General features: G+C 69.8%; 51 protein-coding genes and 1 pseudogene (1 of these 52 only partly in view). 28 read left to right on the top strand and 24 right to left on the bottom strand.

From position 1 onward, the window contains the following. The 4 genes in view from ACLQ2S_RS22420 to ACLQ2S_RS22405 are tightly spaced (at most 54 nt apart) and all read left to right on the top strand, a layout consistent with a single transcriptional unit that may run on beyond the window. Positions 1-180 carry the 3' portion of a transcriptional regulator gene (locus ACLQ2S_RS22420; RefSeq protein ID WP_309223719.1) on the top strand. 132 nt of this gene lie to the left of the window's left edge, so only the last 180 of its 312 coding nucleotides appear in the window; its start codon lies off the left edge, out of view; its stop codon occupies positions 178-180. After that, complete coding sequence (locus tag ACLQ2S_RS22415; protein ID WP_155221302.1) at positions 177-1076, top strand: ABC transporter ATP-binding protein; 900 nt, start codon at positions 177-179, stop codon at positions 1074-1076. The genes ACLQ2S_RS22420 and ACLQ2S_RS22415 overlap by 4 nt, the downstream gene beginning before the upstream one ends. Before the next feature lie 10 nt (positions 1077-1086). Next, positions 1087-1824 carry an ABC transporter permease gene (locus ACLQ2S_RS22410; RefSeq protein WP_309223718.1) on the top strand — a complete coding sequence of 246 codons (738 nt, stop codon included), beginning with the start codon at positions 1087-1089 and terminating at the stop codon, positions 1822-1824. A gap of 54 nt (positions 1825-1878) precedes the next feature. Then, the gene (locus ACLQ2S_RS22405) at positions 1879-2370 is read left to right on the top strand and encodes a molybdenum cofactor biosysynthesis protein (RefSeq protein ID WP_425702659.1); all 492 of its coding nucleotides are present in this window, start codon (positions 1879-1881) and stop codon (positions 2368-2370) included. A gap of 70 nt (positions 2371-2440) precedes the next feature. Here the strand turns inward: ACLQ2S_RS22405 and ACLQ2S_RS22400 are convergent, their stop codons facing one another. Then, positions 2441-4534 carry a glycoside hydrolase gene (locus tag ACLQ2S_RS22400; protein ID WP_425702657.1) on the bottom strand — a complete coding sequence of 698 codons (2094 nt, stop codon included), beginning with the start codon at positions 4532-4534 and terminating at the stop codon, positions 2441-2443. A gap of 202 nt (positions 4535-4736) precedes the next feature. On the opposite strand from ACLQ2S_RS22400, the gene ACLQ2S_RS22395 reads away from it, so the two are divergent. Then, the gene (locus ACLQ2S_RS22395; RefSeq protein WP_309223717.1) at positions 4737-5342 is read left to right on the top strand and encodes a DUF998 domain-containing protein; all 606 of its coding nucleotides are present in this window, start codon (positions 4737-4739) and stop codon (positions 5340-5342) included. A gap of 44 nt (positions 5343-5386) precedes the next feature. On the opposite strand, the gene ACLQ2S_RS22390 is transcribed toward ACLQ2S_RS22395, so the two are convergent. Then, on the bottom strand, positions 5387-5527 hold the full coding sequence (locus tag ACLQ2S_RS22390; RefSeq protein ID WP_155221293.1) for a hypothetical protein: 141 nt from the start codon (positions 5525-5527) through the stop codon (positions 5387-5389). Positions 5528-5635: 108 nt separating this feature from the next. Here ACLQ2S_RS22390 and ACLQ2S_RS22385 point away from each other — a divergent pair, with 108 nt between their 5' ends. Continuing rightward, positions 5636-6301 carry a TOPRIM nucleotidyl transferase/hydrolase domain-containing protein gene (locus ACLQ2S_RS22385; RefSeq protein WP_425702655.1) on the top strand — a complete coding sequence of 222 codons (666 nt, stop codon included), beginning with the start codon at positions 5636-5638 and terminating at the stop codon, positions 6299-6301. Between the two features lie 181 nt (positions 6302-6482). Here the strand turns inward: ACLQ2S_RS22385 and ACLQ2S_RS22380 are convergent, their stop codons facing one another. The 5 genes from ACLQ2S_RS22380 to ACLQ2S_RS22360 all read right to left on the bottom strand — a co-directional run bounded on the left by ACLQ2S_RS22380 (position 6483) and on the right by ACLQ2S_RS22360 (position 11626). Further along, positions 6483-7349, bottom strand: coding sequence for a carbohydrate ABC transporter permease (locus ACLQ2S_RS22380; RefSeq protein WP_425702653.1), 867 nt, complete (start codon positions 7347-7349; stop codon positions 6483-6485). Further along, positions 7349-8371 carry a carbohydrate ABC transporter permease gene (locus ACLQ2S_RS22375; RefSeq protein WP_155221289.1) on the bottom strand — a complete coding sequence of 341 codons (1023 nt, stop codon included), beginning with the start codon at positions 8369-8371 and terminating at the stop codon, positions 7349-7351. The genes ACLQ2S_RS22380 and ACLQ2S_RS22375 overlap by 1 nt, the downstream gene beginning before the upstream one ends. A gap of 10 nt (positions 8372-8381) precedes the next feature. Then, on the bottom strand, positions 8382-9656 hold the full coding sequence (locus tag ACLQ2S_RS22370) for an ABC transporter substrate-binding protein (protein ID WP_309223716.1): 1275 nt from the start codon (positions 9654-9656) through the stop codon (positions 8382-8384). Between the two features lie 655 nt (positions 9657-10311). Then, positions 10312-11046 carry a hypothetical protein gene (locus tag ACLQ2S_RS22365; protein ID WP_425702650.1) on the bottom strand — a complete coding sequence of 245 codons (735 nt, stop codon included), beginning with the start codon at positions 11044-11046 and terminating at the stop codon, positions 10312-10314. Then, positions 11039-11626, bottom strand: a complete 588-nt coding sequence (locus ACLQ2S_RS22360) for an RNA polymerase sigma factor (RefSeq protein WP_309223714.1) — start codon at positions 11624-11626, stop codon at positions 11039-11041. The genes ACLQ2S_RS22365 and ACLQ2S_RS22360 overlap by 8 nt, the downstream gene beginning before the upstream one ends. Positions 11627-11651: 25 nt before the next feature. On the opposite strand from ACLQ2S_RS22360, the gene ACLQ2S_RS22355 reads away from it, so the two are divergent. Further along, positions 11652-12938 (top strand): YncE family protein, encoded by a 1287-nt coding sequence (locus ACLQ2S_RS22355; RefSeq protein ID WP_425702648.1) that lies wholly within the window; start codon positions 11652-11654, stop codon positions 12936-12938. A gap of 148 nt (positions 12939-13086) precedes the next feature. Continuing rightward, complete coding sequence (locus tag ACLQ2S_RS22350; protein ID WP_155221285.1) at positions 13087-13509, top strand: roadblock/LC7 domain-containing protein; 423 nt, start codon at positions 13087-13089, stop codon at positions 13507-13509. Positions 13510-13524: 15 nt separating this feature from the next. Here the strand turns inward: ACLQ2S_RS22350 and ACLQ2S_RS22345 are convergent, their stop codons facing one another. Beyond that, positions 13525-13929 carry a DUF2267 domain-containing protein gene (locus ACLQ2S_RS22345; protein ID WP_309223712.1) on the bottom strand — a complete coding sequence of 135 codons (405 nt, stop codon included), beginning with the start codon at positions 13927-13929 and terminating at the stop codon, positions 13525-13527. Positions 13930-14096: 167 nt separating this feature from the next. On the opposite strand from ACLQ2S_RS22345, the gene ACLQ2S_RS22340 reads away from it, so the two are divergent. Together ACLQ2S_RS22340 and ACLQ2S_RS22335 are read left to right on the top strand one after the other, a co-directional pair. Beyond that, entirely contained in the window at positions 14097-14966 is an 870-nt protein-coding gene (locus ACLQ2S_RS22340; protein ID WP_155221283.1) for an AraC family transcriptional regulator, read from the top strand. A 137-nt stretch (positions 14967-15103) separates the two neighbouring features. Then, positions 15104-17158 carry an alpha-glucuronidase gene (locus tag ACLQ2S_RS22335; protein WP_155221281.1) on the top strand — a complete coding sequence of 685 codons (2055 nt, stop codon included), beginning with the start codon at positions 15104-15106 and terminating at the stop codon, positions 17156-17158. A gap of 94 nt (positions 17159-17252) precedes the next feature. On the opposite strand, the gene ACLQ2S_RS22330 is transcribed toward ACLQ2S_RS22335, so the two are convergent. Continuing rightward, positions 17253-17903: a class I SAM-dependent methyltransferase gene (locus ACLQ2S_RS22330; protein ID WP_155221279.1), complete on the bottom strand. Its 651-nt coding sequence runs from the start codon at positions 17901-17903 to the stop codon at positions 17253-17255. 87 nt (positions 17904-17990) lie between these two features. Here ACLQ2S_RS22330 and ACLQ2S_RS22325 point away from each other — a divergent pair, with 87 nt between their 5' ends. After that, positions 17991-18929 (top strand): AraC family transcriptional regulator, encoded by a 939-nt coding sequence (locus ACLQ2S_RS22325; RefSeq protein ID WP_155221277.1) that lies wholly within the window; start codon positions 17991-17993, stop codon positions 18927-18929. 12 nt (positions 18930-18941) lie between these two features. Here the strand turns inward: ACLQ2S_RS22325 and ACLQ2S_RS22320 are convergent, their stop codons facing one another. The 6 genes from ACLQ2S_RS22320 to ACLQ2S_RS22295 all read right to left on the bottom strand — a co-directional run bounded on the left by ACLQ2S_RS22320 (position 18942) and on the right by ACLQ2S_RS22295 (position 27200). After that, complete coding sequence (locus ACLQ2S_RS22320) at positions 18942-19625, bottom strand: DUF624 domain-containing protein (RefSeq protein ID WP_309223711.1); 684 nt, start codon at positions 19623-19625, stop codon at positions 18942-18944. Further along, positions 19622-21142, bottom strand: a complete 1521-nt coding sequence (locus ACLQ2S_RS22315; protein ID WP_155221275.1) for a GH39 family glycosyl hydrolase — start codon at positions 21140-21142, stop codon at positions 19622-19624. The genes ACLQ2S_RS22320 and ACLQ2S_RS22315 overlap by 4 nt, the downstream gene beginning before the upstream one ends. A gap of 76 nt (positions 21143-21218) precedes the next feature. After that, on the bottom strand, positions 21219-22856 hold the full coding sequence (locus ACLQ2S_RS22310; RefSeq protein WP_155221273.1) for an extracellular solute-binding protein: 1638 nt from the start codon (positions 22854-22856) through the stop codon (positions 21219-21221). Positions 22857-22903: 47 nt separating this feature from the next. After that, positions 22904-23839, bottom strand: a complete 936-nt coding sequence (locus ACLQ2S_RS22305; RefSeq protein WP_309223710.1) for a carbohydrate ABC transporter permease — start codon at positions 23837-23839, stop codon at positions 22904-22906. Next, positions 23836-24816, bottom strand: coding sequence for an ABC transporter permease (locus ACLQ2S_RS22300; protein WP_155221271.1), 981 nt, complete (start codon positions 24814-24816; stop codon positions 23836-23838). The genes ACLQ2S_RS22305 and ACLQ2S_RS22300 overlap by 4 nt, the downstream gene beginning before the upstream one ends. Next, positions 24813-27200, bottom strand: a complete 2388-nt coding sequence (locus ACLQ2S_RS22295) for a glycoside hydrolase family 3 N-terminal domain-containing protein (RefSeq protein ID WP_155221269.1) — start codon at positions 27198-27200, stop codon at positions 24813-24815. Before ACLQ2S_RS22295 ends, ACLQ2S_RS22300 begins: the two co-directional genes overlap by 4 nt. A gap of 296 nt (positions 27201-27496) precedes the next feature. Between ACLQ2S_RS22295 and ACLQ2S_RS22290 the strand changes: the two genes are divergently transcribed. The 3 genes from ACLQ2S_RS22290 (at position 27497) to ACLQ2S_RS22280 (ending at position 31295) form a co-directional block, all read left to right on the top strand. Then, complete coding sequence (locus ACLQ2S_RS22290; protein WP_155221267.1) at positions 27497-28528, top strand: LacI family DNA-binding transcriptional regulator; 1032 nt, start codon at positions 27497-27499, stop codon at positions 28526-28528. 21 nt (positions 28529-28549) lie between these two features. Further along, on the top strand, positions 28550-29596 hold the full coding sequence (locus ACLQ2S_RS22285) for an acetylxylan esterase (protein ID WP_155221265.1): 1047 nt from the start codon (positions 28550-28552) through the stop codon (positions 29594-29596). A 262-nt stretch (positions 29597-29858) separates the two neighbouring features. Continuing rightward, positions 29859-31295, top strand: coding sequence for an endo-1,4-beta-xylanase (locus ACLQ2S_RS22280; protein ID WP_425702640.1), 1437 nt, complete (start codon positions 29859-29861; stop codon positions 31293-31295). Between the two features lie 375 nt (positions 31296-31670). Here the strand turns inward: ACLQ2S_RS22280 and ACLQ2S_RS22275 are convergent, their stop codons facing one another. Beyond that, positions 31671-33281, bottom strand: coding sequence for an RICIN domain-containing protein (locus ACLQ2S_RS22275; protein ID WP_155221890.1), 1611 nt, complete (start codon positions 33279-33281; stop codon positions 31671-31673). Positions 33282-33468: 187 nt separating this feature from the next. Continuing rightward, positions 33469-34806, bottom strand: a complete 1338-nt coding sequence (locus ACLQ2S_RS22270; protein ID WP_155221889.1) for an extracellular catalytic domain type 1 short-chain-length polyhydroxyalkanoate depolymerase — start codon at positions 34804-34806, stop codon at positions 33469-33471. A gap of 275 nt (positions 34807-35081) precedes the next feature. Here ACLQ2S_RS22270 and ACLQ2S_RS22265 point away from each other — a divergent pair, with 275 nt between their 5' ends. Continuing rightward, the gene (locus tag ACLQ2S_RS22265; protein ID WP_425702637.1) at positions 35082-36722 is read left to right on the top strand and encodes a glycosyltransferase 87 family protein; all 1641 of its coding nucleotides are present in this window, start codon (positions 35082-35084) and stop codon (positions 36720-36722) included. 41 nt (positions 36723-36763) lie between these two features. On the opposite strand, the gene ACLQ2S_RS22260 is transcribed toward ACLQ2S_RS22265, so the two are convergent. Continuing rightward, on the bottom strand, positions 36764-36934 hold the full coding sequence (locus tag ACLQ2S_RS22260) for a hypothetical protein (protein ID WP_425702635.1): 171 nt from the start codon (positions 36932-36934) through the stop codon (positions 36764-36766). A gap of 103 nt (positions 36935-37037) precedes the next feature. Next, complete coding sequence (locus ACLQ2S_RS22255) at positions 37038-38144, bottom strand: L-dopachrome tautomerase-related protein (protein WP_155221886.1); 1107 nt, start codon at positions 38142-38144, stop codon at positions 37038-37040. A 211-nt stretch (positions 38145-38355) separates the two neighbouring features. Here ACLQ2S_RS22255 and ACLQ2S_RS22250 point away from each other — a divergent pair, with 211 nt between their 5' ends. Beyond that, complete coding sequence (locus ACLQ2S_RS22250) at positions 38356-38925, top strand: STAS domain-containing protein (RefSeq protein ID WP_155221885.1); 570 nt, start codon at positions 38356-38358, stop codon at positions 38923-38925. Positions 38926-38998: 73 nt separating this feature from the next. On the opposite strand, the gene ACLQ2S_RS22245 is transcribed toward ACLQ2S_RS22250, so the two are convergent. From ACLQ2S_RS22245 to pgi, 3 genes are all read right to left on the bottom strand, one after another. Beyond that, a complete protein-coding gene (locus ACLQ2S_RS22245; RefSeq protein WP_155221897.1) occupies positions 38999-39298 on the bottom strand; it encodes a BON domain-containing protein in 300 nt (99 codons plus the stop codon). 262 nt (positions 39299-39560) lie between these two features. Then, positions 39561-40163 (bottom strand): MOSC domain-containing protein, encoded by a 603-nt coding sequence (locus tag ACLQ2S_RS22240; protein WP_155221884.1) that lies wholly within the window; start codon positions 40161-40163, stop codon positions 39561-39563. Between the two features lie 126 nt (positions 40164-40289). Beyond that, positions 40290-41924 carry a glucose-6-phosphate isomerase gene (gene pgi / locus ACLQ2S_RS22235; RefSeq protein WP_425702632.1) on the bottom strand — a complete coding sequence of 545 codons (1635 nt, stop codon included), beginning with the start codon at positions 41922-41924 and terminating at the stop codon, positions 40290-40292. 234 nt (positions 41925-42158) lie between these two features. On the opposite strand from pgi, the gene ACLQ2S_RS22230 reads away from it, so the two are divergent. Then, entirely contained in the window at positions 42159-43604 is a 1446-nt protein-coding gene (locus tag ACLQ2S_RS22230) for a glucose-6-phosphate dehydrogenase (protein ID WP_425702630.1), read from the top strand. Positions 43605-43676: 72 nt separating this feature from the next. On the opposite strand, the gene ACLQ2S_RS22225 is transcribed toward ACLQ2S_RS22230, so the two are convergent. Beyond that, positions 43677-45101, bottom strand: a complete 1425-nt coding sequence (locus ACLQ2S_RS22225) for a cellulase family glycosylhydrolase (protein ID WP_425702628.1) — start codon at positions 45099-45101, stop codon at positions 43677-43679. A 338-nt stretch (positions 45102-45439) separates the two neighbouring features. Between ACLQ2S_RS22225 and ACLQ2S_RS22220 the strand changes: the two genes are divergently transcribed. From ACLQ2S_RS22220 to ACLQ2S_RS22200, 5 genes are all read left to right on the top strand, one after another. Beyond that, positions 45440-46360 carry a hypothetical protein gene (locus ACLQ2S_RS22220; RefSeq protein ID WP_425702626.1) on the top strand — a complete coding sequence of 307 codons (921 nt, stop codon included), beginning with the start codon at positions 45440-45442 and terminating at the stop codon, positions 46358-46360. 133 nt (positions 46361-46493) lie between these two features. Further along, positions 46494-47033, top strand: a complete 540-nt coding sequence (locus ACLQ2S_RS22215; protein ID WP_309223859.1) for an aromatic ring-opening dioxygenase LigA — start codon at positions 46494-46496, stop codon at positions 47031-47033. Between the two features lie 123 nt (positions 47034-47156). Next, positions 47157-47549 carry an MmcQ/YjbR family DNA-binding protein gene (locus tag ACLQ2S_RS22210; protein ID WP_425702624.1) on the top strand — a complete coding sequence of 131 codons (393 nt, stop codon included), beginning with the start codon at positions 47157-47159 and terminating at the stop codon, positions 47547-47549. 387 nt (positions 47550-47936) lie between these two features. Beyond that, positions 47937-48542 carry a response regulator transcription factor gene (locus tag ACLQ2S_RS22205; RefSeq protein ID WP_425702622.1) on the top strand — a complete coding sequence of 202 codons (606 nt, stop codon included), beginning with the start codon at positions 47937-47939 and terminating at the stop codon, positions 48540-48542. 360 nt (positions 48543-48902) lie between these two features. Then, positions 48903-50612, top strand: a complete 1710-nt coding sequence (locus tag ACLQ2S_RS22200) for a fatty acyl-AMP ligase (RefSeq protein ID WP_425702620.1) — start codon at positions 48903-48905, stop codon at positions 50610-50612. A gap of 37 nt (positions 50613-50649) precedes the next feature. Here the strand turns inward: ACLQ2S_RS22200 and ACLQ2S_RS22195 are convergent, their stop codons facing one another. Further along, positions 50650-51588 (bottom strand): alpha/beta hydrolase, encoded by a 939-nt coding sequence (locus ACLQ2S_RS22195; protein ID WP_196222628.1) that lies wholly within the window; start codon positions 51586-51588, stop codon positions 50650-50652. Between the two features lie 779 nt (positions 51589-52367). Here ACLQ2S_RS22195 and ACLQ2S_RS22190 point away from each other — a divergent pair. The 6 genes and pseudogenes from ACLQ2S_RS22190 to ACLQ2S_RS22165 all read left to right on the top strand — a co-directional run. Then, positions 52368-53339: a hypothetical protein gene (locus tag ACLQ2S_RS22190; protein ID WP_425702617.1), complete on the top strand. Its 972-nt coding sequence runs from the start codon at positions 52368-52370 to the stop codon at positions 53337-53339. A gap of 44 nt (positions 53340-53383) precedes the next feature. Continuing rightward, positions 53384-54262 carry a diiron oxygenase gene (locus ACLQ2S_RS22185; protein ID WP_425702615.1) on the top strand — a complete coding sequence of 293 codons (879 nt, stop codon included), beginning with the start codon at positions 53384-53386 and terminating at the stop codon, positions 54260-54262. Then, positions 54259-54507 (top strand): phosphopantetheine-binding protein, encoded by a 249-nt coding sequence (locus tag ACLQ2S_RS22180; RefSeq protein WP_425702613.1) that lies wholly within the window; start codon positions 54259-54261, stop codon positions 54505-54507. The genes ACLQ2S_RS22185 and ACLQ2S_RS22180 overlap by 4 nt, the downstream gene beginning before the upstream one ends. Beyond that, entirely contained in the window at positions 54504-55331 is an 828-nt protein-coding gene (locus tag ACLQ2S_RS22175; RefSeq protein WP_425702611.1) for a hypothetical protein, read from the top strand. The genes ACLQ2S_RS22180 and ACLQ2S_RS22175 overlap by 4 nt, the downstream gene beginning before the upstream one ends. After that, complete coding sequence (locus ACLQ2S_RS22170; protein ID WP_425702609.1) at positions 55331-56290, top strand: NAD(P)H-dependent flavin oxidoreductase; 960 nt, start codon at positions 55331-55333, stop codon at positions 56288-56290. The genes ACLQ2S_RS22175 and ACLQ2S_RS22170 overlap by 1 nt, the downstream gene beginning before the upstream one ends. Before the next feature lie 27 nt (positions 56291-56317). Beyond that, positions 56318-56523: pseudogene (locus ACLQ2S_RS22165) on the top strand (alpha/beta fold hydrolase); the annotation flags it as partial.

Below are 56523 nucleotides of genomic sequence, written 5' to 3'. Positions count from 1 at the left end.
CTCTCGGTGCACCTGCGGCGACTGGAGGAAGCCGGGTACGTCGCCGTCACCAAGACCCACCGGGGACGTACCCCGGTCACCCTGATCGCCCTCACCCGCCGGGGCCGCCTGGCCTTCGAGGAGTACACGGAAGCGATCCGCTCGCTGCTCGCACCCGCCGACGTCAAGGAGACACCATGATCCTCGCCAGGGCCGAGCAGGCCACCCGACGCTACGGTGACGTACTGGCCCTCGACCAGGTCGACCTGGACGTGCCGGCCGGGGAACTGGTCGGCCTCCTCGGGCCGAACGGGGCCGGCAAGAGCACCCTGCTCAACCTGCTCATCGGTCTGCGTCGGCCGACCGGCGGCCGGGTGCTGCTGTTCGGCGGTGATCCCCGCGACCCCGCGCGTCGCCGACAGGTCGGGGTCACCCCGCAGGAGACCGGGTTGCCCGGCACGCTGCGCGTCGGCGAGGTGGTCGACTTCGTCGGGGCGCACTTTCCCGACCCCGTCCCACGGGCCGAGCTGCTCGACCGGTTCGGCCTGGCGGACCTGGCCCGGCGGCAGACCGGAGGGCTGTCCGGAGGGCAGCGGCGGCGGCTGGCGGTGGCGCTGGCCTTCGTCGGTCGGCCGCGACTGGTCCTGCTCGACGAACCGACCACCGGCCTCGACGTCGAGGCCCGGCGCACGCTGTGGGACGCGATCCGGGACTTCCACGCCGACGGCGGCACGGTCCTGCTCACCAGCCACTACCTGGAGGAGGTCGAGGCGCTGGCGCAGCGGGTGGTGGTCATCGGGCAGGGTCGGGTGCTCGCCGACGACACCGTCTCCGCCATCCGCGGAGTGGTCGACCTGCGTCGGGTCAGCCTGACCACCGACGACCTGCCGACACTGCCGCACGTGGTGCGGGTGGAGCGGGACCGGGACCGGGTCCACCTGCTCACCGGCGACGCCGACCAACTGGTCCGTGACCTGGTCACCGCCGGGGTGGCCTTCCGCGACCTGGAGGTCCGCCCCACCTCGCTGGAGGAGGCCTTCCTCACCATCACCGCCGACAGTCGGCCGGCGGACGCCGACGTACCGACCCCCGCCTGAGGAGATCACCGTGCAGTACGCCCTGGCCCATGCCCGTTACCAACTGCTGGAGATCGTCCGGACGCCGGTGGCCGTCTTCGGCAGCGCCTTCTTCCCCGCCGCCGCGATGCTCTTCTTCGTGGTGCCGGCGGTCGGCGACAACGCCGTCGGCGCCACCTACGCCACCGCCGCCATGGTCACCTTCGCGGTGCTCAGCGCCAACGTCTTCCAGTACGGCATCGGCGTCGCCGAGGACCGCGCCCAGCCGTGGGATCCGTACCTGCGCACCCTTCCGGTGGGACCGACGCCCCGATTCGTCGGCCGGGTGCTGGCGGGCCTGTGTCTCACCTACCTGTCGCTGCTGCCGGTGGTGCTCATCGCGGCGCTGCTCACCGAGGCGCGTACCACCGTGGCGGGGTTCGCGCTCGCCGCCGCCGCCGTCGCCGTGGTGTCCGTACCGTTCACGCTGATGGGGCTGGCCATCGGGTACGCGCTGCCGAGCAAGGCGGCTATCGTCGTCGCCCAGCTGGTGTTCTTCCCGCTGGCCGTCGGCGGTGGTCTGCTCAGCGCACCGGGACAGGCCCCCGCCTTCATCGAGACGATCGCGCCGTTCCTGCCCACGCGGGGTGCCGTGGAGCTGATGTGGACGGCGGTCGGCGACTTCCGGCCCGAGCCGACCTCGATGGTCATGCTCGGGGTGTGGATCGTCGCGTTGGCGGGACTCGCCGGTTGGGCGTACCGCCGCGACGAGGGACGCCGCTTCTCCTGACCGGGTTCGGGCGGCAAGGCCGCGCGTCGGCGCGGGGCGTCATACAGTCGGGGCATGCCGGAGATCGTCCAGTTGCTGGCCTCGCCCGTGCACCGGTTCGTGGGCCGGCCGGCGGACGGGCCGGAACGGGCGCCCGCCGGTGAGCTGGTGAACGAGATCCAGGTCCGGGCGGAGCTGGGCATCGTCGGCGACCGGTACTTGGGCAAGGCCGCGCACCGTCAGGCGAGCGTCACCGTCATCGCGGCCGAGTCGCTGCCGCCGGGGATCGGCCTGGCCGAGGTCCGCCGCAACATCCTGACCAGCGGCGTCGGCGTGGACGACCTGGTCGGCGCGACGCTGGTGCTCGACTCGGGCGAGGGACCGGTGCGGCTGCGGGTGAACCGGCCGGCACCCCCGTGCGCCTGGATGGACGTGACCGTCGGCCCCGGTGCCTGGCGCGGCCTGCGCGGCAGAGGCGGTGTTCGCTGCACCCCGTTGACCGATGGCATCCTGCGGGTCGGTCCGGTCGAGGTGACGATCGAGGACGCCGGGGGAGCACAGGGCTGAACCACTCCGCGTGGCGGCTCTCGGCGTCCGGCCACGGGATGGGCGATGACCGGTGCGTCCGGCGGCACGGTCAGTCGCTGAACTCGGCGCGGTCCACGGTGAAGAGGGTGCCGGTGCCGCCGGTGAACACCAGGTAGAGGTCGTGGATTCCGTTCGCCGCCGGTGGGCTGGTGTCGATCCAGGTCGTCGCGGTCACCCAGTCGCTGCCATCTCCCGACGGTACGGTCATCGAGCCGACCAGCGGTCCGCTCGGGCTGCCGATCCGGGCCTCGATGACTCCGCCGCCCTGCGCGGCGACGGTGACGTGCAGGCGCAGCTGGCCCTTCTGCTCCGGGAAGCCCGCCGCCGAGCCGTCCGCGAAGTTGACGTTCGCCCAGCGGAGGTGGCTGCCATCGCGTACGCCCGTGACGACCTTGCCGTGCTCGGGCGTCGTGACCACCCGCAGCCCGGCGGACTGCCCGTCGTTCTCCTCGGCGAGGTAGGTGGAGAACACGTCCTTGCGGTCGGGGAGCGCGGGCAGCTCGGACCACGTCGGTACGAACGTCGTGACGCTGCGGCCACGGAGTTCGGTGCTGAACGACCCGCCGTGCGTGCGGACCTCGGCCAGCTTCTTCATGTTCTCGTTCGCCGACGTGCGGTACGGCACCACCGACGAGCGCGGGCCCTTGCCGGTGGCGACGTGGGAGACGCAGTCGCCCTGGTTGCGGAACGTCGGGTTGACGAAGTGGGCCCATCCGCCCTTCTTGCAGTCCTGCTTGGTCTCCGGTGGCAGCGGGAAACCGCCGGTGAGGTCGACGGTGAGCGGGACGTCGTCCGGGTTGTTGTTGACCACGACGATGGTGAAGTCGTGGGTCGCCGCGTCCTTGTACGCGGTGACCGTCACCCCGGGCGACGGTGTGCTGGTGGCATCGATCATCACGTCGCCCGGGTCGAGGAACCGGCTGTACTGGCCGAACGTGTAGTACCGCTTGAAGATGCGGTACTGGCCGTTCTCGGTCGGGTTGCCGCTCTGCGGGGTGCCGGTGTTGACCAGGCGGATCAGATCCGAGCCGTCCGCGCCGTTGTTCGCCACCGGCCACCACCAGAAGTAGCCGCTCAGCCGGGTCTCGTCGAACAGGTTGCCGATGAGAGTCGCGTAGCGCAGGCCGTCGCTGATGGTGTTGTTGACGAACAGCCGGTCACGCGGTGAGCCCTGGTTCATGTACTCGGTCTGCCAGATGGTCTTGCCCAACGTGTGCGAGGTGGTGAACGCGGTGGGCGCGGCCCGGGTGGCGTCGTCGATCAGCCCGGCGTAACCGTGTGCCGCGACGACGTCGACGTACCGGTTCGCCGCCGGTTCGCCGATCGCGGGCAGCGCGTACCCCTCGTGGAAGCCGACGCCCTCGCCGAGGACGATCTTCGCGGTGACGCCCCGGCGCTCGAAGGTGGGGCCGAGGTGGTCGCGTACCAGCACGCGCAGTTCCTCGGCCGTCCACTGGCAACTGGAGTACCCGGTGCTGATGTCGGGTTCGTTGGTCGGCGAGATGTGCGTGATCCTGATGCCGAACTCGCGTTCGTAGCCGAGCACGTACTCCGCGAGGTAGTCCGCGAACGCCTGGTACATGTCGGGCCGGAGCTTGTTCGGCGGGCCGGAAGGGCCGGAGGAGATCACACTGTTGTTCTGCTTCATCCATGCCGGTGGGCTCCACACGCTGGCGAGGATCGTCTTGACGCCACGCGCCTGTGCCTGCCGCATCAACCAGATCTGGTACGCGTCGAAGTCGGCCTTGCGCTGCGCCCAGTCGGGTTGGTCCCACACGAAGACGCCCGGCTCCGGGGCGATCGTCTGCGTCGGGCCGTCGTAGAGCTGGTCGCCCCAGACGCCCCCGTCGCCCACCATGACACGGACGATGTCCAGCCCGATGCCGGTCTTGTCGTCGAAGATCATGTCGAGCATCTGCGAGGTGAGCGGCTCGCCCAACCGCTGGATCCCGCCCGCCTTGTGGAACGCGAAGGACCCACCGAAGCCGTCGATCGTCTGTCGCTCGGCGCTCCAGTCGACCACTGCGGTGGGTGGTTCGGTGGGCTGGTGCGCGGTGCCGACCACGGCCGTCGAGGTCACCAGGCTCCCCACCGCGACCAGGGCTGTGGCCAGCCGGATCGTCCACCTCGTCCGCCGTCGCATCAACGCCCCCGATGATCAATCGACATAAGTGAATCAAGGCTAGGGGTTCGCCAGCCGACGGGCAAGGTGCGTCGCCTCCCACGGCAGCATCCGGGCGGCGGTGTCACACCGGACCTCATGACGATCGGCACTGCCCGGGACGGCGGCTGACGCGATGTACTGAGGCCGCCGGAAAGCCCAGCAGACCGCAGGAGGGATTCTGGTGACCCTCTGGACAGGTGCCGCCGGTGCGGTGCTGTTCGTGCTGGTGTTCCTCATCGACGGTGGGAGCCGAAAGCACTACTCGTCGGTGCGTCACCCGATCAGCGCCCTGGCGCTGGGCCGGCGAGGCTGGATCCAGACGACGAACTTCCTCGTCTCGGGTGCTGCGATAACCGTGGGGGCGGTCGGGACGGTCGCCGACGGGCCGAGTGTTCTGCTCGGTGGGGTCCTGGCCGTGTTCGGGCTCGGCCTCGTCGCCTCCGGGGTGTTCCGGATGGACCCGATGCTCGGCTACCCGCCGGGCGCTCCACCCGGGATACCCGAGGAGAGCAGCGTCGGGCACCGAGTCCACGACTTCGCCGGGGCCGTCGTCTTCCTGGCTCTGCCCCTCGCTGCGGCGATCGCGACGTTCACGCTGCCCGGGACGTGGTGGCGGACCGGCTCGGCCAGTGTCGCCGTCGCCCTCTTCGTCGGAATCGGTTGGTTCGGCAGGGCGTGGGAGGAGACGTCACCGCACCTCGGCCTCATTCAGCGCGCCGTCGTCATCACCGGATGGGCCTGGCTCACCGCCTTCTTCACGGCGCAGGCGCTCGGCCTGAGCGGGTAGCTGCGCGCCAACCGCCGAATCGGCCCGTCAGGCGAGGTCGTCCATCAGGGCAGGATCTGCACGTAGCCGTCGCTGGCGTGCACCCGGATCCGCTGGCCGTCGGGGCTCAGCCGGGTGGCGTCGGCCACCCCGACGACGGCCGGCAGACCGTACTCGATTCTGCGCCAGGACCGGGGTCTTGCCACAAGCCCCCGGGTGCGCTATACGTTAGGAGTGGCAGGGAGGTGACTCTCTGCCTTTGTCTTTTGTCGCCCGTCGTTGGGGCCCCACCGACCGGACGGGGAGGCCCACACATGGATGTCACGTCGCGGTCCGGGTCGGCCCCGGTCGGTCTCGACGGGCCGTTGGGCGGCAACGCCACCTCGATGCGGGCCACCGCCCGTGCCCTGGCGCAGGCCGAGTCCGCCGTGGCGGTGGTGCTCGTCGAGGGCATCAGCGACCAGATCGCCCTGGAGACGTTGGCGGTCGGCCGGGGCCGGGACCTCGCGGCGGAGCGGATCGTCGTCGTCCCGATCGGTGGGGCCCACGCGATCGGGCGCTTCCTGACCCGGCTGGGTCCGTCGGCCACCGGGTTGCGTCTCGCCGGCCTCTGCGACGTACGCGAAGAGGAGATCTTCCGGCGCGGACTGACGGAGGCGGGCGTCGGTACGCCGGGCACCCGCGCTGAGCTGGAGCAGCTCGGGTTCCACGTCTGCGTCGACGACCTGGAGGACGAGCTGATCCGCGCGGTCGGCGGCTCGGGTGTCGAAGCCCTCTTCGACGCCCAGGGTGACCTGCGACAGTTCCGCGCGTTCCAGAGTCAGCCCGCCTGGCGGGGGCGGGATCGTGACGCGCAACTGTGGCGGTTCCTGCGCAGCAGTTCGCGTCGCAACCTGCGCTACGCCCGGCTGCTCGTCGAGGCCGCCGTCGCCCGGGACAGCGTGCCACGCCCGCTCGACGCCCTGCTCGCCTGTGTGTGACCAGCGATCGCCCGGCGGGTCGACCCCCGCGACGACCCGGTCGTGATCGACACGGCGGCATTCGGCCACGCTGCGCGCCCCGGCCGGGCAGCAGACCGACGCAGCCGGGCAGCAGAACGACGCGGCCGTCGCGGTATGACCTGAGTCGTACCGGGACGGCCGCGTCGTGAGCCGCTGACGATCAGCCCTTCACGGCTCCGGTGAGTCCGCCGACGATCCGGCGTTGGAACAGGCTGAAGAACACCAGCGCCGGGATCATCGACAGGGAGGTGAACGCCAGGACCTTGGCCGTGTCGACCGAGTACTGCGAGGCGAAGGCCTGCACGCCGAGGGGCAGCGTGAAGGTCTCCTCCCGGTTCAGGATGAACAGCGGCAGCAGATAGCCGTTCCAGCTCTGGATGAAGGTCAGGATGCCCACGGTGATGACCCCCGGCATGGCCAGTGGCAGCACCATCCGCCAGAAGAAGCCCAACCGGCCGCAGCCGTCGATCGACGCCGCCTCCTGGATCTCGTCGGGGATGGCCCGTACGAAGGGAACCAGGATGATGATCGTCATCGGGATGCCGAAGCCGATCTGCGGCAGGATCACCCCGGGCAGCGTGTTCATCAGCCCGAGGTTCTTGACCAGGATGTACAGCGGCGTGATCGCCACGGTCAGCGGGAACATCAACCCGGCGGCGAACAGCGAGTACATCGCCCCCCGGCCCCAGAACTTGTACCGGGCGATGATGAAGCTGGTCATCAGGCCGAGAGTGACCACCCCCGCCGTGGTGAACAGGGCGACGATGGTGGAGTTGAGCACCTGCCGCCAGAACGTCCCGCCGGTCAGCACGTCGAGGTAGTTCTCCACCTGCCACGGGTTGGGCAACCCGGCGGGGTCGGTGGTGATCTGCGCGTTCGTGCGGAAGCCACCGAGGATGATGTAGATGACCGGCGCCAGCATCGTCGCGATGAGCAGCAACGCGACGAAGTAGACGGACGGGCTTCCCCAGGCCATTCGCTGGCGGGGTCGCCTTGCCCGGCGCCCGAACACGGCGGTCGCGGCCATCAGCGCCTCCCTCCGGTGATCGCGCCCTCGGTGTCCCGGCGCAGAATGAACCGCTGGTAGAACAGAGCGGCGACGAGCGAGATGAAGAACAGGACCACGGCGACCGCGTTGCCGAATCCGTACTCTCCGGCGGTCCGGCCGTTGGCGACCATGTAGGTGGCCATCGTGGACGTGCCGGCGGTGTCGGCGATGTACTGGCCCCAGATGATGTAGACCAGGTCGAACAACTGCAACGCGCCGATCATCGACAGGAACGCCCAGATGCGGATCGTCGGCCCGAGCAGCGGCAGCGTGATGCGACGCTGGATCTGCCAGTACGACGCGCCGTCGATCGCCGCCGCCTCGGTTAGTTCCTCGGGGATGCCCTGGAGCCCGGCGAGGAAGAGGATGACGGCGAAGCCGATGTACTTCCAGGTGAGGATGCCCATCAGCGTCCAGATCGCGATCTTCGGATCGGAGAGCCATTCGCTCTGCAACGAGCCCAGCCCGATCTTCCCGAGGACGGCGTTGACGACGCCGTCGCCGTGCAGCATCAGGCTCCAGCCGGTGCCGACCACCACTTCGGAGATCACGTAGGGGACGAAGATGAGCACCCGGATGACCGTCTGCCCCCGGATCTGCCGGTTCAGCAGCAGGGCGAGCAGGACGGCCGCCGGCCCCTGGAGCAGCAGCGACAACACCACGATGGTGGCGTTGTGGCGCAGGGCGGCGAGGAAGGTGCTGTCCTCGAAGATGAGTAGGTAGTTGCGGAAGCCGACGAAGTTCTCGGCCGGCCCGTAACCCTGCCAGCTGAAGAACCCGTAGTAGGCGGCCATCACCACGGGCAGGATGACGAAGGACAGGAACACGATCAGTGTCGGTCCTGTCATCAGCGCGATTTCCAGCCGGGCCGGCCAACCGATGCCCTTGCGTCGACGGCGCGGGGCCGGGGGTGACACGACCGGCGTGTCACCCCCGACCTTCGTCAGACCCGATGCCGGGTCCGGCGCGAGCCGTACGCTCTCGTGTTGCGTATCAGACATGACGCTGGGACTACTGAGCCCTCTTGGCGGCGGTCTTGACCGCGTCGACGATGCTCTGCGGGTCGCCCTTACCGGCCAGCATGTTCACCACGGCGGTGTTCAGGGCGTTGCCGACGTTCTGGCCGTAGACGGTGTCGAGCCACTGCGAGACGAACGGCGCCTGGCTGTAGGCGGTGAGGATGGACTGCAGGTGCGGCTCCTGGACCGCCGCCTGCGCCTCGATGTTGACCGGCGGGGCGCTGAACGCCTCGTAGTAGGCCTTCTGCACGTCGGTGCGCGCGATGTAGTTCAGGAAGGCGGTGCACTCGGCCTTGGGGGCCTGCGCCGAGCAGGAGTAGCCGTCGACGCCGCCGAGGATGGCTCCGGGCTGACCGGCACCGCCCTCGATGCTCGGGAAGGGGAACCAGTCCAGGTCGGGCAGCGGCTTCTTGTCCGGGGTGAGGTCGCCGATGACGCCCGGGTTCCAGGCACCCATCAGCTCCATCGCCGCCTTGTGGTTGGCGAGCAGACCGGCGGAGCTACCGGCGCCCTGCTGCGCCGAGGTGGTCAGGAAGCCGTTGTTGAACGGTTCGGTCGCGGCGAAGTTCTGCACGTCCTGACCGGCCTTGAGCCAGCAGGGGTCGTCGAAGTTCATCGTCTGACCGGCCTGGGTGATGGTCTCCGAGCTGCACTCACGCAGCGCGAAGAAGTAGTAGTAGAAGGCCGCCGGCCAGGCGTCCTTCGCGCCGAGGGCGATCGGCTGCACGCCCGCCGCCTTCAGCTTGGCCACGGCGTCCTGCAGCTCGGCGAGGGTGGACGGCGGCTGGGTGATGCCGGCCTTGGCGAACAGGTCCTTGCTGTAGAAGAAGCCACCGGGCAGGACCGCCACCGGCATCGCGTAGACCTTGCCGTCGATCGTCTGCGCGGTGAAGGACCCCTCCGAGATCACCTTCTTGGTGTCGTCGGTGATCGAGTCCGTGATGTCCATCAGCTGGCCGGCCTTGACCATCGCGGCCATCTTGCCGCCACCGCGCTGCATGAACACGTCGGGAGCGTCGCCGGAGTTGAGGGCCGTCTGGAGCTTGCCGTCCAGGTCCTCGTTCTGGATCGACTGAATCTCGATCTTCACGTTCTCGTTGGCGGCCTCGAAGTCGGCGACGGTCTTCTCCCAGAAGGCCTTGCCCTCGCCGGTCGTGGCGTTGTGCCAGAAGGACATGGTGACCGAGCCGTCGCTGTTGCGACCCTCAGAGTCGCCACCCCCGCAGGCCGCCGTCGCCAGGACGCCGGTCGCCAGGGCTACCGACACAGCCAGTAGTTTTCTCGCCCTCATCAATCTTCCTCTCTGCGGAGTCTGCCCACCAGAGGCACCCCTGCGAGCGGATCCATCGACCGGCACGCGGATCGAGGACGTCGAGGGCTGCCTCCTGTCGACAGGCGCTGGTCCGGGCTCGGCTCGCGGTCACGTCGCGATCAACCTCGGAGTGACCCAGGCCACCGACGGCCAAAACGGTCGCAGACTTATCCGAAAAAAACAAGACACGTTTCCGAAACTTTCATAGAGCAAGACGGTATACCGAGATCTCTTCGTCGGCCCGACTTATCGGCGGGGGAGCAGGAGGCTGACGACGGTGGCTCTGCGTGACAAGGTGTTTGCGCTAACAAACAATGGGGTCGACCCTCGTCCGAATCGTCCGGAAGGCCGGTCTGGAACCGCCGTGCGGATATCCGACAGACGGCTGTGCCGTCCCACAGTCCCGGAAAAATCCCGGTAGGTTCCGACGGTCGGTCACCGCGTACCGGGCAGAGCATCGGGCCGATGCCCGGGCCGTGACGTTACCCCGGACAGCGGTGGACGGGGAACGGGTGTCCTCCGGCGCACCGGCGGATGATCACGCTGCCAACCGCCATTCGGCGGACCGAGTCGCTTTCTCAGATCGCCGGTGCCCGGACGCGGTGAGTGCTCACTCCAGGGTGACGGCAATCGCGACCGCCTCGGTCGCGGTCAGGTCGCCTTCCAGCCGGTAGGTCATTCCGGCGTCCTCCCAGATCAGGGTCGCCGCGGCGAGCCGGGCGCTCTCCTGACGGACGACGCCGTCGCGGTCCACGTAGGAGACCGGGTGTGGTCCGTCGATCCAGATCGCCGGGGCCGTGCCGACCGACGTCCACCGGGTCTGCGATCCGCTGGCCTGCTTGTAGAAGACCAGATCGAGTCGGCCGTCGAAGGTGTCCAGGCGGACGGTGCCGTCCCGGTAGAGCAGGGTCACCAACCGGTGCCCGCCCTCGGCGTCCGGGTCGGCCACCAGCGCCTGTTCGGGCAGCCCCAGCACGGCGGGGGCCCGGATCGGAAAACGCACCAGCCGCTGCGCCTCGTCGAGCGTGGCGTTGCGTTGGGCGGGCGGCGGCGACCCGACGCCGGTCGGCGGTGGCGGCGCGGGGGAGGTGCTGACGGTGATGCCGGCGAAACGCAGCAGGCCCGCCACCGCGTCGGCCAGCGCGGCCCGCCCCGGCGGCAGCACCGCCACCAGTAGCGCGGCCAGCGCCGCCGCCAGCGCGTACCGCCAGCGCCGTCGGCGCACCACGCGGCGGGTGTCCGGCGCGGCGGCCAGCCGGGCGCGGACCTCGGCGGCGACCTGCGGCGGCTCGGGGGTCTCCAACCACGCGGCCAGCTCGCGCAGCTCCCTCTCCAGGTCATCCACGGCTGGCCTCCTCGACCGCGAGCAGGCCGCGCAGCTTCACCAACGCGCGTGAGGTACGCGACTTCACGGTGCCCCGGGGCCAACCCAGCATGGTGACCGTCTCCTCCTCGCTGAGTTCCAGCAGGTACCGGCAGACGATCACCTCCCGGTCCCGGGACGGCAGCGACCGCAGGGCCCGCACCAGCGCGGCCCGACGCTCCCCGGCAAGGACCGCGTCGACGGCGTCGTCCTCGACGATCTCCGCGCCCGGCTCCACGCGCGCCGCGCGCAGCACCAGGCCGTTGCGTCTTTCCCGGGTACGGTGCAGATTGCGGGTCTCGTTGGCCACGATGGCCAGCAGCCAGGAGCGGAACGACGACTCGCCACGGTAGCGGTCGAGCTTGCGGTATCCCTTCACGAACGCCTCCTGGATGACGTCCTCGGCGTCGGAGCCCGCGCCGAGCAGCACCGCCGTGCGGTGCGCGGCCGCAGTGTGCCGGGCGACCAGGAATTCGTACGCCTCCAGGTCACCTGCCTGCGCGCGGGTGACGAACTGCTCGTCGTCCAGGACAACCTCCGGTGGGAACACCCCTGTTGACACCGCCGGAGCCGGGAAGGTTCCACCCGTGGCACGGGAACCCTCGGCACCCCGGTGGTGTCACCCGGACATGATGGCGAACACGACGATCTCGCGGCGTACCCTGCTGACCGTGCTGGCCGGGGCCGGAGCCGCCGCCCTGACCGGCTGCGACCCGACCGCCGCCTCCGCCGACCCGGTGCCGGACCCGCTGCTCGTCACCGACGACGGTGGCCTGACCCTGTTGCGCGGCACCGACCGGCAGACGCTCGGTGCCGGAGTGGCCACCGCCGACGGGCGGCTGGTCTACACGGCCGTCGCGGACGGTGCCGACACGGCTCTGCGCCGCGTCGACGCCGCCAGCGGCAACGCCTCCGAGCGGGTACGGCTACCCGGCCGATGGGTGCCGCAGACCGTCTCCACCGACGGCACCCGACTGGCGCTGACCACCGAAGCGCTCAGCGCCACCGGGGACCGGCCAGCCGGGCGCGACGAGACACTGGTGTTGATCGCCGACTCCGGTGGCGTGCGGCAACGGCTGCGGCTGCCGGGCAACGTGGTGCCGGAGGCGTTCACCCACGACCTCACCGGGCTGTTCGTGCTGGAGTGGCTGCCACCGGCCGCGCCGGACCGCTACCGGGTGCGTCTGGTCGACCTCGCCACCGGGATCGCCGGTCGGCTGCTGACCCGCACCAAGGAAGTGGTGCCGGAGGAGGCGGAGGAGGAGATGCGCGGCGACGGGCGGCAGGCGGTCCTGGCGCCGAACCACACGGTGCTCTACACGCTCTACACCCACCAGCCGGACCACCGGCACACCCGGGACCGGATCAGCGGTCGGCCGGGCAGCGACGTGCACGCCTTCGTACACACGCTGCACCTCGAACAGCGGTGGGCGTACTGCGTGGACCTGCCGCACCCGTTCGGGGAAGGCGCCGCCGAGGGCCACACCATGGCGCTGACCCCCGACGGCAGCCGGCTCTACGTCGCCGACGTCGGCTCCGGCGCGGTCGCGGAGATCTCCACCGAGGAGCTGACCGTACGCCGCACGGCCACCCTCGCCGCCGACCGCGCTCCGGCCTTCGCGGCGGCCTCCACGAAGCGGCTGTACCTGGGCTCGGGAACCGGGGTGCGGGCCGTGGACCTGACCGGTCTCACCGTCACCGCCGAGCAGGCGACGGACCCGGTCACCGGTCTCGCGCTCAGTCCGGACGGCAGCCGCCTCTACCTGGGCCATCGGGCTGTGGTGTCCTGGCAGGACGCGGACTCCGGCGGGGAACTCGGTCGGGTCGGCGTGCCCGGCCTGGCGGGCCTGCACGGACCTGCCCGGCCGGTCTGACCCAATCCGTCTCGGCGGGGGCAACCGCACCGAGCTGTTGGCCCCCGCTTCGTACCATCCTGGCCGGGCCGTCGTGCTGAACGGACAGCCCGCGGACTGAGCCTGAACCGGCCCGTACCAACCGGTTCGCCCAACGAGAGGACCTGCCATGACTCCTGCGGTCGCCACCGCCGACAACCTCAGCAGCGCGCTCGACGACATCGTCGACCGCGTGCCGGGGGCACAGTTCGCGGTGGTGCTCTCCCCGGACGGGCTCCTGCTGGGCGCCTCCCGGGGCATCGACGACGAACTCGCCACCGAGCTGTCCGGCATGGTCTGTGGGCTCCAGGCGCTGGGCCTGGCCGCCGCGCAGGTCTGCGGAGACGGTGAGCTGCACCAGGTCGTGGTGCAGATGTCCCGGGCGTTCCTGTTCCACGCCACCACCGGCAGCGGCGCCGTCCTCGCCGTCGGGATCGACGGCGATGCGGAGGTCGGCGACATGGCGTACGAGGTTGCGCTCTTCGTCGCCCAGGCCGGCGACCACCTTCCGGTGTACCTGGAGCCGGCGACCGGGGCCGCCCAGGCCGAGTGACCGCCGAGGGCGTGATCAGCCCCGCTCGTGCTGCGCGTCGTACTGTGGGGCAGGATTCGCCACCTGCCAGAACTCGGCGGGCAGGAACGCGATGACGTCGTCGTACTGGCTGGCCTCGACGGCCTCGCGGAGGGTGTCCAGGACCGCCCGGATGCCCGCTGCCGCCGTCTCGGGGTCGACGTCCGAGCGTCCCGCGACCCGCTGCACGAAAACGTCGAGCCCGAAGCGTTCGGCGCTCTCCTGCGGGCCGAACGCGTACGCGCGCAGACCCTCCGGCAGGTGACGGGCGAGGTCGCGTGCCTCACCTCCGTCGATCCGCTCCGCCAGGGTGGTCAGCGTGGCCCGCGCGATGGCGGTCGCCTGTTCTGCCGAGCTCCCTGTGCGGCTCGCCACCGAGTCGATGAACTGGTCGTCGTCCACCTCGCCGTACCCCTCTCGCCGCGGATCCGGCGTCTACCCGCCCGCCGGCCGCCCAAACGACGGCGCGCCCCGAGCGACCGCCCGCTTTCACATGATCGGATCGGGCCAGGACGATCGGGCGCGGACCGCCTCGCGCGGGCCAGGCTTGACGTCGAAAAGGGGGCTTCATGATCTCGGCACTCAACCGGCTTGTCGACCTCGTCGAGGAGCACCTCACCGAGGAACTCGACGTCACCGCGTCGGCTCGGGCACTCGGCACGACCGAGTACCACCTGCGGCGGATGTTCTCGTCGCTGGCCGGCATGCCGCTGTCGGAGTACGTACGTCGGCGGCGCATGACCGTCGCCGCGGGCGACGTCGTCCGGGGTGAGGACGACCTGCTCAGCATCGCGGTGCGGTACGGGTACGGCTCGACGGAGGCGTTCGGCCGTGCGTTCCGGGCCGTCCACGGCGTCGGCCCCGGCGACGCTCGTCGCGATGGTGGCCCCCTTCGTACTCAACCGCAGCTCAGGTTCCGCCTGACCGTCGAAGGGAGCACCCCCGTGGACACCCGCATCGTCGACCGGCCCGGGTTGCGGCTCGTCGGACACGCCGCCCGCGTTCCGCTCATCCACCACGGGGTCAATCCGCACATCCAGCGGCACATCGCCGCCCTACCCGCCGAGGAGCACCAGCGCCTGAAGCAGCTCAGCGACACCGAGCCGGCGGGCCTGCTCCAGGTCACCGCCGACATCGGCCCGGACGCGGTCGAGGGCACCGAGCTGACCTACCTGCACGGGGTCGCGGTCAGCCACGACACCGGCGTCCCGGACGACCTCGACAGCATCGAGGTACCGGCCGGTGCGTGGGCGGTCTTCCGCACGGCCGGACCCCATCCGCAGGCCCTGCAACGGACCTGGACGGCGACCGCCGCGGAGTGGTTCCCGTCGAACCCGTGGCGGCTTCGGCCCGGTCCGTCGATGGTCGCGATCCTCGAACGCGCGGCCGACTTCAGCACCGCAACCTGCGAGTTGTGGTTGCCCGTCGAACCGGCCTGACGGCTACCGCCATCCGGTGGCGGTCGGGGCGGCGCCACCTGAATCACCGGCCGGTGGGCCCGCCACCCCCCAGCGTGCCCACCGGTACCTTCCGGAAGTATCTTGACGCCCCTGTCGGAATCGTTACGATCTGCGCGATGAGCCGCCCCGCTTCGACCGACGTCCACCCCGCCTGGTTGCCGCCCGAGGCGTTCCGCGCGATCGGCTCCCGGCACTGCCTCGTGCTCGGCGACGGCAGCCTCGTGGACACGGTCGTCGCCGAGATCGAGCAGGCCAGCGCCGTCCACGGGGGCAGCGTCCGGCGCGGGACGGCCGGGCCGGCACCGAGCCTGGTGCTCGCCCTGGTGTCGGCCGCCGACGGCGGCCCCACCGAACTCGACGCCGTGCTGGCCGAGCTGGACGCGGCCGACGACGGGCCACTCGGCGCGGAGGGCTACGCGCTGGCCCGCCACGGTGAGGTCACCGTGGTGCTCGCCGACGAACCGGCCGGGCTCCTCTACGGGCTGTTCCACGTCGTCCGGCTCGGCGAGTCGGCGTTCGGCGCACCCCGGGCGGCACGGCGGCACCGTCCCGCGATGCGCCGCCGGATGCTCGACCACTGGGACAACGTCGACGTGCACCCGGTGATGGGGCAGGTCGAACGCGGCTACTCCGGCGGGTCGATCTTCTGGAGCGACGGTCGTCCCCGACGCGACCGCCACCGGCTGTGGGCGTACGCGCGACTGCTGGCCGCGTGCGGGATCAACGCGGTGGCGGTGAACAACGTCAACGTGCACGCCGCCGAGGCGCGGCTGCTCACCGAGCGACTCGACGAGGTCGCCGAGATCGCCGACGAGTTCCGCCCGTACGGCATCCGGGTGCATCTGTCGGTCACCTTCGCCGCACCCGTCGTCCTCGCCGGGCTGCCCACCGCGGACCCGCTCGACGAGGCGGTGCGGGCGTGGTGGGCCGAGACCACCCGGGCGGTGTACGCCCGCATCCCCGACTTCGGCGGCTACGTGGTGAAGGCCGACTCGGAGGGGCAGCCGGGCCCGTTCAGCTACGGCCGCGACCACGCCGACGGCGCGAATCTGCTCGCCGAGGCGCTGGCGCCGCACGGCGGTGTGGTGCACTGGCGGGCCTTCGTCTACAACCACCAGCAGGACTGGCGGGACCGCTCGACCGACCGTGCCCGCGCCGCCTACGACCACTTCGCCCCACTCGACGGCCGCTTCGGCGACAACGTCATCGTGCAGGTCAAGCACGGTCCGATGGACTTCCAGACCCGGGAGCCCGTCTCCCCGGTGATCACGGCGATGCCCGACACCCGGCTGGCGGTGGAGTTCCAGGTCACGCAGGAGTACACCGGTCAGCAGCGGCACGTGTGCTACCTGGCTCCCTGGTGGAGCGAGGTGCTCCGGTTCGGTTGGGGCGACGACGGGCAGACCGTCTCCGGCGTGGCCGCCGACGGCGGTGGCCTGGTGGCCGTCTCCAATGTGGGTGACGACCCGTTCTGGACCGGGCATCCGCTGGCCCAGGCCAACCTGTACGCGTTCGGTCGACTCGCCTGGGATCCGCGACTGAGCCCGGCGGTGGTGCTCGACGAGTGGATCGAGCTGACGTTCCACCCGGAGACCGTCGCCGACCCGGACCTGCTCCGCCGCACCGTCCACGAGATCATGGACGACTCGTGGCGCACCTACGAGCGGTACACCGCCCCACTGGGCGTGGGGTTCATGGTGCGGCCGGGGAGCCACTACGGCCCGGACGTCGACGGGTACGAGTACACCCCGTGGGGGACGTACCATTTCGCCGACCGGGACGGCGTGGGCGTGGACCGCACCCGGGCCACCGGCACCGGCTTCACCGGCCAGTACCCACGGCCGTGGTCCCGGGTGTACGAATCCCCGGACACCTGCCCCGACGAGCTGCTGCTCTTCTTCCACCACGTGCCGTACGAGCACGTGCTGCACAGCGGACGCACCGTCATCCAGCACATCTACGACACCCACTTCGACGGGGTGGCCGAGGTGGAGGCGGCCCGCCTGCGGTGGAAGTCGCTGGTCGGGCTGGTCGACGCGGCCGTGCACGCCCGGGTGACCGAGCGGCTCGACGAGCAGCTGCGCTGCGCGCGAGAGTGGCGTGACCAGGTCAACGCCTACTTCCACCGAAAGTCCGGGGTGCCCGACGCGCACGGCCGGCCGCTGCACTGAGCCCGGCCGCCGACCGGTGCGCACCGGGGCCTCGCCGGGGTGCCGGAGCCGTTCCCGTGCCGGGGCGTCGACGGCTGGCAGGTCGGGCGCGGGTTCAGGGTGCCTCGGCGCGGTAGAAGGCGTACCGGCCGAACCACGCCCTGCCGCCGCCGTTGGTCGCCGGGCGGATCAGATCCGCGTCGATCAGCGCGGCGAGCACCCGTTCGGGGACGCTGGCGGCCATCCGGGGGTTGCGGTGCGCCACGCGTTTCCCCCGGTCCGACAGGGTGCCGTCGATGTCCAGCACGTGCAGCTCGCCGCCGCGTCGCAGTACCCGCCGGGCCTCGCGTAACGCCCGTGCCCGCTCGCCGTCGTCCAGGTGGTGCAGCATGAAGGCGGACAGCACCCGGTCGACGCTGTCGTCGGGCAGAGGTAGCGCCCCGGCGAACGCCTGGTGGTAATGGATCGGCAGGTTGGCGCGCGTCGCCTTGCGGCGGGCGCGGCGCAGGGCGGCCGGGTCGGGGTCGATGCCCAGGGCGACGGTGTCCGGGTGGCGGTGCGCCAGCGCGGTCAGGAGGTTTCCGGTACCACAGCCGATTTCGAGGATCCGCTGGCCGGACCGGAGGTTCGCCCGGTCCATCAGTTGTCCGTGCAGACGTCCGACGCCCGCGAGGCGGGAGAACGGATCGTAGATCGGCAACAGCCAGTGCTTACCCATGCCGGGCAGGTACTGCTGTGCGTCCGTGTGGTGCGGCTGTCCGGTCATTCGACGCTCCGAGATCAGATGAAGTTCGGTCGTACTCTTAGCGTCGTGGAGCGTGACACCATGGACAATGGCGTAACTGTGGATCGGATGCGACGAAGTTTGGCCTCCGGTCCGCAGGCTGTCGGGGTGACCGGCCGGGGCGTACCGGTGATCGGGTTCGACCGGGCGGCGGGCGTCGCGCCGGTCGCCGTGGCTCGGGTCCCGCAGGGCGAGCCGGTGGCCCATCCGATCGCCGACGGTGCCCACACCCACGACTTCCTGGTGCTCTTCTACGCACGCCGGGCCGCCGGTCGGTTGGAGATCGACAATCGCAGGTGGACGGTGGCCGACGGGGACCTGTTCGTCATCGCACCGGGGCAGGTGGTCGCCTTCCCGGAGCCGATCGACGTGACGGTCACCGACGGATGGGCGGTGTGGTTTCCGGCCGACGTGGTGCGCCCGGGCACGCCCGGCGCCTACTCGTCGTGGCGGTCGCACCCGCTGCTCCTGCCGTTCGCCCGTGGCACCGACCGGGCACAGCGGCTGCGCGTACCGCCGTCCGACCGGGACGCCTGGGTCGAACGCCTCGCCGCGCTCGACGCCGAGTTGCGGGCCCGACGCGACGGCCACCGGGAGGCCGCGCTCGCGCACCTGACCCTGTTGTTGGTGGCCGTGGCCCGGATGTCGACAGACGTCGCCGACCAACTCCGCGCGGCGGAGGAGCCGCTGCTGGCGGCGGTCTTCGACGTCATCGAGCGGCGTTACCAGGAGCCGATCTCGCTCGCCGATGTCGCCGCCGACCTGGCGCTCACCGCCGGCCACCTCACCACCGTGGTACGCCGCAAGACCGGCCGGACGGTGCAGCAGTGGATCGCGCAACGTCGCATGCAGCAGGCGCGGTCGCTGCTCACCGACACCGACCTGACCGTGGCGGCGATCAGCCGACGGGTCGGTTACCCGGACGTCAGCTACTTCATCAAACGCTTCCGCGCCGAGCACGGGGTGACCCCGACCCAGTGGCGTGATCCCGCGTCCGGCGCGTCCTGAGCGTCGGCCGGGTCACTGCACGAACTCGTCCCGGACGATGTCGATCATCGGGGTGCCACCGCGCACCAGCGCCAGCGCCAGCACCGAGCCGAGGGCGGCCAGCGCCGCCTCCGAGGTGGCCACGGTGAGCGCCGTCGCCGCGACCAGCAGCAACGCGGTGCCGACGGCGACCACCGGGGTACGCAGCACGAAGTACCCGGCCAGCCGGAACACGTCGCGCAACCGGAACGTGAACAGCGACGTGATCACCAGCGCGTTGAGCCCGACCACGCACACCCCGGCACCGACCAGCACCAGCGGCGCCGCCCACCAACCCGGCACTCCCGCCGCCGGCAGGTTGACCAGGTTGACCGCGATCACGGTCAGCCAGAGCAGCGTCGGCACCCAGACCAGCAGCGAGCCGGTCAGGTTGGCCCGGTAACCGCGCCAGAACAGTCGCCACGGGTGCAGTTCGGTCAGGTCGAGGCGCTGACGGTGCAGGGCGTACAGCGCGGCGGAGAAGGCCGGGCCGAGCGGCACCGCACAGACGGCGACCAGCGGCAGGTTGCTCACGTGCCGTTCCAGGGCGAACAGCGCCACCAGGCCGGGGGCCGCACAGACCAGCAGCAGCAACTCCACCACGAGCAGCGTGTAGACCAGCGCCGCGACCCGGGACAGCGGGCCGGCGCCGAACTCCCGGCGGGCGGCGGTGCTCACGTCGACTCCTGGCCGAGTAGACGTCTCTCGTCCCACCAGGGTGGCGTCTCGTCGCTCACCGCGCTCACCTCGGCCAGGGTCACCTCGTGCCGGGTGAGGTGCAGGTCCACCTCGACGCGACCGGCCCGCACCGGCAGCGCGCGGTGCTGCCGGGCCGGTTCGGCCGCCTGCCGCAGGACGTCCAGTTGTCGGGCGGTGGGGGAGGCCGGCCGACCCAGCTCGCACCAGGCCCGCCAGGCGTTGCCGGCCACCTCGCTGACCGAGGAGCGCAGCAGGAAGGCGCTGCGGGCCGTCCCGTCGGTGATCGGTAGTGACAGGCGGACGGTGTGGTTGTCGACCGGGTCGCGGCCGGTGACGTCCACCGGAGCCCAGGCGAGCACGGCGATCCGGCCGGTGTCGTCGCGGGTGACCAGGTGATCGGCGCCGCGAGCCAGGATCTGCCCGCCCAGCCGGTTCATGAAGGCGTACAGGTGGAAGGTGGGCTTGCGGATCTGCCGGTGGGTGAGCAGCCCGAACCCGCCGTGGAACAGGGTGGTCGGCACACCCACCTCCTCGAACACGTCGCTGAAGGTCCAGTACGCGAACGAGTCGACCAGGTCGCCACCGCTCGCCAGCACCGGGGCCAGATAGGCGGCGTGGAAGGCGGTGTCGTGGATCGGGTTGTCCGGCCGGTAGGAGCTGTTGAACTCGGTGATGTGCACCGGCAGGTCGGCCAGCGCGGTGCCGGCGAGCAACCGGCGAGGGCTGCCGAACTGCTCCAGCAGCCGCCCCGCCGGTGCCAGGTCCTGGTGTACGCCGAACGGTACGTGTTGGGCCGGGCCGGAGGTGTAGGCGTGCCGGCTGACGAAGTCGACCGGCACCGAGCGGTCGGTGACGAACTCGGCGAACCGGGGCAGCCAGGTGTCGTCGGCACCGGGGGAGAGCGCCGGGCCACCGACCTGGAGGTCGGCGTCGACGTCCTTGACCGCGTGCGCGCTCACCTCGTAGAGCCGGTGGTAGGCGTCGGCGTCCGCGCCCTGCCAGAACTCCTTCAGATCGGGCTCGTTCCACACCTCGATCGGCCAGCCACGCACCTCGTCGAGGCCGTACCGGTCGACGAGGTGGGCGACGGTGGTCCGGACCAGGTCGGCCCACTCCCGGTGCGATCGGGGCGGGGTGACGTTGCCCTGCCACCAGAACACCGTCTGATCTCCACTGGCCAGCCCGGAGGGCATGAAGCCCAACTCCACGAACGGCCGGATGCCCAGCTCCAGGTACGCGTCGACGACCTGGTCGACGTAGCCGAAGGCGTGCCGGACGTGGCGTCGCCCCTGGTACTCGTACGGGCGGTACACGCCCACGCCGTCACTGAGCAGGCCGTGCCCCCGGATGTGCCGGAAGCCGATCTCGCGTTGGATCAGCGCCAGCGAGTCCTGGTAGTCGCGCCGCAGGGCCAGGTCGAACCGGCCGGTGCCGACCGCGAAGCGCCACGCGTCGCTCAGCCGGCCGACGGGTTGCTCCGCAACGGTGATGCGCATCGTCGTCCTCGTGCTCGTGGGTGGTGGAGGGTGTCCGGTCCGGCCGCGCCGACCCCGACCGGACCGGACACGTCACCTAGTTCTTCTCCTGGTAGCGCTTGTACGCGTTGTTGACCGTCTCCAGGTAGGCGTCCATGTTCTTGCTCTTCAGCTCCGCCACGTAGGCGTCCCACTCGGCGAAGTCACGCTGCCCGAGGATGAACTGGAGCGTGGCCTGGTAGACGTGGTCCTTCAGCGGCGTCTCCCAGAGCGACACCTGCTCCCGCTCCTCGTCGCTGAGCGGGTACGGCGGCGGCGGCGACTTCGGCGCGCGGGCGTTCATCACCTTCTGGAACTCCTGCTCCTCGGGGGAGAAGAACGCCTGCACCAGTTCGGGCTTGCCGCCGTAGGAGAACACTCCGTTGCCGAAGCCGAAGTCCTTCTGCAGGTGCTTGGGCGCACCGGGGTTGAGGCCGATCATGTCGACGTCCGGGGCGAGGGTGGGCTTGCCGGAGCTGTCCTTGACGTAGGTGGTGCCCTCGACGCCCCACTTGGCGAAGTGCTGGCCCTCGTCGGAGTACCAGAGCCAGTCGACGAACTGCATCATGGCCACGAAGTTCTTGCTGTCGCGGGCCTTCGAGGAGATCATCATGCCGTTCTCGAGCCGGCTGGCCGGGTTGATCTCGCCGGCCGGTCCGATCGGCAGCGGGATCTTGGTGATCTTCGCCTTCGGGTTGGTCGCGGCCAGGTCGGGCCGGTAGTCGTTGACCAACGTCTGCGCGTTGCTGCTGATCACGAAGGACTTGCTGTTGGCGAGCTTCTGCCGGGCCAGGTCGTCGGTCTGGGTGAAGCTCTCCGGGTCGAGCAGCTTCTCCTTCACCAGCTTGTTGAGGTACTCCAGCATGTGCCGGTAGTGCTCGGTGGCACCGGTGTACTCGAACTGCTGCGCCTGCTCGTTCCAGTTGACGTGCTGGAAGTTCCAGCCCGCACCGGCCAGGCCGTGCGACACGGCCAGCATGTTGAGCAGGTTGCCGGCGGGGTTGGGCTGGCTGAACCGGTCGGAGAACGGGTAGACGTCCGGGTACGCCGCCTTCATCGCCTTGAGCATGGTGTAGACGTCGTCCCAGGTCTTCGGGATCTCGAGGTTCAGCTCTTCGAGGATGTCGGTGCGGACCGCCAGGGAGTACTCGTGCCACGGCTTCTCGTGCAGACCGGGCAGCAGGTAGAACTTGCCGTCCTGCTGGCGCAGGGTGTCGATCTCAGCGTTGAGGTTCCACTTCTCGATCTTGTCCTTGAAGTTCGGCATCAGATCGAGGTAGTCGCTGACCGGCAGGATCGCCCCCGAGGAGACGTACGCGTGCACGTCCGGCGGATAGGTCTTGGGGATGAGCAGCGGGGCGTCGCCGGCACCGATGAGCAGGCTGCGCTTCTGGTTGTAGTCGCTCAGCGGGACGGCGACCTTCTCGAGGCTGACGTTCGTCCGGGACTGCAGCTCCGTCCAGAACAGCCAGTCCTCCTTCAACGGATAGTTCGGGTGGTTGTTGTAGAGGACGGAGAAGGAGAGCGGCTCGGTGGCCTTGAACTGGGTGCCGACGGAGTAGTTCTCCATCGCGCCGACCCGGTTCTCCGACAGATCTTCGCTGTCGGAGGAGTCGTCGCCACAGGCGGTGACGCTACTGAGGGCTAGCAGCACGGCAGCAGCCGCCGCCGCGTGACGCCACGATCTGCGGAACATGGCGATTTCCTTTCAACTCGGTGGTGGGAGGGGTGGTTCTCTTCTGATCAGCCCTTGACCGCGCCGAGCATGATGCCCCGGACGAAGTACCGCTGGACGAAGGGATAGACCAGGAGGATCGGCAGGGTGGTGAGCACGATGGTGACGGCCTTGAGCGTCGCCTCGGCCTGCACCTCGTTGGCTTCGCTGATCGCTCCGACGTTCTCCGCGCCGGTGGCGCCGGCGATCAGGTTGCGCAGGTACACGGTGACCGGCCAGAGTTCCTGCCGGTCCATGTAGAGGAACGCCGCGAACCAGGAGTTCCAGAAGGAGACCGCGTAGAAGAGGACCATCGTGGCGACGATGGCCTTGGACAGTGGAAGCACGATCCGTAGCAGGATCCCGTACGTGTTGAGGCCGTCGACCGCGGCGGCCTCCTCCAACTCCGTCGGCAGGCTCTCGAAGAACGCCTTCATCACCAGCAGGTTGAACACGTTGATGGCGTTGGGCAGCGCGATGGCCCAGACGCTGTTCTTCAGGCCCAGGCTGGTGACCAGGACGTAGTTGGGGATCAGGCCACCGGTGAAGAACATGGTGAACAGCGCGATGCCGACCAGGGCGCCGCGTCCCTTGAGCTGCTTCTTGGACAGCACGTACGCGTAGCAGGTGGTCATCACGATCGAGATGACGGTGGCGGTGACCGTGTAGAACACCGTGTTGCGGTAGTTCGTCCAGAACATCGAGTCGGACATCAGCAGCTGGTAGGTGTCCAGCGTGAAGCCGCGCGGCACGAGGTTCACCTGGCCGGTGATGATGTACGACTCGTGGCTCATGGACCGGGCGACGATGTTGATGAACGGGTAGAGCGTCACCACCACCACGAGGGTCAGGATGATCCCGTTGACGACCTGGAACGCCCGGTAGCCGCGGGTCTCCCGGACACCGCGTCGGCGGGGCGGACGGGGCGTGGTCTCGGTTTGCCGCTCGGCGGCGTCGATGGTCACCACAGGCTCGTCCCCACCGTACGACGGGCGATCTGGTTCGCCGACAGCACCAGGATCAGCCCGATGACCGCCTCGAACAGCCCGATCGCCGCGGCGTAGCTGAAGTTGCTGGACGCGAAGCCCATCCGGAACAGGTAGGTGGACAACACGTCTGCGGTCGGATAGGTCAGCGGGTTGTACAGCAGCAGGATCTTCTCGAACCCGACCGCCATGAAGGTGCCGATGTTGAGGATCAGCAACGTCACCATCGTCGGTCGGATGCCCGGCAGCGTGACGTGCCAGGTCTGTCGCCACCGGTTCGCGCCGTCGATCCGGGCCGCCTCGTACAGGTCTTCGTCGATGGTGGTGAGCGCGGCCAGGTAGAGGATGGTGCCCCAGCCGACCGTCTGCCAGATCTCCGAGGAGACGTAGATGGTGCGGAACCACTCCGGCCGCTGCAGGAACGGGATCGCCTCACCGCCGGCGGCGCGGACCAGCTGGTTGACCGTGCCGTCCATGGAGAGCAACTGCATCACGATCGCCGCGACGATCACGATGGACAGGAAGTGCGGCAGGTAGGACACCGACTGCACGAAGCGCTTCAGCTTGCGGGCCCGCACCTCGTTGAGCAGCAACGCCAGCACGATGGGCAGCGGGAAGCAGAACAGCAGGGTCAGCGCGCCCAGCACCAGGGTGTTGGTGAAGACGTTCCAGAACGTCGGGTCGTTGAGGAACATCTTGAAGTAGCGCAGCCCGACCCAGTACTCGCCGAAGATGTTCCCGCCGGGCTGGAACCGCCGGAAGGCGATCACGTTGCCCAACATCGGCAGGTACCGGAAGATCAGGAAGAACAGCAGCGGCAGGATGGCCAGCGAGTAGAGCTGCCAGTCCCGCCGTAGCGCGCGGCGCCAGGTCTGCCGGGGCGCCCGCGGTGGACGGTTCGGTGTCGGCGTCTCGGGGGCGGGGGCCGACGGGGGCAGGGTGGTCGTGGTGCTCATGACCGGGACTCCGTGACGGGCTCGACGTGTGGGTGGGAGAGCAGCTCGCGGTGGTGACCGACCTCGCGTTCGTCGCCCTCCAGCCGCAGCGTCAGACCAGCCGCCACGTCACCGCTGGAGCGGCTGATTCGCAGCTGCACCTCGCCGGGCTCCACCACCCGGCGGCCGTGCACCCCGGTGAACGAGGTGACGTCGGCGGGGACCGTGAAGCTGACCCGAGCTGCCGCGCCCGGCGCCAGCGGCACCCGGGCGTACCCGATCAGGCGGACCACCGGCCGGGTGGTCTGTGCCACCGGATCGTGCAGGTAGAGCTGGACGACCTCGGTGCCGGCCCGGGTGCCGGTGTTGCGGACCGTGACGCCGACCGTCACCTCCCCGTCGACCGGCCAGGCCACCGGCTCACCGGAGACGCCACCGGGCGCGCCGGTGACCGTGGCGTCGCTCCAGTCGAAGGTGGTGTAACTCAGACCGTGACCGAACGGGAACGCGGGTGTGGGGTCCACCGACGACACCTTCGTACGTCGGCCCAGGGTGGGGGTGAGGTAGGTGCCCGGAAGCCCACCGGTGTGCCGGGGGATGCTGACCGGCAACCTGCCGGACGGATCCACCTCACCGGCGAGGATCTCGGCGAGCGCCGTCGCGCCGAGCTGGCCGGGGAAGAACGCCTGCACGATGGCGCTCGCGCCGTCCACCAGATCCCCCAACGCGTACGGGCGGCCGGAGAGCACCACCAGCACCACCGGGGTTCCGGTGGCCAGCACGGCGCGTACCAGTTCCGCCTGCACCCCGGGCAGTTGGAGGTCGATCGCGTCGCAACCCTCGCCGGAGGTGCCCCGACCGAACATGCCGGCCCGGTCGCCGACGGCCAGTACGCAGACGTCGGCGTCCTTGGCCGCCTGGACCGCCGCCGCGATGCCGGAGGTGTCCGCTCCGGTGATGTCGGTGCCCGGTACGTGGGTGAGCTGCGGATGGCGCTGCTGGAGCGCCTCGCGTAGGGACGGGATCTCGACGCCGACGCCGTGCTCCGGATGGTGCACGCCCACGTGCAGCGGGAACGAGTAGCAGCCCAGCAGTGACATCGCGTCGTCGGCGACCGGCCCGACCAACGCGACACGCTGACCGGTGGAGAGGGGCAGCAGTCCGTCGCGGTTGCGGAGCAGCACCACGGCCTGGCGGGCCAGCCGGAGGGCGACGGACTGGCCGGCCTCGTCGTCGAGGCGAAGCGCCTCGACGTCGGCCGGCAACTCGCTCCAGTCCTCGTCGAGCAGGCCCAGCTCGATCTTCTGGATCAGTACCCGCCGGAGGGCGCGGTCGACCAGGCTCTCGCTGACCGCGCCGGAGCGCACCGCCGCAGCCAGCGGCGCGCCGTAGGCGTCCACGGTGGGCAGTTCCACGTCGATGCCGGCCCGCAGCGCCAGCCGCGCCGCGTCCGCGGCGTCCGCGGCGACACCGTGCAGGGTCTCCAGGAAGCGGACCGCGAAGTAGTCCGCGACCAGCACCCCGTCGAAACCCCACTGCTCGCGCAGCGTCCGGGTGAGCAGATCCACGTCGGCCGCCGCCGGCACGCCGTCGATCTCGGCGTACGAGTTCATGACCGATCGCGCCCCACCGAGCCGCAGGGCCATCTCGAAGGGTGGGAGGATCACGTCCGCCAACTCCCGATGCCCCATGGCCGTGGGCGCCAGGTTCCGACCACCCCGTGAGGCCGAGTAGCCGGCGAAGTGCTTCAGCGTCGCCACCACCCCGGCCCGTTCCAACCCGCGCACGTACGCCGCGCCGATGGTGCCGACCAGGTAGGGATCCTCGGCGATGGTCTCCTCGGTGCGCCCCCAGCGGTAGTCGCGGGTGACGTCCAGGACCGGAGCGAGTCCCTGGTGGACACCGGCGGCCCGCATCGAGCGGCCGATCAGGCCGGCCATCTCCTCCACCAGCTCCGGGTCGAAGGCCGCGCCCCAGCTCAGTGGTGCCGGGTAGACGGTCGCCCGCCAGGCGGCGAAACCGGTCAGGCACTCCTCGTGCACCTGGGCCGGGATGCCGAAGCGACTCGCCGCGACGATCTGCGCCTGCGAGGCCGCCAGGGACCGTGCCCCGAGGACCGGGTCGACCGGCGCGGTCCCGAACGGTCGGGTCAACTGCCCCAGGCCGTGCCGGATGGCTTCCGACCAGGGCGGGGTGTGCTCGACCATGTCGGTCTGATGAGGAGCGACACCCTCACCGGAGGCGTCCGCACCGACCCACAGGCCGACCAGTTGGGCGAGCTTCTCCTCCAGCGACATCAGCGGGATGAGCGCGTCGGCCCGTTCGTCCGGCCGCAGCTTCGGGTCGCGCCACCGATCGGCGGGGGAGTACGCCAATCGGTCGTCGACGGGCAGCTGACTTGTCATGCGAACCCCTCCGGCCGGGTCCGGGAGGTTGTCCCGCCAGGCCACGCCGACCGCCGTGCGAGACGGCGATTATCGAAATTTTCGGAAACCAGTTCGGCACCTGTGTCGGCGAACCTATGGGCGTCGACAGGGCCTGTCAAGAGGCGTGGATAGACTGTTCAGGAGGTGGTTGCCGTGCGGGTAAGCGATTGCCTACATTCATCGCCAGCAGTGGCCAGCATCGACCAGGTTGACATCGTATTGGTGCAAGGCATGCTAGAGTCTCCGAAATTTTCGGAATCGTTGCAGAGGGTCGGATGGCAGAGAAGCGTTCATCGGCGGCGCTTGGCTCGGCGACCATCGCGACCATCGCCCGGGAGGTCGGCGTCTCCTCGGCGACGGTCTCGAAGGTCCTGAACGGACGGTCGGACGTCGCCGCCGTCACCCGGGCCCGGGTCGAGGCCAGCCTGCAAAGACACCGCTATCGTCGGCGGGCCCGACGGGCTCCCGGCGAAGGCCAGATCGACCTGGTGTTCCACGAGTTCGGCTCCGACTGGGCCTTGGAGATCATCAGGGGAGTCGAGGCGGTCGCCACCCTGACCGGCGTGAACGTGGTGCTCTCACAGCTCAACGCCGCCCGTCGGCCGCCGCAGTCCTGGGTCGACGCGACGATCGCCCGGCGTCCCCTCGGGGTGCTGCTGGTCATGTGCAACCTCACCGACACGCAACGGCAGCAGTTGCAGCGCCAGTCGATTCCGGTCGTCGTGATCGACACCGACAGCGCCAGCGTGGCCTCGGTGCCGACCGTCGGTTCCAACAACTGGAACGGTGGGCTGATCGCCACCCGGCACCTGCTGGATCTCGGGCATCGCCGGATCGCGGTCATCTCCGGCCCACGGGACGTGCTCTGCGCCCGGGCCCGCACGGCCGGCTTCCGCTGTGCCCACGAGGAACTCGGGCTCACCGTCGACAGCACGCTGATCCGGCACGGCAACTTTCACCTCGACGCCGGCTACACGCACGGCATCGAGTTGCTGAGCCGACCCGATCGGCCGACGGCGATCTTCGCCGGTTCCGATCTCCAGGCGTTGGGCGTGCTGCGGGCCGCCCGGCAGCTCGGCCTCGACGTCCCGGGCGACGTGTCGGTGGTGGGCTACGACAACCTCCCCCTCTCCGGGTGGATCGGCCCGGCGTTGACCACGGTCAACCAGCCGTTGCGGGACATGGCCGGCACCGCGACCCAGATGCTGCTCGACCTCGCCCGCAGCAACGCCCTGCCCACCAGCCGGATCGACCTGGTCGCCGAGTTGGTGATCCGGGAGAGCACCGCACCACCCCCACACCCCTGACCGACCCCGTTGCGAGGAGCCATGCCCCTGTTCGACCTGCCCCTGGACCAGCTACGGCAGTACGTGCCCGCCGTCGCCGAGCCTGCCGACTTCGACGCGTTCTGGCGCTCGACCCTGGACGGGGCGGCGCAGGTGCCGGTGCTGCTCGACGTCCGCCCCGAGCCGACCGACCTGCGTCTGGTGGACAGCTGGGACGTCACCTTCGCCGGCTTCGGCGGTGACCCGGTCCGGGCCTGGTACAACCGGCCTGCCGGGGTGGACGAGGCGCTGCCGGTGGTCGTCGAGTACGTCGGCTACGGCCGTGGCCGTGGGTTGCCGCACGAACGGCTGATCTGGCCGGTCGCCGGTTACGCCCACCTGCTCATGGACGCCAGGGGGCAGTCGGGTCAGTACGGCGCGGGGGACACCTCGGACCCGCACGGCGAGGCGGCCGGCGGGCCGTCGCCGGTGACCCGCGGCATCATGACCCCGGAGGGCTACTACTACCGCCGCCTCATCACCGACGCGGTCCGCGCGGTGGACGCCGTGCGCGCCCTGCCGGGAGTCGACCGGCACCGGGTGATCGTCGCGGGTAACAGCCAGGGCGGTGGGTTGGCGCTGGCGGTCGCCGGGCTCGACACCGAACTCGCCGCGGTGCTCGCCACCGCGCCGTTCCTGTGTCACATGCAGCGGGCCCTGGAGATCACCGAGGTCGGGGTGTACGGCGAGATCGTCAACTACCTCGCGGTCAACCGCGACGCGGAGCCGGCCGTGCGGCGCACCCTGTCCTACGTCGACGGGGTCAGTTTCGCCCGTCGGGCCACCGCGCCCGTCCACTTCGGAGTGGGGCTGCGGGACATGGTCTGCCCGCCGAGCACCGGGTTCGCCGCCTACAACCACTACGGTGCCGCAGTCGGTGGGCCCCCCGCCGAGCGGGTGATGCACGTCTACCCGTTCAACGGCCACGAGCACGGCGACGCCACCCACGTACGACGTCAACTGCGCTGGCTGGCCGGCGTGCTCGGTGACGAGGGGCTGGGCCGGTCCGCCGGGCCGAAACTTTCGGAGGCCCTGATCTCACCGGTGTGACGGTGTCCCTCCCCGCGCGCCTCGACACTCGGATACCGATGGCAGTCCGTGCAGGGGGTGCGAGGGCACGTGGAGCGCGTTGAGCTTTCGGGTCTGTTTCGATAAGGTTTTCGATATCACAGCCTCGATCTACTCACGATGGTCGGCTGAGCACACCGGCGACGCGGCATCCGGGCGACCGCGTCGATGACGGAGGGCCATCGTGGTGGGCAGTAGTCGGGGCCGGCTTCCATCAGCACGGCTTCGTCGAAAGGCTCATGCCATGAACAACGCCCACGCCCGCGCGAGCGGGCGGCCGGCTACCCGACTGCGACCGCGCACCGCGCTGGTCTCGGCCGCAGTCGGTCTCGCTCTCGTCGCCACCAGCGTGGTGGTGGCGACCTCCAGCGCCAGCGCGGCAACCACCCTCGGTGCCTCCGCGGCGGAGAAGGGTCGCTACTTCGGTGCCGCGGTCGCGGGACACAAGCTCAACGACTCGACCTACGTCGGCATTCTCAACCGTGAGTTCAACTCGGTCACGGCTGAGAACGAGATGAAGATCGACGCTCTCGAGCCACAGCAGAACAACTTCACGTTCGGCAACGCGGACCGGATCGTCAACCACGCTCTCTCCCGGGGCTGGAAGGTCCGGGGGCACACCCTGGCCTGGCACTCGCAGCAGCCCGAGTGGATGCGGAACATGTCGGGCCAGCCGCTGCGTAACGCGATGCTCAACCACGTCACCCGGGTCGCGTCCTACTACCGGGGCAAGATCGACTCGTGGGACGTGGTGAACGAGGCGTTCGACGACGGCAACAACGGCGCCCGGCGTGACTCGAACCTCGAGCGCACCGGCAGCGACTGGATCGAGGCCGCGTTCCGGGCCGCCCGTGCGGCCGACCCGGACGCGAAGCTCTGCTACAACGACTACAACACCGACAACTGGACCTGGGCCAAGACCCAGGCGGTGTACCGGATGGTGCAGGACTTCAAGCAGCGTGGCGTGCCGATCGACTGCGTCGGGTTCCAGTCGCACTTCAACGCGCAGTCGCCGTACAACAGCAACTACCGCACCACGCTGTCCAGCTTCGCCGCCCTCGGCGTCGACGTGCAGATCACCGAGTTGGACATCGAGGGTTCCGGCACCCAGCAGGCGGAGACGTACCGTCGGGTGGTCCAGGACTGCCTCGCCGTCCCGCGCTGCAACGGCATCACCGTGTGGGGCATCCGGGACAGCGACTCGTGGCGCTCGTACGGCACCCCGCTGCTGTTCGACAACAACGGCAACAAGAAGCAGGCGTACCACGCGACGCTGGAGGCCCTGAATGACGGCAACCCGCCGCCCACCACGCCTCCGCCGACGACGCCGCCGCCGAGCACGCCGCCGCCCACCACGCCGCCGCCGACCAGCCCGCCGCCGGGCGGTTCCGGTTGCACGGCGTCGGTGGCGTCGCTGGACCAGTGGAACGGGGGCTTCGTCGCCCAGATCCGGGTCACCGCCGGTTCCAGCAGTCTGAACGGCTGGGCGGTCACCATCGGGCTTCCGGGCGGTAGCTCGTTGACCAACACATGGAACGCCAACCCGAGCGGTACCAGCGGCAACGTGACGTTCCGCAACGTCAACTACAACGGCAACGTCGGCGCTGGCGGCAGTACCGAGTTCGGCTTCCAGGGCACCGGCACCGGACCATCCGGTAGCTTCACCTGCTCCGGTAGCTGATCCATCCAGCACAACGGGCCCGGTGCGGGGGACATCCCCGCGCCGGGCCCTGGCGTGTCGGAGGCCGACGGTGCATTGGTGCAGGGCGCCGGCCCTCCAGCCCGGTCGACCGGCAGTGCCGTCGGCCGGTACGGGTGCTGCGCTCGATGTCGACGTCCAGCCCCGGCTCCTCGGACGGATGCAGTACCCGCGACGGGCAGGGGACCATTCCGGACCCGCAGACCAACCCGGTCGCGGCGCCGACCTCCGATGGGTGGGCGCTCTCCGGCGATCCCGCCGAAGCGGTACCGGTGAGACCGTGTCGGTCGCCTCAGGGGACGGACCTCGGTGCGCGACAGGGCCGCCCACGGCATCCGTGGGCGGCCCTGTCGACGGTCAGCAGCGGTTGATGCTGGAGTTGTTCAGACCGATGTTGCTGATGGTCAGGTTGGTCGTGCAGGGGTTCTCCAGGATCCTGCTGTTGACCAGGGTGAAGTTCCGTAGGGTGATGTCCCGGTTGCCGGGGAACTCCGTCCGCGCGGCCAACCGGACCTCACCGCCACCGCTGATCGTGCCGCCACCGGCCGCGATGTCGACGCCGTAACAGTTCTCCAGCAGGATCGCGTTGTTTCCGGTGTTGGCGATGTCGACCCGGTTGACGGCCACCCCGCCGGACTCCGAGACACAGAAGATGCCACGGCCGCCGCCGCGCGCCCGTACGGTGTCGACCCGGATGTTGATCGGGTAGCTGGAGCCGATCCGCCCGGCCCGGTTGGCGGTGCGGAACGCCGCGTAGCCGGTGCCGGCGCCCGCGTTCTCCGCGTCGACGGTGGTCACGGTGGCGTTGATGGTCTCGTTGAGCAGCAGGCCCGACTGACCGACGTTGCGGGCGGTCACGGTCCCGATGGTCAACCCGTCCACCCCGTAGGTCTCCACCGCGTGGGAGCTGGCGCCGGAGACGTAGACGTTGTCGATGCGCACGTTACGGGTCCACTGGCTGGTGTCGCCCCGGTTGTCGATGCGTACGCCCAGTCCGCTGGAGAGCCGCATGTCGATCCGGCCGAGGATCACGTTGGTGACGTTGCGCATGAAGATGCCGTAGAGCGGGCTGCCGGTGACGGTGAGGTTCTGCACCTCCACCTGGGTGGTGCCCCGCGAGTAGATCGGCGCCTGGTCACCGGAGCCGGAGCCGGTCACGTTGATCGTGCCGCAGACGTCGATCGTGGTGTAGCTGGGCAGCGAGATGCGGGAGCCGGCGCTGATCGAGCCGGATCCGCGTACCACGACCCGCTGCTTGCTGGTCCGCCCGGGGCTGAGGCTGTTCACCGCCGCCTGCACGGCGGCCCGCATGTCGTTGCCGGTGTAGACCGTGCTGCCGCCGTTGCGGGCGGTCCAGGTGCCGCCGTTGAGCACCGCCTCGGCCTGGAAGGAACCGCTGCCGCAGCCGTTGCCGTTGTCGCCGCCGCCCAGCGCGACCAGCTGCCACTGCTGGTTGGCGCCGTCGAGGTCCTGGTACTGGGAGATCATGCCGCCGTCGGCGGTGGACCAGGCCCAGACGTCGAGGGCCTTGTTGGAGTGCCGGTTGAGGAACCGGACGTACCCACCGGCGGAGTCGGCGAGCCGGAAGTGCTGGCGGTTGTTGCCGCTGGCCGCCGTGTTCTGGACGAGCTGGACACCGTCGGTGGCGTTGGGCAGTTCGAGGACCTTGCCGCTGTGTACGGAGCGGATCTGGTAGTAGCCGTTGCCGACGTCGACGAACCGCCACTGCTGTACCGCGGCGTCGGTGCGGGAGTACTGGTTGATCGGGGCGTTGTCGGCGGTGGACCAGTTCCACACGTCCATCGCCTTGCCACTGTGCCGGTTGACGAACACGTACGTGGTGTTGGGGTTCACCGTGGCGGCCTGGGCGCTCGGCGCGGCGACGACCAGGCCGGCGCCGAGCAGCGCCATGGTGGTGGCGGCGACCAGCCAGCGCCGAGGGGTTCGTCTTCCTGTCCTGGACAGCATGCGGGTTCCTCCGGGTACGGGTGCGGTGGTGGAGCGCGTGCCGGAGTGGTGAACGACGCAGAGCAAGCGCTTTCCTGATATTGACAGGAATATATCTTGCTATCTCCGTCAAGCCAATGGTCGACAGCGACCCCGACGACCGGTGTCCGCACGGCAGCCACCGTACGGACACCGGGTCGGGCGACGGTCAGGTGACCGTGCAGGGAGCGCCGTTGAGGGTGAACGAGGACGGGCTGGCGGTGTTGCCGCTGTGGTTGGCCTGGAAACCGATGGTGACCGAGCCGTTGGCGGCGATCGTGGAGTTGTAGGAGACGTTGCGGGCGGTCACCGCGCCTGAGGTCGGCGAGTAGGTCGCGTTCCAGCCGTTGGTGATGGTCTGCCCGGTCGGCAGGGTGAACGCCAGGTTCCAGCCGTTGATCGCCGTGCCACCGGTGTTGGTGATGGTGACCGAGGCGGTCAACCCGGTGTTCCAGGCGTTGACCTCGTACGCGACCCGGCACCCCGCCGCCGGCGGTGGCGTGGTCGGCGAGGGTGTGGGGCTGGGGGTGGGGCTGGGCGTGTGCGTGGGCGGGGGCGTCGTGGTGGTTGGCGTCGGGGTGGGTGACGTGCTGTCCAGCCCCATGAACCGGATCGCCTGCGCGGCGTCGACGGGCAGGTTGTGCGAGACGCCCTGCATGCTGATCGCCTCGACCGGCGCGTCACCGCCCGAACCCCCGTAGCGCGTCCGGGTGTAGCCGGGCTGAGGGCTGTCGGTGAAGGTCGGGGTCTGGCTCAAGCCGTGCAGGTTGGTCCACTGCTTGACCTGCTCGCCGAAGTTTGGGTAGCGCAGGATCTCGTCGTTGGTGCCGTGCCAGATCTGCATCCGTGGCCGTGGCCCGGTGTAACCGGGATAGGCGTTACGGACCAGGTCTCCCCACTGCTGGGGGGTACGGATGATCTGCCCGTTGGCGCACTCGCTGTTCCACTCCGAGCCGCCGGTGGTGGCGAAGCAACCGAAGGGCACCCCGGCGAACGCCGCGCCCGCGCGGAACACGTCGGGGTAGAGCCCGAGCAGGACGTTGGTCATCATCGCCCCGGACGAGGTGCCGGTCGCGGCGATTCGCGTCGGATCCACGGAGTACCGGGCCCGGACGTACTCCACCATCGACATGATGCCCACCGGGTCACTGCCGCCACCGCGACGCAGCGCCTGCGACGAGTAGACGTCGAAGCACTGGCTGCTGCGGGTCACCGACGGGTAGATCACGATGTAGCCGTACTGGTCGGCCAGCCTGGCGTACTGGGTTCCCGAGTACATCGCGGGCCCGCTGCCGGTGCAGTAGTGGACGACGACCAGCAGGCCGGGCTGCGGCGCGACCCGGTCCGGTACGTACAGGTACATGCGTAGGTTGCTCGGGTTGGCGCCGAAGTTGGTCACCTCGGTCAACGACGCCGCCGAGGCCGCTGTCGGTAGGGACAGGGCGGCCAGCGCCGTCAGCACGGTGGCTGCCAGGGCAGCGCACCACAGTCGGATCGCTCTTTTCATGTAACGGGTCCTCCGGACGGAAGGAGACAGAATGATGTTCCGATCGAGGGCTGCCCGGATGCCCTACCTCGTCCGGCTCTCAGAACGCATCGACAATTCTCTTCGTGGTGACGGAGGCGTGACAAGGCGTGGTGGGCTGGCCGCGCCCAGCGGTGGCGGCGCCGCGCCGAGCGGCGGCGCAGTGGCAGCCGAGCGCGCCCGGCGGCTGCCCGAGCCGGTGGTGTCCACACGCCGAGTTGCCCACGCCCGCGCCCCGCTGCTCCTATCCTCTGTCTATGCGGGATCGTCGGGTGGCGCTGTTGTGGCTGGGCTTCGCGGTGGCGGCGGCGGTCTCCGTCGTGCTCGTGCTGCGCCGTCCGGATCGCCTCTCCGACCTGCACATCTACCACGGAGCGCTGACCGACCTACGGGCCGGCCGTCCGCTGTACGGATACGTGGCGCCGAACGGGGGGCCGTTCACCTATCCACCGTTCGCGGCGCTCGTCCTCTGGCCGATCACGACCGTCCCGCTCGGTGTGGTCGAGGCGATCTGGCTGGCGGCCACCTGTGCCGCCGTGGTCGCCATCGCCGTACCTGTCGGTCGCGCGCTCGCCGCGGGCCGCGTCGGCGCGTCGGCTCGGGCGGTGGCCGGGGCGGGCGTGACGACGTCGGCGTCACTGAACGTGGCGGCGGTGGCGGCGGTGCTGATGGTCACCGCACCCGTGCAGAGCAACCTGCGGTTCGGTCAGGTGAGCATCTTCATCGTGCTGCTGGCCCTGCTCGACGCGATGGCGTCGCCGTCGCGGACGCGTGGCCTGCTCGTCGGTATGGCGGCGGCGGTCAAGCTGACGCCGCTGCTGTTCGTGCTCTACTTCCTGGTCTGCGGCCGGTACCGGGACGCGGCCCGCGCGGTGGCCGCCTTCGTCGCCTGCGGGGTGCTGGCCCTGGCCGTGCTGCCCGGCGAGAGCCTGACCTACTGGGCCGGCACGGTCACCCAGACCTCCCGGATCGGCAACCTGGCGTCGCTGGGCAACCAGTCGGTGCACGGGATGCTGCTCCGCCTCGGCATGGACCCGGCGGCCCTCCCGGTGGTCTGGGTCGCCCTGGTGGTCGCCATCTGCGCGGTGGCGCTGCTCCGGGCGCGGGCGCTGGCCCGGCTGGGCCGTCCGGGACACGCCGCGGTGCTGGTCGGCTGTGCCACCGTGGCCGCGTCCCCGGTGTCCTGGACCCACCACCAGGTGTGGACCGTCCTGGCCGCGATGCTGCTGGTGGGCACGCTCGGCGTTGCCCGGCGGGTGGCCGGTGCACTGCTGCTGGCCAGCATGGTGCTGTCGCTGGGCGCGGTGCTGGCTCCGGTGTCGATGCGACCCGGCGTGCAGTTCCTCTTCGAGAACGCCCGCGTCATCGGCACCGCCGTGCTCTGCGTGACGGGGTTCGGCGCGGTCGCGCTCACCGCCACCCGTGCCCACCGCGCCCGGGTCGGCGGGCGAGGATGGCTGCGGGTGGGCGTCGCCTCCCTCGGCGCGTTGGCCTTCTTCGCCGTGCAGCCGTTGCCGGCCGGAGCCGACCCGACCTTCAAGGCGTACCGGCTGTCGGACGTGGTCAACTCGCGGTACTTCTTCGTGTGCCGGGGGCCGGTGGAGTGCGCCCGCTACGGCACCGACGCCCCGGTCACCTTCGGTGTCCGCAGGGAGGAGACCAAGGTACGGGTCAACGGCGTGGTCTCCGAGCAGGTGGTGCGGCTGGAGTACCACTCCGCTCCCGGGGGCCCACCGCGCGACATTCCGCTGTTGGCCGCCTATCCGGGCGTACGGACGTTCTCGTTCCGGTCGGCCACCATGGCCCACGGGCGGCTGGTCGCCTACTCCGTCGACGGACGCGCCCTGGCCACGTACGACGACGAGCTGACCGCGGCATTGCGGACCGGATCGCGGTAGGGCCCCGTCGGCCTGCCGTCGACCGGGGATGCGGGTGACCGCTACTGCTCGCCGTCGAGCACGTCGGTCTCACCGTCGTGGGTGTACGTCACCGGCGGGTGTTCGTCGGGCAACGGCGCCTGCGCCGGGTTGTGGTGGGGGTCGCCGTCCGGCGAGAACAGCACCGGATCAGTCTTCGCGCTCTTCTCGCGATCTTCCTCCGGCTCGGTCACGACCCGCTCCTCACCTCGTGGGGCACCTGCCCGCGACGCTACGTGCGGGCTGCGGCGCACCGTCGCGATCGGGCGTCGTTTCCACCCGATCGGGGACCGGTGGTCACGGCCGTAGCAGCACCGGTCCGGCGTCGATGCGGGTCCGGAACAGGGCGTACGGGCGGCGGCGCAGATCCCGACCACGGTTGAACGGCGGCTGGCGGTGCACCTGGTTGGCGATCACGTAGAGGTGCCGGTTGGTGGCCACGCTCAGGGTGTCCGGCCAGAGCAGGCGGGCGTCGTGCACCACGGTCTCGAACTCCCCGTCGGGGCGCCGCCGCAGCACCGCGTTGTGCTCGTAGTTGGTGAGGTAGATCCGGCCGGCATCGTCGGATTCCAGTCCGTCCGCGCCGCCGCCCTTGTCGCCCTCGTCGACCACCGTCGCGGCGACCTGCGCGTCGCTGAGGGCACGGTCGGCCAGGGCGTCGGTGGCGACGCTGTACCAGCGGCGGGTGGCCAGCGCGCAGTAGTACAGCCGGGCGCCGTCGGCGGAGATGGCGATGCCGTCGGCGCCGACGCCCACCGGCTGCGGAGGCCCGTCCGGGGGACGAACGAGGAACGGACGTCCCTCGACCACCGGACGGAAGTCCGCCAGCGGCGCGGCCTTGGTGGACGGGTGGTCGTTGAGTCGCCGCCACGACGTGCCGCTGGCCAGGTCGACCACGATGATGGCGTTGGGCGCGCCGTCGGCGGAGTCGGTGATGTAGGCCAGCCCGGCCTCCCCGCGACGCAGGTCGAAGCGCACGTCGTTGAGGTACGACGTGGGCAGCACCACGTCGGGCGGGAAGGTGATCACCTGGGCGACGGTGTCGGTCTTCAGGTCGACGCGGACGAGCTTCGGCCCGCCGGGTGACGTCGGACTGAACATCGGGCTGCCGGTGTCGAGTACCCAGAGCCGGTCGATCGGGTCCACCACCACGCTCTGCACGGACACGAAGGCGGAGGGGTCGTCGTCGCCAGACGGGGTGTTCCAGCGCAGGTCGGGGAAGGGGACCTCCCGTCCGCGCCGCAGCTCCACCACGGTCGCGGGCACCTGGTCACCCCACCGGGGAAAGTTGACGAAGATCCGGCCACGGTGCGAGACGGTCACCCCGGTGGGCATCGGGCCGCGGAACCGGTGCACCACTTCGAGCCTGCCGACCGGCTCGTCGGTGGGTAGTGAATGTCGCATCCTTCGACCTCCCGTCGCACACAGGGATCAACTGATCTCTCTGCGCCTATCGTCTCAAACCGGGCGACGAATCCGATGCCGTCGTCGTCGATCCGACCGCTGGAGACGGAGGGCCGATTCGTCACCCAACCGTCATGTGTCCGCGCGGTACCCGCCACCTGGCCCCGGCAGGGTGGGACCCCGACCCCTCCGACCTGGGAAGGAGCACGCCATGGCCATCGTCCTGGATGACCATCTGGTCACCTTGACCTGTGACAACTGCGGCGACACCGTTGCCGCGCCGCGGGTGCCCTCCGACGCGGAGGTGGTCTGGCCGCTGGTGTCCGAACACGGCTGGAGCGGCTCACCGCTGGCCGACGGCCCGCACCGCTGCGCGCACTGTACCCAGCTCGCCCCCGCCTCCGTGGGCGTTCCCGGCGGCATTCTCGGCATCGAGCATCTCGGTGCCGTGACCGTGGTGACCGTCGCCGGAGACGTCGACGTCGACACCGGCGACAACCTGGGCATGGCGTTGCGGCACGCGGCCGACATGGGCGGGCACGTCGTGGTGGACCTCGGTCGGACGGACCTCCTCGACTCCACCGCCCTCGGGTTGCTCGTCCGCGCGCACCGCAGCGCTGCCGAACGCGGCGCACAGCTCTGCCTGGTGTCGACCTCGCCGCTGATCCGTCAGGTGCTGCGGGTAACCCTGCTCGACGAGGTGTTTCCCATCGCGGACACCCGCGCCGACGCGCTGGCCCTCCTCCAGGGCCAGGCCCCGGGTGGGACGGCGTCCGCGTAACCGTCCGGCTCGCCGGTCTTCGTGTTCGGCCCGTCCACGAAGCCGGTGCCGGGCACCGTGGACGGGCCGAAGTTCAACGGCGGCCCCGCCGCGCTCCGGTCAGCCGGAGTGCGTTGCAGACGTCCGCCACGCCCTCGATGTCCCAGGCCAGTTCTCCGGCCGCGCGACGGGTCTCGGCGCTGGCGACCAGGCCGGTGAGGATCACGACCCGGTTCTGCACCATCACGGTGATCTGCTGCCTCCGGGTAGACCAGTCGGCGCTCAGCCGCTGGGCGACCAGCGCGGCGAGGCGGACGTCCTCGTCGTGATGCTGCGGCTCCTCCCACAAGGCGCGGAAGGAGTGGTCGTCGGGCATCGGCCAGGGCCACGGCATCACCACAGCGGTCTCCTTCGTCGTTGACGCCGGCGACCCCGACGCGCCGCCCCGATGGACCACCACCTTGCGCAACGACCTTGGAGTCGACCGCACGGTTGGATGACAGTTGCGTGACAGTCCAGCGGAGGTCACCGGCCCGTCACCGATCGACATCGGTCGGTGACGGGCTGTCTCCGGTCGTCGGTGGACGGCAACCCGGGAGCGGAGACGCTGTTCTCCCGGTGTGGCCCTGCGACGTCCGTGGACGATCCGCGCCTGGTCAGGCTGCCTCGACGTGTGGCTGGCCGGCAGGCAGCTGCCGGATGGTGTCGCCCGTCCTGATCGTCGCACCCACGATCACCCGGGCGTTGAGGCCGCGCAGCCGCATTGCCTTGCCCTCGTCGGTCCAGACGAGCTTGTGGGCGTCACGGCCGAATCGGGCGGCGAACTTGGCGCAGCCGGTATGCGGCTGGTCGGTCACCTCGATCACGGCCTGGTCGCCGATCGCCAGGCGGGTGCCGGCGGGCAAGGCGTCGACGCTCAGGTCGAGGTCGACGTAGAGCTGGTCCCCGGCGAGCGCCCAGGCGTCCCGGTCGGGCCCGGCGATCAGCTCGATGAAACGCGCGTTGATGACGTTGAGTTGCATGTCGGGGTGCGGTGACCCGTCGGCCGTCCGATCGCTGGATCGCTGACCCCAACTGTCGCCGAGCAGCCCGGCGACCGGATCCAGTTCGGCCTCCGACAGCACCTCGCGGGCGTCGACGGCCGGGCGGCGTACGGTCAGCGCCAGAGTGCCGACGCCGCGCGGCGAACGCCGTACGAGGGGCAACCCTTCCAGAATCTCGTCCATCGGGCGGTGGCGGACGGTGATGGAGTTCTCCATGGCCTGACTGTGCTCCACACGTCGACGGCGGCCAAACAGTTCTCGATACCCGAGACCGGACGCGGGCTGCGCTACGAGCGCCGTGACCGGGCGCTGCGACGTGCCCGCGTCCCCCGCGCGGGGCCGTCAGTTGCGTCGGCGTCGGCTGCGGTACCGGCCGATCAGAGCTGCGGTGGACGAGTCGAGACCGGTCACGTCAGCTCGGTCGCCGGTGAGCAACGGCGCGAGCTGGTTCGCCATCACCTTGCCCAACTCGACGCCCCACTGGTCGAACGGGTTGATGTCCCAGATCGCCCCCTCGGTGAACACGATGTGCTCGTAGAGGGCGACCAACTGGCCCAGCGTGGCCGGCGTGAGCCGGTCGGCCACGATCGAGGTGGTCGGGTGGTTGCCGGCCATCACCCGGTGCGGCACGAGGTCGGCCGGGGTGCCTTCGGCCGCGACCTGCTCCGCGGTGCGGCCGAAGGCCAGCGCCGCCGTCTGGGCGAAGAAGTTCGACATGAACAGGTCGTGCATGTCGCCGATGTCGTGGTTGGGCTCGTTGAACCCGATGAAGTCCGCCGGCACCAGCCGGGTGCCCTGGTGCAGCAGTTGGTAGAAGGCGTGTTGACCGTTGGTGCCGGGTTCCCCCCAGAAGATCTCCCCGGTGTCGTACGACACCTGGGGGCCGTCGGTGCGTACCGACTTGCCGTTGCTCTCCATGGTCAGTTGCTGCAGGTAGGCGGGGAACCGGTGCAGGTACTGCGAGTAGGGCAGCACGGCGTGGGTCTGCGCGCCCAGGAAGTTGGTGTACCAGACGTTGAGCAGGCCGAGCAGCACCGGCGCGTTGTCCGCCAGCGCGGTGGTGCGGAAGTGCTCGTCCACCGCGTGGTAGCCGGCCAGCATCTCGTCGAAGCGGGTCGGCCCGATGGACAACATCACCGACAGGCCGACCGCCGAGGGCAGCGAGTACCGGCCGCCCACCCAGTCCCAGAAGCCGAACATGTTGGCCGGGTCGATGCCGAAGTCGGTGACCCGCTGGGCGTTGGTGCTGACCGCGACGAAGTGGCGGGCCACCGCGTGGGCGTCCGCGCCGAGTCCGGCCAGCAGCCAGCGCCGGGCCTGCTCGGCGTTGGCCAGGGTCTCCTGCGTGGAGAAGGTCTTCGACACCACCACGAACAGGGTGGTGGCCGGATCCAGGTCGGCGGTGGTGTCGTGGATGTCGGTGGGGTCGATGTTCGACACGAAGCGGCAGCTCAAACCGCCGTCGCGGTACGCCTTCAGTGCCTCGTACGCCATCACCGGCCCGAGGTCGGAGCCGCCGATGCCGATGTTGACCACGGTGCGGATCCGCTCGCCGGTGTGCCCACGCCACTGCCCGGAGCGCACCTTGTCGGCGAACTCGGCCATCCGCCTGCGTACGCCGTGCACGTCGGCCACCACGTCCTGGCCGTCGACGCCGAGCGTCGCGTCCGACGGCAGCCGCAGCGCGGTGTGCAGCACGGCGCGGTCCTCGGTGCCGTTGATGTGGGCACCGGTGAACATCGCGGCGATCCGATCGGTGAGGCCGACCCGCTCGGCCAGGGCGGTCAGCAGGCGTACCGTCTCGTCGGTGACCAGGTTCTTGCTGTAGTCGACGTAGAGGTCGGCCACCTCGACGGCCAACCGTCGGCCCCGGTCGTGATCGGTGGCGAACAGGTCCCGCAGGTGCGTCCCACGGATCTCGTCGGCGTGCTTGCGCAGGGCCTGCCACTCGTCGGTGCTGGTGACGTCCGCAGCCATCGGATCGATCGTCTCCTCGCAGGGGTCGGGCACGCCGTCGGCCTCGTCCCGACCGACGGTGACACCAGACTGCCATACGAAGATCGGCTCGCCGGCCCGACACCACGATCCGTGCGGGCGACGCGACGGCGACGCGATCCGACCGGAACGCGGCGGGGCGGACCGGTGCGCGAAACCCGGTGAAACCCACCGGGTCCGGCACCTGCCGATCGTCGGGCAGGGCATGGTGGTGGCATGACGACGTCGGCATCGAGCGCGCCCGCCGCTGTCCCCACGCGACCCGCCCGCAACGGCGTACGGCAGACACTGCTGGTGCTCGGCGCCACCGGTGACCTGACCGGGCGGTTGCTGCTGCCCGGCCTGGGCCGGTTGGTGGCCACCGGCGCGGTGCCCGGGTTGCGGCTGATCGGCAGCGGGATGGAGCACTGGGACGACGAGCGGTGGCGGCGTCGGGTGGCTGACGCCTTCGCCGCCGCCGGGGAGGTGACTCCGGCGGAGTCCGAGGTCATCCGCGACACGCGCTACGTGCCGGCCGACGTGACGCGCGAGGAGGACCTACGGTCGTTGCTGGGCTGCTGCGCCGGACCGGTGGTGATCTTCTTCGCGCTGCCCCCGATGGTGACCGCCCGGGCCGCCGCCGCGCTGGCCCGGGTCGGGGTGCCGCCGGGCACCCGGCTGATGCTGGAGAAGCCGTTCGGCGTCGACCGGATCTCGGCCCGCTCGCTGAACGAACTGCTGGTCACGCTCGTACCGGAGGACCAGGTCCACCGGATCGACCACTTTCTCGGCAAGTCGACGGTGCTCAACCTGCTCGGCCTGCGCTTCGCCAACCGGATCTTCGAGCCGGTGCTCAACTCTGCGCACGTGGCCTGCGTGGACATCGTGTTCGACGAGACCCTCGGCCTGGAGGGGCGGGCGGGGTACTACGACGGCACCGGCGCGCTGGTGGACATGGTGCAGTCCCACCTGCTCCAGGTGCTGGCCCTGCTCACCATCGACCCGCCGCCGACCCTGCAGGCCCAGGAACTGCGGGGGCGCAAGGCGCAGGTGCTGCGGGCCACCCGGCTGTGGCAGGACGATCCGGTGCGGTCCAGCCGACGGGCCCGCTACACCGCGGGGGAGGCTGGCGGGCGACGGTTGCCGAACTACACCGACGAGCCCGGCGTCGACGCCGGGCGGGGCACCGAGACCCTCGCGGAACTGGTGGTCACGGTCGACACCTGGCGCTGGGCGGGAGTGCCCTTCCGGCTCCGCTCCGGCAAGGCGGTGCACGGCGTACGCAAGGAGGCGGTCGTCACCTTCAAGCAGCCGGCCCGGGTTCCCGACGGGCTGACCGGCTACGAACGGCCCGACCGGCTGCGGATCGGCTTCGGCCCGGACCGGCTCGGTCTGGACCTCAACATCAACGCTCCCGGTAAACCCTTCGAGCTGGACCAGGTGAACCTCACGGCGAACTTCGGCCCCGGCGACCTGCCCCCGTACGGCGAGGTGCTGCGCGGTGCCTTCGAGGGCGATCCGACCCTGTCGGTGCGCGGCGACGTCGCCGAGGAGTGCTGGCGCATCGTGGAGCCGGTGCTGGCCGCGTGGCGGGCGGGCACGGTGCCGCTGCAGGAGTACCCGGCGGGCTCCGCCGGGCCCGCCGACTCGCTGATCGGCCCGGTGCTCGGCTGCCCACGGTGACCTGGACGGGCTGAGCATTAGGGCGGCCCCGGCGGAGAACCGCCGGGGCCGCGTGGTGGTGGTGCGTTCGGATCAGCTGGTCGGGAAGTTGTCCGGAGTCCGGATGCGCTCCCGCATGAAGGCGCCGGAGGCGGTCAGCACCGAGGTACCGGTGTAGTCGCTGCCGTTGCAGGTGCCCGGCCGCAGCGCGGCGCTGCCCTCCGCCTTGTCGGAGAAGGTCCAGTTCGCGTAACCGATCTTCAGCCGGTCCAGCAGGTCCAGCCACTGGGTGCTGCTGGCCAGGTCGACCCCACCGTCACCGGTGTAGTCGACGGTGCCGAACTCGGTGACGAACAGCGGCAGTCGGGCCGCCGCCCGCTCCACCTCGGCCCGGTAGTTGTCCAGGTGCGAGGCGGCGTAGAAGTGGAAGGCGTACATGACGTTGCTGGCGTTGACCGGGTTGTTGGCGATCTCGTCATGGCTGGAGCCTTCGGAGACGCCCAACGAGGACCAGGCCCGGGTGCCCACGATGACCACCGCGTCCGGGTCGTTGGCCCGGATCACCGGGATGACCTGCTCGGCGTAGTTCTTGATGGTCGACCAGCTGACCCCGTTGGGCTCGTTGGCGATCTCGTAGATGACGTTGTTCTTCGCGGCGTGGCGGGCGGAGACGGAGGCGAAGAAGGTCTTGGCGCGCTCCAGGTTGTACATCGGGTCACCCGGAGTGAGCAGGTGGAAGTCGATCATCGCGTACATGCCGCGCCGGGTGGCCTCCTCGACCAGGTCGTTGACCCGGTTGGTGAACCCGGTGGGGTCGGTCTCGTACCCCTGCTCCTGCACGTACATCGCGATCCGGAACAGGTCGGCGTTCCAGTCGGTGGCCAGGGCGTCCAGGGAGGCGTTGTTGTAGCAATGGCCGAACCACTGGATGCCGTGGGTGCTCATGCCGCGCAGCTGGATCGGCCGGCCGTACTGGTTGCAGAGGTTGACGCCGCAGACGCGCAGCTGACCGTTGATCTCCACCGGGGTCTGGCCGCCGGGCGGCGGAGTGGTCGGCGGCGGAGTGGTGGGCGGTGGGGTGGTGGGCGTGGTCGAGCCGGTGCAGACCGTGCCGTTGAGGGTGAACGAGCTCGGCGACGGGTTCGCGCCGGTGAAGCTGCCGTTGAAGCCGATGTCGGTGCTGGCTCCGGTGGCGAGTGAGCCGTTCCAGCTCATGCTCTGCGCGGTGACGGAGCTGCCGCTCTGGCTCCAGGTGGCCGACCAGCCCTGCGTGAGCCGTTGGCCGCTGTCGGGGAAGCTGAACCCGAGCGTCCAGCCGTCGACCGCGTCGCCGAGGTTGGTGATGGTGACGCTCGCGGTGAACCCGTCGGACCAGCTGTTGGTCGTGTATGTCACGGAGCAGCCGGTCGCGGCCATCGCGTTGGTGGTGGGCAGGGCCGTCAACGCGCCGAGGGTCAACGCGCCGACAGCGCCGGTGGCGACCAGCAGGCGCCGTAGCCGACGTGGAGGTTGCTTCATGGTGGACCATCGCAATCTGGTCGTGGTGGTGGGGGTGCCGCGCTTCGGCGACGACGGACGGGGCCGGCCCGGGAGCGCTCCCACGGCAGCCTACGATGGTTCGAAACCATAACGCAATATTTCGATGCGTCGAAGGATGTGATCGACGGTGGTCCCAAAGCCGTTCCCTGGGGCGGCCGTCGGGCGGGCCGCTCCCAGCCCTCGTCGGCGGCCCCGGCGGGGGCGTGTCCGCCGCCGAGCCGTGCTCGGGGGAGCCGATGACGTCGGGACTTGCGCTGCTCACTACCCTGGCTCTGATCATCTGCCAGCGAACCTCTCGACTTTGACAAGGGCATCAGATGAGTGACAGCCACCCGCCGTACGGTGGGCCGCAGCCGGATCCGAACGCCAACCCGTGGGGCTCACCATCCGGCTCCCCGGTCGGTCCGCCTGGCTCGCCAGTCGGTCAGCCCCTTCCGCCCGGTTCCCCGGTCACCCCGAGCGGGTACCCCTCGCCGTACGGCGCAGCGGCCCCGCCGCCGCCTCCGCCGCCGCCCTACGGGGCACAGCCGGCGAAGTCCTCGAACAAGGGCCTCTGGCTCGGTCTGGGGATCGGCGCCGTCGTGATGGCGGTCCTCGTCGCCTGCGGTGGCGTGATCGGCTTCTTCGTGTTGGCCGACGACGACGAGGACCCGATCGCGGGGCCGGGGACGGAGACCAGCGCCCCCGCGGACCCGAGCACCTCACCGGCGGCCCCTCCGCCGCCGGAGGAGCAGCCTGACAACAACAACGCTGTGACCGCTCGCAGTTCCAGCGACATGTCCGCCGTGTGCGAGGGAAGCCCGATCCTCAACGCCGCGCCCTACACCGGCGCGAAGGGCACCAAGATCTACACGTTCGCGAACTCCCCGGAGCGTCCGCAGTCCTGGCTGAGCAAGTCGGTCGGCTACGACAAGCCGTACTACGCCAAGACCGCCGAGTGGGCCTCGGTGTCCGTCGTCGGCTGCCTCACCTTCGAGGAGGGCAGCGAGGGCACCCCGCGCAAGTGCCAGTACAAGAGCAGCGACGACAAGCAGGTCACCGTCGACTACGTCTCCTCGCGCTACACGCTGACCTTCTACGCCGCCAAGACCGGCGAGAAGATCGGTGAGGGCGGTCGGATCAACGCCCCGGCAGTGCGCTGCCCGAGCTTCATCTCCTACAACAAGGAGACCATGAAGTCGTACGCCCAGCCGGACAGTGGTGCCATCGAGCTGGCACTGGACAAGTTCACCTCCTGATCCACGGGCACCGGGGCGGCGGGGTGGCATCGACCTCCCCGCCGCCCCGCCCGTATCCACCGGAGGCCACCGCCCACCCCTGGTATGTCGCCGCCAGATGCAGGCACCACTCGATACGTCGATACTGATGATCGTGCACACTGGGGCTGCCCGCACCGCCGGTGCGGGCAGCGACGACGAAGGGGATGCCATGGCGAAGACGGTCGAGGCAGGCGCGGACAAGTCGACGACACCCGGCGGTGTTGTCCGGGCGCTGTCCGTGCTGGTGATCGCGGCGGGGCTGATCATGCTGGTGGCCGGTGGCGCGACGTGGCTGACGGTGCAGCGACAGCTCGCCGACGAGCGGATCACCGTCTCCGAGGACGCGAAGTGGTTCGCCGGAGAGAGGATCGACGGCCCGCTCACCGCGTACGCCGAGGCTGAGGTCATCGAGCGGCACGCGCTGGAGGCCAGCGGTGGCCGGACGTACGCCGAGCTCGACCGTGAGGACCCGACGCGGCAGGTCGTGATGACCGGGTCGTTCCTGCGGGCCTCCCTGTTCACCTCGGTGGTGTCCTTCGGGGTCGCAGCCCTGGCCATGGGGCTCGGACTGCTGCTCGCCGTCATCGGTTACGTGCTGCTGGTCGTCGCCCGCCGGCTGGCGGTGTTGACGCCGCCCGCGACGACGAACTGACACGTCGACGCGTCCCGGTCGTGGTGGGCTGCTCCGTCGGCTCCACCACGGCCGGTCGGCCAAGCCCGCAGGCCGGTGGATAGCCTCTCGACATGCCGCATCCGGTGATCTCGGGGAGAGGCGATGGCTGACGACGCGGACGTCCGCAGGTTGGCTCTGGCACTGCCGCACACGGTGGAGATCGACAGCGACGGCTTCGACTTCCGGGTCGCGGGCAAGGGCTTCGTCTGGTCCTATCCCGAGCGGCGGCCGGGCCGACCGCGCGTGCTCCGCACCGACATCGCGGTGCTGTACGTCGGTGACGAGGCCGAGAAGCAGGCGCTGCTTCTCGGCGAGCCGACACTGTTCTTCACCACCCCCGCCTACGAGGGGCTTCCGCTGGTCATGGTGCGGCTGGCGGCGGTCACCGTCGAGCGTCTCGCCGAACTGGTCACCGACGCGTGGCGAATGCGGGCGCCGCAGGACCTCCTCGCCGGCCTCGACGACGAGCTGGCCGGCCGGGCCGTCGGTCCGTGACCTGGCCTCCGCTCCACACGTCCTCTCGTACGGGTGCATCGGTCTCACATCCGACATATGCGGGATCGGCGCTATCGCCGCGTCGGCGCTTCTGACGCACACCCCGAGGTGTCGCGAGAGCCTGTCGGCCTCTTGTCACATCGGGCTGAAATGTCGCGATCTTCCCGCGTCTGTCGCAGCTCCGGATAGTTGGTCGGCTATCGCTAATTTGACACTGTCACGGTTGTCGCAATCTTGCATCGGCGAATGTCCACAGTGGTAGCGAAAGGTGTCTAGCCTGCTGTCGGATATCGACCTTCAGATTTTCGTACGCGTGTGACATTATGACGTCGAGGGTGCGCGCCGGGCCCCCAACGGCGCGGTCGGGGAACCGTCTGGAGGGAATACGTGGCAATCGACGTACTGGTGTCCGACGTTCTGCATCTGTCCCGTTTTGCGCTCACTGCACTACTGGCGCAGGAGGAGGAGTTCCGCATCGTCGGTTCGACAGCAAACTATTTGGATACGGTGGAGTTCGCCGAGCTGCACCGACCCGACGTCGTGATCATCAGCTTCCAGCGGGAGGAGAGCGACGCGGTCGCGTTCGCCGAGAAGGTGGCCAGCATCCCGGGCTGCCGGAGCATGTTGCTCGCGACCTCGTTCACCCGGCCGGTCGTGCGGCGGGCGTTCGCCGGAGACATCGCCGGCCTGGTGCAGCGCGACGTCCCGCCGCGCCAGTTCTTCGATGCCATCCGCCGCGTCCACCTGGGGGAACGCGTCTTCGACGCAGAGCTGACGGTGGCTGCACTGGGCAACGGGGACTGTCCACTGACACCACGCGAGCTGTCCGTGCTCACGTACGTCTACCAGGGGGACACGGTCGGCGAGATCGCCACCAGGTTGCGGCTGTCCGACGGCACCGTGCGCAACTATCTGTCGTCGGTGGTCACCAAGCTCAAGGCCCGCAATCGGATCGACGCGTTGCGGATCGCCCGCGAGTCGCACTGGATCTGACCGGTTCGTGAGGTGTGGTTGGAGCTGGGGCTACTGGCGCACCTCGCGTCCGTTTCTTTACAGAACCTTTCCCCTTGGTAAACGTTGGCTTTATTCTTCGAGTGGGGCTGTTTGGATGACCTGACGTCACACGTGTGCGTTCCTAATGCCGCAGGTATGTGAATCTCATTAGTGCGACGATTCGGTGGATGCCGCACTTCGCCGATGCTAACCTGCGGATCTCGGCGATTCTTCGCTCGCTGACAGTCCGTGTTGTTGCCATACCAAACTTTTCGTTGCTTGTTGAGTTCCTGCGGCACCGCGAAGAGTCATCGGTGGTGCCGGTGAATCGTGCGCACGGCAGGGAGAGGAAACCGGGCAATGATGGATCTGTCGCGTACCGCCAATGCCGTCACAGCGATTCGTGAGCACGCCCGGTCGGCGCCGGAGCGCACCGCACTGATCGTCGTCGACGACGTGGCGGCCGACCAGCGCTGGTCGTTCGCCCAGGTGGACGCCGCAGCACGGCGGACCGGGGCGTGCCTCGCGGCCCATGGCCGGGTCGGCGACCGGGTGCTGTTGCTGTATCCCACCGGGTTCGAGTTCGTCGCGGCGCTCGTGGGCTGCCTCTACGCCGGGATGGTCGCGGTGCCGGCCCCCCTGCCGGGGTATCCGCACGAGCGCGCGCGGGCACGGCGCATCGCGGAGAACGCCGGAGTCTCGGCGGTGCTGACCGACCCGGCCGAGGCGGGGCACGTCGCGGAGTGGCTGCGCTCGACCGGGCTGGCCGACCTGCCGCTGATGACCACCGACGGCGACGCCGCCGAGGACGCGGAGTCGTGGTCGCCGATCGAGCCGGAACACGACACACCGGCGATCCTCCAGTACACCTCGGGCGCGATCGACGAGCCCAGAGGAGTGCTGGTCAGCCACGGCGATCTCCTGCACAACGTGGAGACGCAGCGCCGTGCGTACGAGCTGAGCGCCGGAACCAGACTCGGCGGCTGGGTGCCGCTGCACCACGCCATGGGTCTGTTCGGCCACCTGCTGCCCGCCCTGCTGGTGGGCGGCGGCTGCGTGCTGATGCATCCCGCCGCCTTCATCCGGCGTCCGTACCTCTGGCTGCGCCTGATCGACGAGTACGACGTCCACGCCTCCGCAGCTCCGGACTTCGCCTTCGCGATGTGCCAGGCCAGGGTGACCGACGAGGAACTGGCCGAGCTGGACCTGTCCCGCTGGCGAGTCGGGGTCAGCGCAGGGGAGCGGGTACACATCGAGACGCTGGAGGCGTTCGCCAAGCGGTTCGCCCCGGCCGGCCTCCGCGACGACGTCGTGTGCCCCAGCTACGGCCTGACGGAGGCGACCCTGGTCGTGTCCACCGACCCGTTCCGCCGGGCGGTGGTGACCAGGGTGGACGAGCACGGTCTGGAGCGGCACCGGTTCATTCCCTCCACCGTGGGCCAGGCGGTGGTCAGCTGCGGCAGGCCACGCGACGTCGAGGTGCTGATCGCCGATCCGGGCACCGGGGAGGCGCTGCCCGCCGGGTCCATCGGCGAGATCTGGGTACGCGGCCCCAGCGTGTGCCGGGGCTACTGGGGTGACGAGGCCACAACCGACCCGGGGGTGTCGGGTGACGGCTACGTGCGTACGGGGGATCTCGGCACCCTGCACGGGGGTGAGCTGTACGTGACCGGGCGGGTGGCCGAGTTGCTCGTCGTGGACGGGCGCTGCCTCTATCCGCAGGAGATCGAGCGGGCGCTGCGGGCCCAGATCCGTGGTCTGGGCATCATCAGCGCGATCTTCACGGTCCCGCGCGAAGGATCCGCGTCGGGCGACGCCCTGGTCGTCGTCTCCGAGGTCAACGGACGGCCGTCCGAGGACCGACTTCGGCACCTGGCGGACGAGATCAACCGCACCCTTGACCGTGAGTTCGGCCTCCGCGCCGACGGGACGTTCCTGCTGCGTCGCGGCGGTGTCGTGCGGGCCACGAGCGGAAAGGTGAAGCGGCCGGCGATGCGCCGTCGGTTCCTCGACGGCGACCTGGTCGCGGTCTACAGCGACGGTGAGCCGCTGGTGGTCACGGCGTCGTGAGCCGCGCCGGGCGGACCCGGCGCGCACCGACGGACGACTATGCGGGGGGCTGTCGGGTGGATGTGAGGAGTGCGTCGAGCTCCCGGATGACCTGCTGCGCGTTGGTGGCCGCCGCGGGCACGATGTCCTGGATCAGGAAGGCACCGTGCACGAGTCCCGGCCCCGGCACGTGACGAACCGGCACGCCACCGGTGTGCAGCTTCTCCACCAGCAGTTCACCCTCGCGCTGGAGTGGGTCGTACTCGGCGGTGGCGACCACCGTCGGCGGTAGACCGGTCAGGTCCGCGTGCAGCAGGTCGACGGCCGGGTCGTTCCGGTGTTCGGGATCGGGCAGGTACTGCGCGTAACACCAGGCCAGATCGTCGATCGACAGCAGGTACCCGTCGGTGTGCGGACCGGCCGCGGCGATCCGCAGGGTCGGGTCGACCGGCGGATACATCAGCAGCAGCGCGGTGATCCGCGGGTCGCCGTCGGCGCGGGCGTCGAGTGCGACGCCGAGCGCGAGGTGGGCGCCGGCACTGTCGCCGGCGAGGACGTGGTGGTGTTCGGGGTACATCCGGCTCGTCCACCGGGCGGCCGCGATGGCGTCGTGCAGCGGCGTGGGGTACGGGAACTCCGGCGCCCGGCGATAGTCGATCGAGACGACGACCGCGCCCAGCGACGCCGCGAGCACGCGGCAGGCCAGGTCGTGGGTGTCGAGGTCGCCGGTCACCCAGCCGCCGCCGTGCAGGTAGGTGACCACCCGGTCGGTGTGGTCCTGCGGGGTGTACACCCTGGACCGGATGGACGTGTTGTCCGAGCTGTCGATCTTCTCGTCGACGACGGTCACCGTCGCGTCGTCCTGGCGTCGGGGGCGCAGGGCGCTCGCCCGGTAGCGCTCGCGGGCCTGCTCGATCGACATCGCGCGGAGCGGCGTCGGCGCACCGTCGGCGTGCTGCCAGGCGATGAGTCTCCGGAGTATCCGATCCAACGGCATGGTGGCCCCTTCAATGGCTTGGTCGGGCGACTGCGGCCCGCCGATCCGCGCCCTGTCACACGACATCTCGTCCACGCGTCGGGCGTCCGTTGTGCGGCACCATACGATACCGACGCCCGCTCGGAATATGACCGTGAGGAACGCACGCCCGGATGCGTGCGCGGGCTGTTGCCGTAGTGCCGACCACAGTTCCGTGGAAAGTCGACTTCCCGACGTGGCCTCGACAGTTACCCAGTCGTCGATCCGCGCGTGCAAGGTGCAGATCGAATATGCGTCGGGGGATCTCGGCGGTTGTGGCGATCTGTGGGGGCGTCGGAGAAAGTCGTTACCGGACCGCGCTGGGCTGTCACTGCCTTTCATTCGGCCGCAATGCGCCTATCGCATTGTGTGACGTAACCCACAACGGTTGCGTTCGATCGGATGTACGACATCGCGGCCAACCGTCCTGAGCTGCTAAAACTCTGCTTGCAAGGTATCGTGCCGGCCCCTCGCGGGAGCGCTTTCCGGCTGTGGTGGCGAAGCGATCTTCCGGCCCGGTGGATGAATCGTCGTAATCGTGCGATGCGTGGAAAGCGCATAGCTGGATATGCGAAATTAATGGATTGCGGGGCGTCTGGCAGGTGGTACCGTGCGTTGGTGTTCCGCAGGGCCAGGCAGGGCCCGGCGGAATGTAGCGAACCATGGCGATAGCCCGTTTCGGGCGTTTCGTATTCCTGTGCGGTCGTGACCGGTGGTGACGCGGGTCGCCGACCCGGTTGAATCTGCCTGGGGGAGAGACCGTGCCACAGCAACAAGTAAGTGCCTGCCCGCCGTGGGAAAAGGTCGCCGAGGCGATCACATTCGTTCCCGACCGGTATTCCCACAAGACCCAGCCGGAGTCCGTGGCGCGGGAGATGCTGCACTGCGACGCGGCTGACGTCGACCGGCTGGTCGACGCTGGCCTGCCGCACGAGGACCGTGACGGCGTCCGGTACTTCGACCCGAACGACCTGTACAACCTCGGCATGTACTCGCAGCGCTCGAACACGCAGCCCGAGTTGGCGTTCCGGATGCTGTTCCGGTTCGCGGGACGCCCGCTCGACGACCTGCTGCGGCCGAAGACCTGGAGCTTCCGGGTCCGACTGGAGTGCCACGAGTGCGCGGGGGCGGCGCCGTGGCGGCTGGAGGGACCCGACGTGGTCCGGTACGGCGGTCGCCTTGAGGAGATCACGCCGCTCGCGCCGAGCGAGGGGTCGGCGGAGTACGCCGCGACCGTCACCAACACCGGTGCCCGGACCCCCCTGGTCTCACCGACCTTGCGGACGTTGACCCGCGACTACCTGAACGCGGGCTACCGCTGGCACATGATCCCGGTGCCGATGCAGGCCGACTACCCGCTCGTGCACGAGCTGGGGGTGACCAGCTGCATCGCCGCGAGCCTGCTGCTGGCGGAGCGCTTCCGTGCCGCGGGATACCGTGCCGAGGCGAAGCGGGGCTGGTTCACCGGGGTGCTCGGTGGCGCGCTCGACCTGCCGCACGCGTGCGTCGAGGTGACCGACGACGACGGGCTGACCAAGACGGTCGACATCGCCAAGGCGCAGCTGGCGGCGCGCTTGTCGGCCAACACCGAGCAGTTCCAGGAGCTGTGTCTCGGGTCGCTCTACAACAAGGTCATCCCGTCCACCGCCTCCGGCAACGCGTCCTTCGGACGCCACGAATGCGGTTCGCCGCAGCCAGCGCTGGTGCGTGCCGACATCCGGTCGGTGCGGTGAACAACCTGACCTCTTGAACCACCTATCGGGGAGGACGACAGACAATGGCGGTACGAGAGATCGAGCCGATCGAGCTGGAGCTGGACCGGCTCGAGCACATGGCCGAGTCGGGGTACTACAACCCGTACACGTTGTTCGACTGGCCGGACGCCATCGAGCCCGACATGCCGTGGATGAGCGAGAGCCTGACCACCCTCGCGGGTACGGAGATGTGGGACGAGCTCACCCGAGAGCAGCAGATCGCGCTGACCAAGTACGAGGCGATCAACTTCTTCAGCCTCAACATCCACGGCATCCGCGAGCTGATGAGCGAAGTCGTGATGCGCATCCACGAGCGGACCTACGCGAACGTCTCGGAGTTCCTGCACCACTTCATCGGTGAGGAAAACGAGCACATGTGGTTCTTCGCGCAGTTCTGCCTGCGCTACGGGGGCAAGCTCTACCCGGCCCAGCCGACGCTGCAGGCCGACTCGGTGGAGCACCTGTCGCCGGTCGCCCGCGAGCTGGTGGTCTTCGCCCGCATCCTCATCTTCGAGGAGATCGTCGACCACTACAACGCGTACATGGCCACCGACGAGTCGCTGCCGCACATCGCCCGCGAGATCAACCGGGTGCACCACCAGGACGAGAGCAGGCACGTCGCGTTCGGCCGGATGATCTTCACCAACCTGCTCGGCCAGGTGGCCAAGCGTGACCCGGCCGAGGTGCCGCTGCTCGCCGAGTATCTGGAGAACTACCTGCGGTACAGCATCGCCACCCTCTACAACCCCGCGGCCTACCGCGACGCCGGCATCCCGGACGCGTTGGCCCTGCGGCGTCGTGCCCTGGAGCACCCGGCCCGGCACGCCGCTCACGAGCGGATCCTCAAGCGGACGCGCAGCTTCCTGACGAAGGCCGGCGTGGGCAGGGAACTGGTCAAGTGAGAACCGATCCGATGCAGGCGGTCCGGAACTTCATCCTGGAGCGCAACCCCAAGCTCGAACAGCTGGACGACGACCTCGACCTGATCGACAGCCGGGCGATCAACTCGCTGGCCTTCGTCGAGTTCATCTTCCTGCTGGAGGAGCTGACCGGCGAGTCGATCGATCCCGAGGAACTCGACCTCGACGACTTCCGCACCCTGAACGCGATCGGGGCGCGGTTCCTGAAGCAGAAGGCGGCGTCATGACCACCGTTACCGACAATGGCCTGAGGGTTCTCAACGGCGACCAGCTGCGGTTGCTGCGGGCGGTCGACGCGGTGTTCCGGCGCCTGGGGGACGGCTGGGGGGCCGAGGAGTTCCGGTTCCCGTTCCTGCTGCGTACTCGGGATCTGGACACCTTCGACTACTACGACAACTTCCCGCACCTCGGGCTGGCGGCTGCCCGGCTCGACCCGGAGCGGGTGGGTACCCTGCTGGCGACGTCGTCCCGTCCGGTGGAGCAGGTGCCGGCCGACGTGATGCGGCCCGCGGAGTTCGCCCTGCCCTCGGCCGCGTGCTACGCGATCTACCTCGACCTGGCCGGCTCGGTGCTGCCCGACGGCGGCGTCGTGCGGACCACCCTGGGCACCTGTTTCCGCAACGAGGACCACTACGACGGCCTACAGCGGCTGCTGGGCTTCTCCATGCGGGAGATCGTCTTCATCGGTCAGGAGGAGGGGGCCAAGCAGCACCTCGGCCGGGCCAAGGACGCGGTGTTGGCGCTCTGCGCCGAACTGGGGCTGGAGGTCAAGGTCGAGGTCGCCACGGACCCGTTCTTCGACAAGAACAGCGGCAAGGCCAAGATGCAGCGGCTGTTCCCGGTCAAGGAGGAGTTCGTCGTCGACGGCCTGGCCATCGGCTCGGTCAACTACCACCGGAACTTCTTCGGCGAGCGGTGCGAGATCCAGGCCGGTGGCGACACCGCCCACACCAGTTGCCTGGCGTTCGGCGTCGAGCGGTGGGTGCACACGCTGACGGCGCGTTTCGGTGGTGTCGAGGCCGCAGTGTCCGCAGTGGAGAGCCTGGGCTGATGCGATCGAGCGTGGCGACGGTGCTCGGCATCGACGTGGCCCTGCTCCAGTCGGGCATGGGTGGCGTCGCCGGCACGGAGCTGGCGTGCGCGGTCTCCGAGGCGGGCGCCGCCGGCTGCGTGGGCGGCTACAAACTCATCGGCGAGCCGCTGTCGGCGGTGTTGACCCGGTTGGCCTCGGGAACGTCGCGTCCGGTCGGCGTGAACCTCATCCCCGAGGTGGTCGGGCCCGACGATCTCGCCCGCCAGGTGGAGCAGGTGCTCGCCGAGACGCCGCCGCACGTCTACGTGTCGCTGTTCGGCATGCCTGAGGAGGCGGTGTTCGAGCAGGTCACTGCCGCCGGCCGGGCTCTGGTGGTGCAGGTCGGCACCGTCGAGGACGGGGTGCTGGCGGCGGAGCGGGGCGCGGTGGTGGTGGCGCAGGGCATCGAGGCGGGTGGGCACCTGCTCGGCGTGTCGTGTCGGGACGAGTTGGTCGCCCAGCTGCGTGACCGGCTGCCCGAGGCCTGCGTCGTCGCGGCGGGCGGCATCGGGTCGCCTGCCGACGCGGCGCGGGCGGTGGCCGCCGGAGCCGACGGAGTGCTGCTGGGGACGGCCTTCGTCGTGGCCCGGGAGTCCTGGGCGCATCCCCACTTCAAGGCGGCGGTCTGCGCGGCTGACGGGGACGACACGGTGATCACCGACGTCTACGAGATCGGGTGGCCTGGTCGGCGGCACCGGGTGCTGGCCACGCCGGTGACCGAGAACCCGGGGCAACCGAAGCGGTTCATCGGCCGGACCTCGGTGGAGGACCGGTCATATCTGGTGCCTCGTTTCAGTGCCGCGGTGCCTACTGTGGCGACCACCGGCCGGATCGAGGAAATGGCAATGTACTGCGGTCTGTCCTGCGGCTCTCTCACCGACCAGCCGTCGGCTGCCGACGTCGTCGCCGGATTCGCCGCAGTCCTTCCTGCTGCTTGAGCATCGACATGGGATGAGGGGGATGTGGTGTCTGCTGGTGAGGTTCTTGAGCGTCTTGAGTTGGAGTATCGCGAGGATGCGGTGCGGGCTCGGGTGCGTGATGGTGTTGAGTTGTATTACGAGTCGACCGGTTCTGGTCCGGTTGTGTTGACGCTCAACAATTTTTTTATGACGACTCCGGCGTGGCGGGTGGTCACGGATGAGTTGTCGGTGGCTCATCGTGTGGTGAGTTA

This window comes from Micromonospora sp. DT48 (assembly GCF_049844495.1).
In the GTDB taxonomy this organism is placed as follows: domain Bacteria; phylum Actinomycetota; class Actinomycetes; order Mycobacteriales; family Micromonosporaceae; genus Micromonospora.
The sequence above is the reverse complement of the archived record's forward strand: the minus strand, read 5'-3'. Positions and strand labels throughout refer to the sequence as shown.

Coding starts and splice junctions, on each gene's coding strand:
- ACLQ2S_RS22220 (WP_425702626.1), top strand. CDS start 45,440: ATGAGTGACAGCCACCCGCCGTACGGTGGGCCGCAGCCGGATCCGAAC.
- ACLQ2S_RS22245 (WP_155221897.1), bottom strand. CDS start 39,298: ATGCCGTGGCCCTGGCCGATGCCCGACGACCACTCCTTCCGCGCCTTG.
- ACLQ2S_RS22325 (WP_155221277.1), top strand. CDS start 17,991: ATGCGACGAAGTTTGGCCTCCGGTCCGCAGGCTGTCGGGGTGACCGGC.
- ACLQ2S_RS22250 (WP_155221885.1), top strand. CDS start 38,356: ATGGCCATCGTCCTGGATGACCATCTGGTCACCTTGACCTGTGACAAC.
- ACLQ2S_RS22340 (WP_155221283.1), top strand. CDS start 14,097: ATGATCTCGGCACTCAACCGGCTTGTCGACCTCGTCGAGGAGCACCTC.
- ACLQ2S_RS22385 (WP_425702655.1), top strand. CDS start 5,636: ATGGATGTCACGTCGCGGTCCGGGTCGGCCCCGGTCGGTCTCGACGGG.
- ACLQ2S_RS22225 (WP_425702628.1), bottom strand. CDS start 45,101: ATGAAGCAACCTCCACGTCGGCTACGGCGCCTGCTGGTCGCCACCGGC.
- ACLQ2S_RS22375 (WP_155221289.1), bottom strand. CDS start 8,371: ATGTCTGATACGCAACACGAGAGCGTACGGCTCGCGCCGGACCCGGCA.
- ACLQ2S_RS22400 (WP_425702657.1), bottom strand. CDS start 4,534: ATGCGACGGCGGACGAGGTGGACGATCCGGCTGGCCACAGCCCTGGTC.
- ACLQ2S_RS22200 (WP_425702620.1), top strand. CDS start 48,903: ATGATGGATCTGTCGCGTACCGCCAATGCCGTCACAGCGATTCGTGAG.
- ACLQ2S_RS22280 (WP_425702640.1), top strand. CDS start 29,859: ATGAACAACGCCCACGCCCGCGCGAGCGGGCGGCCGGCTACCCGACTG.
- ACLQ2S_RS22175 (WP_425702611.1), top strand. CDS start 54,504: ATGACCACCGTTACCGACAATGGCCTGAGGGTTCTCAACGGCGACCAG.
- ACLQ2S_RS22335 (WP_155221281.1), top strand. CDS start 15,104: ATGAGCCGCCCCGCTTCGACCGACGTCCACCCCGCCTGGTTGCCGCCC.
- ACLQ2S_RS22290 (WP_155221267.1), top strand. CDS start 27,497: ATGGCAGAGAAGCGTTCATCGGCGGCGCTTGGCTCGGCGACCATCGCG.
- ACLQ2S_RS22185 (WP_425702615.1), top strand. CDS start 53,384: ATGGCGGTACGAGAGATCGAGCCGATCGAGCTGGAGCTGGACCGGCTC.
- ACLQ2S_RS22265 (WP_425702637.1), top strand. CDS start 35,082: ATGCGGGATCGTCGGGTGGCGCTGTTGTGGCTGGGCTTCGCGGTGGCG.
- ACLQ2S_RS22240 (WP_155221884.1), bottom strand. CDS start 40,163: ATGGAGAACTCCATCACCGTCCGCCACCGCCCGATGGACGAGATTCTG.
- ACLQ2S_RS22275 (WP_155221890.1), bottom strand. CDS start 33,281: ATGCTGTCCAGGACAGGAAGACGAACCCCTCGGCGCTGGCTGGTCGCC.
- ACLQ2S_RS22210 (WP_425702624.1), top strand. CDS start 47,157: ATGGCTGACGACGCGGACGTCCGCAGGTTGGCTCTGGCACTGCCGCAC.
- ACLQ2S_RS22330 (WP_155221279.1), bottom strand. CDS start 17,903: ATGACCGGACAGCCGCACCACACGGACGCACAGCAGTACCTGCCCGGC.
- ACLQ2S_RS22195 (WP_196222628.1), bottom strand. CDS start 51,588: ATGCCGTTGGATCGGATACTCCGGAGACTCATCGCCTGGCAGCACGCC.
- ACLQ2S_RS22170 (WP_425702609.1), top strand. CDS start 55,331: ATGCGATCGAGCGTGGCGACGGTGCTCGGCATCGACGTGGCCCTGCTC.
- pgi (WP_425702632.1), bottom strand. CDS start 41,924: ATGGCTGCGGACGTCACCAGCACCGACGAGTGGCAGGCCCTGCGCAAG.
- ACLQ2S_RS22295 (WP_155221269.1), bottom strand. CDS start 27,200: ATGACAAGTCAGCTGCCCGTCGACGACCGATTGGCGTACTCCCCCGCC.
- ACLQ2S_RS22230 (WP_425702630.1), top strand. CDS start 42,159: ATGACGACGTCGGCATCGAGCGCGCCCGCCGCTGTCCCCACGCGACCC.
- ACLQ2S_RS22415 (WP_155221302.1), top strand. CDS start 177: ATGATCCTCGCCAGGGCCGAGCAGGCCACCCGACGCTACGGTGACGTA.
- ACLQ2S_RS22405 (WP_425702659.1), top strand. CDS start 1,879: ATGCCGGAGATCGTCCAGTTGCTGGCCTCGCCCGTGCACCGGTTCGTG.
- ACLQ2S_RS22380 (WP_425702653.1), bottom strand. CDS start 7,349: ATGGCCGCGACCGCCGTGTTCGGGCGCCGGGCAAGGCGACCCCGCCAG.
- ACLQ2S_RS22310 (WP_155221273.1), bottom strand. CDS start 22,856: ATGTTCCGCAGATCGTGGCGTCACGCGGCGGCGGCTGCTGCCGTGCTG.
- ACLQ2S_RS22350 (WP_155221285.1), top strand. CDS start 13,087: ATGACTCCTGCGGTCGCCACCGCCGACAACCTCAGCAGCGCGCTCGAC.
- ACLQ2S_RS22315 (WP_155221275.1), bottom strand. CDS start 21,142: ATGCGCATCACCGTTGCGGAGCAACCCGTCGGCCGGCTGAGCGACGCG.
- ACLQ2S_RS22270 (WP_155221889.1), bottom strand. CDS start 34,806: ATGAAAAGAGCGATCCGACTGTGGTGCGCTGCCCTGGCAGCCACCGTG.
- ACLQ2S_RS22300 (WP_155221271.1), bottom strand. CDS start 24,816: ATGAGCACCACGACCACCCTGCCCCCGTCGGCCCCCGCCCCCGAGACG.
- ACLQ2S_RS22255 (WP_155221886.1), bottom strand. CDS start 38,144: ATGCGACATTCACTACCCACCGACGAGCCGGTCGGCAGGCTCGAAGTG.
- ACLQ2S_RS22285 (WP_155221265.1), top strand. CDS start 28,550: ATGCCCCTGTTCGACCTGCCCCTGGACCAGCTACGGCAGTACGTGCCC.